The organism is Leifsonia sp. 71-9 (genome assembly GCF_001898805.1).
Classification (GTDB): Bacteria; Actinomycetota; Actinomycetes; order Actinomycetales; family Microbacteriaceae; genus Leifsonia.
Window position 1 is genome coordinate 336,367 of record NZ_MKVJ01000017.1, and the last position, 54,557, is coordinate 390,923.

Genomic DNA, 54,557 nt, shown 5'->3' on the forward strand with positions numbered 1-54,557 from the left:
GTCGAACGCTGTTCGTTGTTCACAAACACTGTTCTACTCTCCGAACACTGTTCGAGTCAAGCTAGGATAGGGCAATGGCCTCCCCTCAGCAGCGTCGTGCGGCCCGGCACGCCACCAGCGACACCCCGAACGCCGCCCGCAAGGCGCCCATCACGGTGGAGCGGATCACTGACGCCGCGCTCGAGATCGTCGCCGCCCAGGGCTACGACGCCCTGACCATGCGCAGCGTCGCCGCGCGGCTCGAGACCGGCCCGGCCTCCCTGTACGCGCACGTGGTCAACAAGGCCGACCTCGACGAGCTCGTCATCGGGCGCCTCTGCAGCCGGATCGACCTCCCGGAGCCCGTCCCCGCCGCCTGGCGCGAGCAGATCGCCGACGTCTGCGTGCAGCTCCGCGACCAGTACCTCGCCTACCCGGGCATCTCCCGCGCCGCCCTGGCGATGGACGTGACCGACCTCGACGTGCTGCGCGTCAACGAGGGGATGCTCGCTATCCTGATCGCCGGCGGCATCGCCCCGCAGGTGGCGACGTGGACCATCGACGCGCTCTTCCTCTACGTCGGCGCCTACGCGATGGACCTCGCGGTCGCCGGCACCGGCTCCGGCACCGTGGACCGCCGCCTCGACGCCGACGACCGCAGTGACCTGATCGCCCGCTTCGCGGCGCTCCCCGAGGACCGCTTCCCGCACATCCGCCGCTACGCGACCGAGCTCACCGCGGGCACCGAGCACGAGCGCTTCGACTTCACGCTCGGGCTGATTCTGGGGAATCTCGCCGGGGCGTGACCCTGGCTTTGCCGCACCGAATGTGAAACGCTGAATTTCAGACCCGGCTGATGGCGGTCGGTGTCGGAAAGGCGAACGATGCGAGAGATCACGGGCGTCGAACTCCGGTCTGCGGGGAGGCAGAACTGATGGACGTCGTTCACGCCGCCATCATCGTGGGCATCGTCGGCGGCATCGCTGCGATCATCGCAGCGATCGTCGTCGTTTTCCTACTTCTCGCTCGCCGAGGTTTCCCGGCAGCGACGCGCTCGCAGAGTCCGCCGCGGGACGAGCCCCCGCGGCGCTGAACTCCGCCTACCCCAGCGCCCGGATCGTCCACGACGCGCTCGACGACTCGCCGGGCTGCAGCACGATCAGGTCGGTGCGCGAGTTGAACGCGTCGGGCGGGCAGGTCATCGGCTCGACGGCGAGGCCCAGGCGGTTCAGGGCGGGGTCGGGCTGGTCGGCGGTGTGGATCTGGACCCACGGGCAGGCGTCGTCCCAGACCATCTCGACGCCGGAGCCGTCGGCGGTGCGGAGGGCGACCGTCGTGGTGCCGTCCGCATCCCGCGCCAGGCCGGTGAAGGCGTGGTCGATGAAGGTGTCGCCGATGACGCGCGGGGTGCGGAAGTCGAAGACGCCGTCGCCCTCGGTCTCGACGCTCGCGAGGCCGGAGGGGATGAGCCGCTCCGCGTCGACCGTCAGCACCGTGTCGGCGGGGAGGGAGAGCGTCCAGTCGTCCACGCGGCCCTCGCCGGCGACGAGATACGGGTGCGGGCCGGTGCCCCACGGGGCCGCCGTCGGACCGGTGTTGGTGGCGGTGACGACGGTGCGGAGACCGCCCTCGTCGAGGCTGAAGGCGACCGAGACCTCCACGCGGTGCGGGTAGCCGGCCTGCGCCTCGATGGTGGCGGCGAAGGTCACGCTGTCGCTGCCGCGATCCACCGGGGTGAAGTCGAGCCACGCGGCGAGGCCGTGCAGGGCGTGGCCCCGCTCCGGCTCGGTGAGGGGGAGCTGCTGCTCGACGCCCTCGAAGGTGTAACGGCCGTCGACCACCCGGTTCGGCCACGGGGCGAGTGTGGCGCCGCGGAACGCCGGGCGCACCTCGTCCGCGTCGAACGGCACGACGAGCGCGCGGCCCTTGTGCTCGAGGGTGCGCAGCGACGCGCCGACGGAGGCGATGGTGGCGTGGTAATCGCCGGCGCTCAGGCCGAAGTGGGTGCCGGAGATCGGAGTGGTCATCCGCCCATTGTGGCGTTCGCACCCGATCGCGCACAAAACCGGCACCCTCCCTGGCCGACACCTCCCCGCCTCCCGCAGCGCAACGTGCCCGAAACGTGCGGAAACGTGGGGGTAACGCCCCGGCGCTAGCGTCAGCCCATGGGAGATCTCTTCGGCGGGTACGGGGCGCAGACGGCGCGGCGCCGGCGCGGCCGGGCGACGCCGTTCGATGAGATGTTCGGGGATGCGCGCCGGGCGCACACCTCCGAGACGCGCCCCGCCTACCGGGAGCTGTTCGCCGCGCTCGCGGCCCTCACTCAGGAGGAACTGCGGGGCCGCACCGACGCCCTCGCCAGCTCGTACCTGGCGCAGGGGGTGACGTTCGACTTCGCGGGGGAGGAGCGTCCCTTCCCGCTCGACGCCGTGCCGCGCGTGATCGAGCAGCCCGAGTGGGCGCACATCGAGGCGGGCGTCGGCCAGCGGGTCCGTGCGCTGGAGGCGTTCCTGAGCGACGTGTACGGCGCCCAGAACGCGGTGCGCGACGGCGTCGTCCCGGCCGGGCTCATCACCTCGTCGGCGCACTTCCACCGCGCGGCCGCGGGTGTCGAGAGCGCGAACGGGGTGCGCATCCAGGTCTCCGGGATCGACCTCATCCGCGACGAGGTCGGCGACTGGCGGGTGCTCGAGGACAACGTGCGGGTGCCGAGCGGGGTCAGCTACGTCATCTCCAACCGGCGCGTGATGGCGCAGACGCTGCCCGAGCTGTTCACCTCGATGCGGGTGCGGCCGGTCGGCGACTACCCGTACCGGCTGCTGCAGGCGCTCAAGGCGAGCGCGCCGGGCGGGATGGAGAACCCGAACGTCGTCGTGCTGACCCCGGGGGTCTACAACTCGGCGTACTTCGAGCACACCCTCCTGGCCCGCCTGATGGGCGTCGAGCTGGTGGAGGGGCGCGACCTGTTCTGCTCCGCGGGCAAAGTGTGGATGCGGACGACCAGCGGTCCGCAGCGGGTCGACGTGATCTACCGGCGCATCGACGACGACTTCATCGACCCGCTGCAGTTCCGCGTGGACTCGGTGCTCGGCACTCCCGGCCTCATGCTCGCCGCCCGGCTCGGCAACGTGACCATCGCGAACGCGGTCGGCAACGGCGTCGCCGACGACAAGCTGGTCTACACGTACGTGCCCGAGCTGATCCGCTACTACCTGGCCGAGGAGCCGATCCTCCCGAACGTCGACACCTGGCGGCTGGAGGAGCCGGAGGCGCTCGCCGAGGTGCTCGACCGGCTGGACGAGCTGGTGATCAAGCCGGTCGACGGCTCCGGCGGCAAAGGATTGGTGATCGGGCCGGACGCGTCCCGCCGCGAACTCGCCGACCTGCGCGCCCGGCTGATCGCCGACCCGCGCGGCTGGATCGCACAGCCCGTGGTGCAGCTGTCGACCATCCCGACACTGGTGGAGGACGGGATGCGGCCCCGCCACGTCGACCTGCGCCCGTTCGCCGTCAACGACGGGCGCGACGTCTGGGTGCTGCCCGGCGGACTGACCCGGGTGGCGCTCGCGGAGGGCCAGCTCGTCGTCAACAGCAGTCAGGGCGGCGGGTCGAAGGACACCTGGGTGGTCGGTCCGGCCGGGAGCGCCGTCGAGACCGAGGACGGTCGGGAGCCTAGGGCGGTCGCCGGGCTCGTCGAGGACCAGGCGGCGGCCCTCCCGCTGCTCCCGGCTCCGCACGCGCCCGACCACTCGGAGGAGGATGCGCCCCGCGCCGACCAGCAGCAACAGCAACAACAGCAGCAGCAGCAACAGCAGCAGGCGTGCGCCGACCGGGAGGAGGCGCCAGCATGCTGAGCCGCATCGCCTCCTCGCTCTTCTGGATCGGTCGCTACATCGAGCGCAGCGACGGCACGGCGCGCATCCTGGACGTGCACCTCCAGCTGCTCCTCGAGGACCCCTGGATCGACGAGGACACCGCCTGCCGCTCCCTGCTCGGCGTGATGGGCAGCGACGCGCCCGAGGGTGCGCTCGCCCGGGAGGACGTCCTGCGCATCCTCGCCGTCGACCGCGGCGCCCCCGCCTCCATCGTCTACTCGCTCGGCGCCGCCCGCGAGAACGCCCGCCGCGCCCGCGAGATCGTCTCCACCGAGCTGTGGGAGTGCCTCAACACGACCGCCGCGCGGATGCCGCGCCGGGTCACGAGCGACAAGGTGCACGAGTTCTTCACCTGGGTCCGGGACCGCACGGCGCTCGCCGTGGGGATCATGGAGTCCGGGGCCAGCCGCGACGAGGCGTGGCACTTCTTCACGCTGGGCCGCAGCCTGGAGCGCGCCGACATGACCGCGCGGCTGCTCGCGACCCGCTCGCTCACCGAGGCCAGCGGGCCGAGCTGGACGACCATCCTCCGCTCCTGCGGCGCCTACGAGGCCTACCTGCGGACCTACCGGGGCGTGCCCTCCGCGCGCAACGCCGCGGAGTTCCTCCTGCACGACCGGCTGTTCCCGCGGTCGATCCTCTACTCGATCGCGGGCGCGGTCGACAGCCTGCGTGACATCGAGCCGCGCACCGAGCGCGCCGGGGTGTCCGACCGGGCCGTGCGGCTGCTCGGCCAGGTGCAGAGCGAGCTGGAGTTCCGGCCGGTCGCCGACGTGATCGACGACCTGCCCGCCTACATGTCCGCGATCCAGGATGCGACGAGCGCGGCGACGGCGGCCGTCACGCAGCGCTACTTCCCGGAGCACGCGGCGCCGAGCTGGATCGGGGAGAGGGTATGAAGCGGCTCCGGGTCACCCACTCGACGGGCTACCGCTACGACGGCGAGGTCACTGCGTCGTACAACGAGGCGCGCATGCTCCCGCTCTCGGGGGAACGGCAGCTGGTGCTGCACGCCTCCCTCGACGTGCAGCCGGTGTCGTCGCACCACCAGTACACGGACTACTGGGGCACACGGGTGCTCGCCTTCGACGTGCTCGACCCGCACCGGGAGCTGACGATCACGGCGAGCAGCCTGGTGGAGGTGCTGGAGGCGCCGCATCCCGTCGCCGGCCTCGGCTGGGACGAGCTGCAGGCGGCCGTGCAGCGCTCGGGGGAGTGCGTGCAGCAGCTGCGGCAGACGGAGCTGACGGCGCCGCCCGCGTCGCTCGTCGCGTTGGCCTCGACCGCAGCAGCTGCGGCAGCCGAGGGCGGTGCGGACGACCCGTGCTCCGCGGCGCGCGCGATCGTCGCGGCCGTGGGCGATGGGATGGCGTACGTCAGCGGCGTCACCGGCGTGCGCACCACGGCCGCGGAGGCGTGGGAATCGCGCAGCGGGGTGTGCCAGGACATCGCGCACGTCGCCATCGGCGCGCTGCGCTCGGCGGGCATCCCGGCCCGCTACGTCTCGGGCTACCTGCACCCGAAGGCGGAGGCCGCGATCGGCGAGACCGTGACGGGCGAGTCGCACGCGTGGGTCGAGTGGTACTGCGGCTCCTGGCACGGCTACGACCCTACGAACGGCATCGACATCGGCGACCGCCACGTGCGCGTCGGCCACGGCCGCGACTACACGGACGTCACGCCCCTGCGCGGCGTCTTCGCGGGCGGCGGCGGCTCCGAACTATTCGTCTCGGTGTCCATCACCCGCGAGGCCTGATCTTGACCCCGAGGTTCACGAAGTGGCGCTCATTCCCGCCCGGATGAGCGCCACTTCGTGAACCTCGGCGGGTCTGGAGGGGAAGGCGCGCTCAGGCGGTCGCGCGGAGCGCCGCGTAGAGGTCGGCACGGGCGGCGAAGCCGCTGAGGTCGCGGCCGAGCAGTCGCTCCGCCTCGGCCACGCGGGCCCGCAGGGTGTGCCGGTGGATGCCGAGGCGGCGCGCGGCGATGTCGTAGACGCCGTCGCTGTCGAGCCAGGTGCGCAGGAGGTCGGTCAGGGCGGGGTCGGCCGCGGTCAGCGGAGCGAGGGCGGTCTGCGCGACGGCGCGGGCGTCGGGTGTCTGCAACAGGGCGAGCATCCCGGCCGCGGCGACGTCGTCGAACGAGGGCACCGGAGCCTTCGGGGTCGCCCGCTGGCGCGCCACCTCGGCCTGGGCCAGGGCGGTCGGGAGGTCGGCGAGCGCGCTCGGCGCCGAGGTGCCGCCACGGAGGTCGAACCGGGAGGCGGCCGCCGGCCCGGTCGCGGTGGCGGAGGGGGCGGAGGGATCTCCTGCGTCCGACTCGACGAGCACCAGCTCCTGTCCGTCGCGGGCGAAGAACCCGTCCGAGTGCGATTCCAGCCAGTCCGCCGCGGCCGTGAGGGCGGTCCCGGCGAGCACGGTCACGCGCACCGGCGCCTCCGGCAGGGGGCCCAGCACCGGCTCGGCCACGGACTCCGCGAGAGCCCGCTCGCCCGCGATCAGCGCCCGCCAGACGGAGGTGCGGAGCCGCGCGCGGGCGGCGTCGGTGGCGCGGCTCTGCTCGAGCGCCAGCCCGGCCAGGGCCACGACGCCGGTGACGACCTGCTGGGCGGCCGGGTCGAGCCCCTCGGAGCCGATCGCGAGCACGCCGCGCAGGCATCCGGCGGCCCCGAGCGTCTGCAGCGCGAACGCACCGGCTTCGGTGACGACCGAACCGGCCGCGCGACGACGGCTGCGCAGCAGCGGGTCCGCCGCAGCGACCAGCGCCTCCCGTGACGCCGCGGAGACCGCACCGGAGGGGGAGACACGGTCGAGCGCGCCGTCCGCCCCGATCAGCGCGACGGGGCGCTCGATCTGCCGGGCGAGTTCGGTGAGCACCGCCGCGAGCGGGTCGGGCCGCAGCGCCGCGAGCGAGATGGCGCGGGAGGCGCGGAGCGCCCAGGTGCTGCGGGCGTACGCGTCGGCGGCGACCCGGTCGGCGATGAACCGCGCGATCGCGATGAAGGGGGTGCGGTACGGCACCTCGAACAGCGGGAGGCCGTGCCGCGTGCATGCCTCGAGCAGCGCATCCGGCGTCCCGGCGCGCACGACCTCCGTGCCGAAGCCGAGGGCGGCGACACCGTGCTCCGCCAGGCGGGCGACGTAGGCGTCGATCTCGTCGGGCGCCTTGGTGATGAGCAGCACCTGCCCGGGGGAGAGGAACGGCGTCGGGTCGGGCAGCTCGGAGCTGTGCGCCCACGGCACGAGCGTCTCGGGATCGCCGACACCGGGGTCGGTGAGGAGCGTGAGGTCCAGCTCGGGACGGGCGAGGAGCTGAGCGAGGGTGGCGGGCATCGGTGCCTTCCGATCTGACAGGGTGTCGAATCCGACTCAACGAATTGTACGGGTTGTCCAGGACAGCACCGCGCCGCGCTCCTTACGATGCCGCCATGACCATCACCGACCCCGCCATCAGCACACCCGTCGGCGGACCTACGCTCCCGCAGGAGCGCCGGCTCGTCACCCCGATCCCCGGCCCCGAGTCGCGCAAGCGCTCCGAGCGCAAATCGCGCGCCGTCGCCGCCGGTGTGGGTGCCACCATCCCCGTCTACACCGTCGCCGCGGGCGGAGGGGTCATCGTCGACGTCGACGGCAACTCGCTCATCGACCTCGGCTCCGGCATCGCCGTGACCGGCGTCGGCAACTCGGCCCCCCGCGTGGTCGAGGCCGTCACCGCGCAGGTCGCCGCGTTCACGCACACCTGCTTCACGGTCGCCCCGTACGACTCCTACGTCGACGTCGCCGAGGCGCTCAACCGCCTCACCCCCGGCGACCACGAGAAGCGCAGCGCCCTCTTCAACTCCGGCGCGGAGGCGGTGGAGAACGCGGTCAAGATCGCGCGCCACTACACCGGCAAGCAGGCCGTCGTCGCGTTCGATCACGCGTACCACGGCCGCACCAACCTCACGATGGGCCTGACGGCGAAGAACCAGCCGTACAAGAACGGCTTCGGCCCGTTCGCCCCCGAGATCTACCGCGCACCGCTCAGCTACCCGCTGCGCGACGGCGGCCTCTCCGGCGCCGAGGCCGCGAAGCGCGCCATCACGATGATCGAGAAGCAGATCGGCGCGAGCAACCTCGCCGCGATCATCATCGAGCCGATCCAGGGCGAGGGCGGCTTCATCGTCCCGGCCGACGGCTTCCTCCCGGCCCTGCAGGCCTGGGCGAGCGCCAACGGCGTCGTCTTCATCGCCGACGAGGTGCAGACCGGCTTCGCCCGCACCGGCACCATGTTCGCCTCCGAGCAGTTCGGCCTCGTGCCCGACCTCATCGTCACCGCCAAGGGCATCGCCGGCGGCCTGCCCCTCTCGGCCGTCACCGGTCGCGCCGAGATCATGGACGCGCCGCACGTCGGCGGCCTCGGCGGCACCTACGGCGGCAACCCGCTCGCCTGCGTCGCCGCCCTCGCCGCGATCGAGACCTACGAGCAGGACGGCCTGGTCGAGCGCGCCCGCCAGATCGGCGACATCCTCTTCGAGAAGCTCGGCGCCCTGCGCGACGCCGACCCGCGCGTCGCCGAGGTGCGCGGCCGCGGGGCGATGGTCGCCATCGAGCTCGTCGACGCCGAGACCGGGGAGCCGGACGCCGCGCTGACCTCGAAGGTCGCCGCGGCCGCCCACGCCGCCGGTGTCGTGCTGCTCACCTGCGGCACCTACGGCAACGTGATCCGCTTCCTGCCGCCGCTCAGCATCCCGGACCACCTCCTCATCGAGGGGCTGGACGTCGTCGCGGAGGCGGTGGCCAACGCATGAGCGCCGTCGACACCGCCCCCGAGCTGACGACCCGCGAGAGCGAGCTGCTCGCCCGCGTTCCCGACGGCCTGTTCATCGCGGGCCGCTGGGAGGCCGGCGCCCAGGACCCGATTCAGGTCCAGGACCCGGCCACCGGCCGCGTGATCAAGCGCATCGCCAACGCGCGCCCGGAGGACGGCATCCGTGCTCTGGACGCGGCCGCCGAGGCGGCGGAGGCGTGGGCGGCGACCCCGCCCCGCACCCGCGCCGAGATCCTCCGCCGCGCGTTCGACCTGCTGCAGGAGCGCCGCGACGACTTCGCGCTGCTGATGACCCTCGAGATGGGCAAGCCGCTCGCCGAGGCCAACGGCGAGGTCACCTACGGCGGCGAGTTCCTCCGCTGGTTCTCCGAGGAGGCCGTGCGCATCGCCGGCCGCTACGGCTCGAACCCCGAGGGCACCGGCACCATGGTCGTCTCGCAGCGCCCGGTCGGCCCGTGCTTCTTCATCACGCCGTGGAACTTCCCGCTCGCGATGGCGACCCGCAAGATCGCGCCGGCGCTGGCCGCCGGCTGCACGGTCGTCATCAAGCCGGCCGAGCTGACCCCGCTCACCACGCTGTTCTTCGCCCAGCTGCTCGCCGATGCCGGCGTGCCGGACGGTGTGGTCAACGTCATCCCGACGTCGACCTCCGGTGCCGTCTCGGCCCCGATCATCGCCGACCCGCGCCTGCGCAAGCTCTCGTTCACCGGCTCCACGCCGGTCGGCCGCGCGCTGCTCGCCCAGGCGGGCCAGAACGTGCTCCGCACCTCGATGGAGCTCGGCGGCAACGCCCCGTTCGTCGTCTTCGAGGACGCCGACCTCGGCAAGGCGGTCGAGGGCGCGATGCTCGCGAAGTTCCGCAACATGGGCCAGGCCTGCACCGCGGCCAACCGGTTCATCGTGCACGAGTCGATCGCGGAGGAGTTCGCGGCCCGCGTCACCGAGCGCGTGAACGCGCTGCGCGTCGGCCGCGGCACCGACGAGGGCGTCACCCTCGGTCCGCTGATCGACGACCGCGCGGTCGCCTCGATGGCGGCCCTGGTCGACGACGCCGTCTCGCGCGGCGCCCGCGTGCTCACCGGCGGCGCGGCCCCCGAGAGCGACGGCTTCTTCTTCGAGCCGACCGTCATCACCGACATCCAGCCCGGCAGCGAGATCCTCCGCGAGGAGATCTTCGGGCCGATCCTGGCGATCTCGACCTTCTCCACCGAGCAGGAGGCCGTGGAGCGCGCCAACGAGACCGAGTACGGACTCGTCGGCTACGTCTTCACCCAGGACCTCGCCCGCGGCCAGCGCCTGATCGACAGCGTCGACACCGGCATGATGGGCCTCAACACCGGCCTCGTCTCCAACGCCGCCGCGCCGTTCGGCGGCGTGAAGCAGTCGGGTCTCGGCCGCGAGGGCGGGCTCGAGGGCATCCACGAGTACCTGAGCACGAAGTACACGCTCATCCCGGCGAGCTGACATGACCACCACGACTCCACCGCGCATCCTCGTCGGCTATACGGCGACGCCGGCCGGCGAGGACGCCCTCGCCGCGGCATCGGCCCTCGCGGGCTCGATCGGTGCGCGGCTGGACGTCGTGGTGGTGCTGCCCATGAACTCGCGGCCGTCGATCGTCCCGAACGATCCCGGCTACGACGCGCTCCTGCGCGAAACCGCGGAGGGCTGGCTCGCCGACGCCCGCTCCCGCATCCCGGACCAGGTGCCGTCGCGCGAGAGGGTCGTCTACGGCGACTCCCTCGCCGGCGGGATCCTCACAGCCGCCGAGGCAGGCCGTGCCGCGCTCATCGTCGTGGGTGCAGCGCGGGACGGCCTGCTCGGTCGATTCACGGTCGGCTCGGTCGCGGGCTCGCTGCTGCACGCCTCGCCCATCCCGGTGATGCTGGCGCCGCAGGGCTCGCGCGAGACGGCCGCACCGCTCGGCCGCGTGACCGGCATGGTCGGCACGCGCGAGGGCGCCGACGCCGTGCTCGCCACGAGTGCGCGCCTCTCCGCCGCGGGCCGCGCGCCCCTGCGTCTCGTCTCCCTGCTCGCCCTCGACCTCCCGGGGGTGGATGCGGCCAAGGCGCGCGTGAGCGAGCACCACGCCGCCGCCGTGCTCCAGGAGGCGCGCGCGGCACTCCCCGACGGCGTCGAGGCGACCGCCTTCGTCGCTCCCGGCGACAGCATCTCGCACGCCGTCGCCTCCCTCGACTGGCGGCCCGGCGAGGTCGTCGTCGTCGGCTCCAGCCGCCTCGCGCAGCAGAGCCGACTGTTCCTGGGCACCACCGCGGCCACGATGCTGCGCGAACTGCCCGTCCCCATGATCGTCGTGCCCCGCGCGGCCCAGTAGGAGTACCACCGAATGAGCACCCGCAGCGCCGCGGAATCCACCGAGACCGGCTCGACCCGCACCGCCAAGGGTCTGAGCGCCGGGTCGGTCGGCCTGATCGGCGCCGTCGTCATCGGCATCTCCTGCATCGCGCCCGCCTACACGCTGACCGGCGCGCTCGGCCCGACCGTGTCCGAGGTGGGCGTCCACCTGCCCGCGATCTTCCTGGTCGGCTTCCTCCCGATGCTGCTGGTCGCGTTCGGCTATCGCGAGCTCAACAACGCGATGCCCGACTCCGGCACCTCGTTCACCTGGGCGACGCGCGCCTTCGGCCCGTACCTCGGGTGGATGGGCGGCTGGGGTCTCATCGCCGCGACGGTGGTGGTGCTCTCGAACCTGGCGGGCATCGCCGTCGACTTCCTCTACCTGCTGCTGTCGCAGGTGTTCCACAACCCCGCGATCGCGGACCTCTCGAAGAACCCGTTCATCAACGTCGCCACCTGTCTGGCGTTCATGGCCGTCGCGACCCTCATCTCGTACCGCGACATGCAGACCACCCAGAAGGTGCAGTACGTCCTGGTCGGCTTCCAGCTGCTGGTGCTCGTGCTGTTCGGCGTCGTCGCGTTCGTCCACGTGGCGAACGGCACCGCGTTCGACGCGACCCCGCCGAGCCTCGACTGGTTCAACCCCTTCGGCGTCCCGTCGTTCTCCGCCTTCGCCGCCGGTCTCTCCCTCTCGATCTTCATCTTCTGGGGCTGGGATGTGACCCTCACCATGTCCGAGGAGACCAAGGGCTCCCGCTCGACGCCGGGCCGTGCCGCGACCCTCACCGTCGTCATCATCGTGGTGGCGTACCTGTTCGTCTCGATGGCGGCGATCTCGTTCGCGGGGACCGGCGACGACGGCATCGGCCTCGGCAACCCCGACATCCAGGAGAACGTCTTCTTCGCGCTGGCCGGCCCGGTGCTCGGCCCGCTCGCCATCCTGATGTCGATCGCCGTGCTCTCCAGCTCGGCGGCGTCGCTGCAGTCGACCGCGGTGTCCCCGGCGCGCACGCTGCTCGCCATGGGGCACTACGGCGCCCTTCCGCAGCGGTTCGCCCGCGTCAGCCCGCGCTTCATGACCCCGGGGTACTCGACCGTGGTCTCCGCCGTGGTCGCCAGCGTGTTCTACGCCGTCATGCGCTTCATCAGCGAGGACGTGCTCTGGGACACCATCACCACGCTCGGGATGATGATCTGCTTCTACTACGGCATCACCGCGTTCGCGTGCGTGTGGTTCTTCCGCCGGAAGTGGTTCTCCTCGGTGCGCAACGCCTTCTTCACGCTCGTGTGCCCGCTCGTCGGCGGCGGCATCCTGAGCGTGCTCTTCGTCACCACGCTGGTCGACAGCATGGACCCGTCCTACGGCAGCGGCTCGAACGTCGCCGGCGTGGGCCTGGTGTTCATCCTGGGGATGGTCATCCTGCTGTCGGGCGTCGTGGTGATGCTCGTGATGCGACGCCGGCTCCCGGACTTCTTCCGCGGGAAGACCCTCCCGCGCGCGGAGGCCTGAGCCCGGCCCGTCACGGACGCGTGACCCGTGGCGGATGCAGGTCGTGCTGCATCCGCCACGTCACGTCTCGCGTCAGACGCCGATCGGAGCCGCGGCGTGCTGCTCCGTCGCCGGCGTCGGGCGGCTCTTCGGCCCGCGGATGAGGCCGATCGCGATGCCGGCGGCCAGCACCATCCCGACCGCGGCGGCCAGGAAGACCACGGAGTACCCGGCTGTCAGGTCGACCGGCTTCGCGCCGTCGGTGGCGAGCGCCGCGGCGTAGAGCGCCGTGAAGACCGAGAGGCCGACCGAGCCGCCGATCTGCATCGCCGAGTTGGCGGTGGCGGAGGCCGCGCCCGCGTCGTGCGGCGCGACGCCGCTCAGCGCGAGGTTCTGCAGCGGCACGAACACGCACGCCATGCCGACGCCCATGATCACGAGGGCGGGGAGCACCTGGGCGAAGTAGGAGCCGTCGGCCGTCAGGCGGCTCAGGTAGAGCAGCCCGACCGCCACGATCAGGGGTCCGGCGATCATCAGCGGCCGGGCGCCGATGCGGCCGAGCAGCCGGGTCGCGACGGGGGCCATCGCCATGATCGCCAGCGTGAGGGGGAGGCTCGCCAGCCCCGACTCGAGCGGCCGCATCCCGAGCACCAGCTGGAGGTGCAGCGTCAGGTAGAGCGTCGCGCCGATCATCACGCTGCCGGCGACGGCCTGGATGAGGAACGCGCCGCCGCGCACGCGGTCGAGCACGACCCGCAGCGGGAGGAGCGGCTGGGCGACCCGGCGCTCGATCAGCACGAACGCGACGAGCAGGAGCACGCCGGCGGCGAGGAACCCGATGGTGTCGACCCGGCCCCAGCCGTTCTCGGCGAGGCTGAAGCCGTAGACCAGCGAACCGAGGCCGAGGGTGACGGTGACGACGCCCCACCAGTCGTAGCGGTTGCGACCCTCGGCGCGGCTCTCGTTCAGCACGAGCGCGCCGCCGACGAGGCCGACGGCCACGAAGAAGAGGTTCACGAGCAGGCACCAGCGCCAGTCGGCGAACTCGGTGAGCACGCCGCCGAGCAGCAAGCCGACCGCCGCGCCGGCGCCGGCGATCGTGCCGAAGACGGCGAAGGCGGTGTTGCGCTCGCGTCCGCTCGGGAAGGTCACGGTCAGGAGGGCGAGCGCGGCCGGGGCGAGCAGAGCGGCGAAGACGCCCTGGAGCGCGCGGGCGCCGATCAGCTCGATGCCGTTCTGGGCGAGCCCGCCGATGGCGGAGGCGATGCCGAACCCGATCATGCCGACCAGGTAGGTGCGCTTGCGGCCCCAGTAGTCGGCGATGCGGCCGCCGAGCAGCAGGAGCGCGCCGAACGCCAGGGCGTAGGCGGTCACCACCCACTGGCGCTCCGTGTCGGAGAGGCCGAGAGCCACCTGCGCCTGCGGCAGCGCGATGTTGACGATGGTGCCGTCGAGCACGACGACGAGCTGGGTGAGGGAGAGGACGGCGAGAGCGAGCCACTTGTGCGGCGGGCGGACGGCGCGGGACATGGAGGAACCTCCGGAGTCTTGTGAGGGATGCCGGAGGTTTCGAGCCTCGGACCGGCGGGGCGACGCCCGGCGGCCACATCGGCCGCGTGGCCGATCAGGCTTCTAGTCTACCGGGGACCCTCCGACATCGTCCGGCCGTCCCGCGCTGTTGAGGGCCAGCCACTCGGCCCAGGTCATCGGTTCGCCGCGCTGGCGCGCGGGGTCCGCAGCGGCCTCCCGCAGCCCCAGCAGGTAGACGTCGAGGTGGCGCAGGTGGATCTGGATGGAGCGCTCCCGCGTCGTCGGGAGGGCGGGACGCAGATGCACCAGCGTCGCCATCAGCTCGCCCGGGCCGAAGTCTGCGGGGACGGCTCCCGTGCTGGCATCCGCCGCGATGAGGGCCTCCAGCGCGAGCAGCAGGCGGTCGGCGGCGGCGTCGATGTCGGGGCTCGAGCCCACGTGGCGGCCGAAGGTGGTGACCAGCGGATTGGCCGCCTCCTGGAGGTGGGTCTCCAGGAAGGTCCGGATCGCCGAGCCGGGCGTGGCACGCGCCGACGTGACGGCGAGATCGGTCACCTGCTGCAGGGCGAGCAGGCGGAGGCCGTGCACCAGCGCGTCCTTGCTCGGGTAGCGCCGGTAGATGCTGGCGACGCCGACGCCCGCGCGTTCCGCCACGGCGGACATCGGGGCGTTGTAGCCCTGCTCGGCGAAGACGTCGCGCGCCGCTTCGAGCACCGAGGTGTCGTTCGCCCGGGCCTCACGCTCGCGGCCGCGCGGGCGGGGCGCCGCGGTCTCGCCGGGGGAGGCTTCCATGCTTCCAGGGTAGCGGGGAGCGTGTTAGGTTTGAACGGAACGGAGTGTTCCGTTCCGAAACCCGCCTCCCCGATCGAACATCCCGTACCCACCGAAAGGCGATCGATGCCCGCGCCCTCCCTGCCCTCTCCGCCGACGAATCCGACCCCCGCGATTCGCGCGACACCCGCGACCTCCACCCCCGGGGCCGCGGCGCTCGAGTCCCGCGGCGGTCGCATCGTCGTCGCCCTCGCGCTCGCCGTGCTCGCCTACTCGATGATGCAGACGCTGCTCGTGCCGGCCCTCCCGGTGCTCGCGGCCGCGTTCGGGCTGGATGCGGCGGGCAGCGGCTGGGTGCTCACCTCCTACCTGCTCAGCGGCGCGGTCGCCGCGCCGGTCATCGGCTCGCTCGGCGACCGGTTCGGCCACCGGCGCCTGCTGCTGATCAGCCTGGGCGTGTTCGCCGTCGGGGGCGCGGTGTGCGCGTTCGCGCCGACCTTCACCGTGCTGGTGGTCGGGCGGGTGCTGCAGGGCGCCTCCACCGCCTCCTTCCCGCTCGCCCTCGCGATCGTCCGGCGCCACCTGCCCGGCACCGCGCAGCGCGCCGCGGTCGGCTGGCTGAGCGGGACACTCGGCCTGGGCGCAGGCGTCGCCCTGGTGATCGGCGGCCTGATCGCGCAGTACCTGTCGTGGCCGTGGCTGTTCATCGCCGGCACGGCGGTCGGGCTCGTCGCGCTGCTGCTGGTCGTGCTGTGGGTGCCGGCGTCGCAGCGCGGATCCGCGGGCCGCACGGACTGGAGCGGGGGAGCGCTGCTGGTCGTCGGCCTCCTCGCCCTGCTGCTCGCGGTGTCGCAGGGGTCGGCCTGGGGATGGACGTCGCCCGTCACCCTCGGGCTCCTCGTGGTGGCCGCCGCCGCTCTCGGCGGTCTCGTGGCCGTCGAGCTGCGGGTGCCGCAGCCGCTCGTGGACATGCGCGTGCTCGCCCGGCCGGTCCTGCTGCTCACCAACGCGCTCACCCTGTTCCTCGGCTTCGTGCCCTATCTGTTCTACGTCGGCCTGCCGGTCCTGTTGCAGGCCGCCACCGGCGCCGGGCACGGGATGGGCGTCTCGGCGACCGGGCTCGTCATGCTGCCGGGCGCGGTGCTGGTCTTCGTCGGCGGCCGCATCGCCCCGGCCCTGATCGGGCGGATCCCGGCGCGCGCCGTGGCGATGATCGCGCTGGCCACGATGGTCGTCGGCAGCGTCGGCGTCGCGCTCGCACCGCAGTCCCTGGTCGCCGTGATCGTCTTCTTCGGCCTCATCGGTCTGGGCAACGGAATCGGCTTCGCGGTCGCGGCCGAGCTCGTGTCGCAGCTCGCTCCCCGCGCCGAGGTCGCGTCGGCGGTCGCCGTCAACAGCGTGCTGCGCACCATCGGCTCCGCCCTCGGCGCGCCGATCACCGCACTCTTCCTGACGGACGCCGCCACGGGGGCGGGGGAGTTCACCGCGCTCTTCGTGTTCGCCGCGGCCACGAGCCTCGCCGGCGTCGTGCTCGCCGCCTTCATCCGCCAGCGCGCCTGATCCGCGACCGCGGTCTCCCGGGACGTCTGCGGTGCGGCGAGCGGCCGCAGACGTCCCGCCGCGGCGCAGTCGCGTCGGTAGCATCGGACGGGTGCGTCTCCTTCTGCTCTCGTCCAATGTCGGTGCGGTCCCCGCGTTCCTGGAGGAGGCGACGGGCAGGGCGGGCGCCCTCCGGATCGGCTACGTCCCGGATGCCGCGCTGCCGTATCCCGATGCGCCCTTCGTGAACGCGGAGCAGGAGCGGATCGCCGCGCTCGGCCACGAGGTGGCGGTCATCCGCGTCGGCGGGACGCCGCTGGACGAGACCGAGCGCGCGCTCGACCGCGTGGATGCGCTCTACGTCGCCGGCGGCAACACCTTCGCGCTGCTGCACGCCCTCCGGTCGACCGGAGCCGACCGTGCGATCGTCGACCGCGTGCGCGCGGGCCTGCCCTACATCGGCCTGAGCGCCGGATCGGTCGTCGCCGGCCCCACCATCGAGCCGATCACCCCGATGGACGATCCGGCGGAGGCGCCCGAGCTCGCCGGCCACGCCGCCCTCGGCCTTGTCGACATCGTCGTGGTCCCGCACGCCGACGGGCTGTCGTATCCCGCCGCCGTGATCGAGCGCATCGTCGCCGAGTACGGCACGTCGCATCCCCTGCGATTGCTGAACGACGACCAGGCGCTCCTCGTGACCGGCGACGACGGCATCGCCGACGGGCCGCGCCTCGTCCCGTCACCCTGACGATCCGCTCCGAGAGCCCGCGCCGGCCGCGCCTACGCTGAGGGGATGAACGCCTGCGCCGACCTCGTCAGCACCGCCGCCCGCCTCGCCGCCGGGTCGACCAGCTCCCGCCGGTTCTTCATCGATCTCGGGGCGGAGGTCGGCGGGGTCGGGCGCGGCCCGTTCTGGTTCCTGGACGCCGCACGCGGCGGCCGCAACCGGCTGCGAGGGCGCGGCTTCCGGCCGCACGTCGACGACGGCACCGACGGTCAGGCGCGGCACTTCGCCGGGATCGCGGCCGTCGCGGTGCGCATCGGCGCCCGTCCCACCCGCTGGTTCGCCCTCCACGTGCTGCGCGACCCGGCGGACTCCGCCGACGGCCGGCTCACCGATCATGCCCTCGAGCTGGTGCGGCTCACCCGCACCGGCGAGGTCGACCGGAACTCCGTCGCGGAGTGGATACGCACGACGATCTGCGAACCGACTCGGTAGTCGCGGGCTGGACTACGGAGCCGCTCGGAGTTCCCCGGCGAGTCCCCTCGTCCACTTCGGAGAAACCCTCCGGCCGGCACTGCACCTCCCGTCGCTCACCTCGGTGGGCGCCCGGCCCTCTGGTCGGCTGGAGGCATGCGATGCGGCGCCGCTCGGGCTGCCGCACCGGGACGAAGGATGAGGTCTCCGATGAAGGTTCCCCTTGCTTTTTCTCTGATCGCTGCCCTGGCCGGCGGGGTCCTCGGTGTGACGGGGGTGGTCGTCTCGCCGGGCATGGCCGCCGAGGGCGGCGGCGTCGATCCCGGCTCCATCCAGATCACGCGCGACCCGGCCGGAGACGCCGATCGACCGCTGACCGTGGGGGATTCCGTCCGCGTCACCGCGGCTTGGTCGGTCCCCGACGGCACCGTGGCGGGACACCGGTTCACCCTTGAACTCCCCGACGTCTTCTCGACCGTCAACGTGACACCCTTCGCGCTGGAGACGGCCTCCGGGGAGTCGATGGGGGAGTGCGCCGTCACCGGCACGCCGCCCGTGCTCGCGTGCACGCTGAACTCCTCGGTGGAGGGCAAGAGCAATGTCCACGGCGCCCTGTGGGCCGGGGTCCGGGCGAGCAAGGCCACGGATTCGACCTCGGTCGACGTCGTCCTCGATGGTGGACAGACGCGCTCCGTCCCCCTTCCGGGCGGCGGCGGGATCGTGCCGCGCGACACCGGCACCGAGCCGTCGACTCCGGCCGAGCCGACTCCGCCCATCGAGCGCTTCCAGAAGTGGGGCGAGAACTATCTGGCGAAGGGCGAGGGGTTCTGGTGGAAGGTCGCGGTGCCGTCGAGCGAGTGGCCGGACGACGGGACCTCCCCGCTGACCATCGTCGACCGTATCGGTGAGGGCTCCCCGCACCGGTTCCTCGACCCTGCCGCCTACCCCGGACCGCAGTGGGCCCCCTACCTGGAGCAGAGCTGCGACGCGGATCCCGACCGGTATCCGCGCGTCGTGGGCGATCGGTCGCTCGCCCGCTGGACGGTCTCGCCGGACGGCGGGACGATGACGGTGGAGGTGGACCGGGCGCTCGCGCAGAAGGCGGGCGTGGAGGGCGCGTGCGCGATCCGCGTCAACTACATCACCCGGCCCACCGGGGAGGTGCGGGCGGGGGACACCTTCCGCAACAGCGCGAGCGTGAACCGGCTGGTCACCTCCAGCAGGATCGTGCTCTCCGGGTCCGGTGGAGGCACCGCCGAGGGTGACGAAGTGGGACGCTTCTCGGTTGCCAAGTCGGTGACCGGCGCGGCGGCCGCGCTCGTCGCGCCGGGCACGGAGTTCCACGCGCGCTACAGGGCGGACGGATACGAGGACGGCACGCTGAACGTGGCGTTCGACGGCACGGAGGCCGTGTCGCCGTGGTTCCGCGTCGGGACGCGCGTGCTGGTTGGCGAGGTCGACCTGCCGGTCGTCCCCGGCGTCGAGTGGGGTGACGTCCGGATCCTCGTGGACGGCGTCGAGCACGGGCCGGGAGCCGAGTTCGTGATCGCCGCCGGTCGCACGATGGTGGTGGAGCTGGTGAACACCGCCGACCCGGAGGCGACGGTGGAGGTGCCGGTCGAGCCGGAGCCGGAGGTGGAAGTGCCGGGCGAGCCGGTCGTGCCGGAGCCGGAGCCGGAGGTGGAGGTGCCGGGCGAGCCGGTCGTGCCGGAGCCGGAGCCGGAGGTGGAGGTGCCGGGCGAGCCGGTCGTGCCGGAGGTCGAGCCGGAGGTGCCCGGTGAGCCGGCGGAGCCGGAGCTCGAGACCGAGGTCCCCGTGGAACCGGCACCGGAGCAGCCGGACGGCGAGACGACGGAGCCGCCGTCGCCGCTCGATCCGCACGTGGAACCGGAGCCGGAGGATCCGGGCGCCCCGGCTGACCCGGGCGATCCCACCGCCCCGGTCGTCCCCGAACCGCCGGCGCGGGTGCCCGGAGCGCCCGACGGCGGCCGGATCACGCCGGCGGCCACGACCCGGCTGGCCTCCACCGGGACGGAGTCCGCGCCTCCCGCGGTGGTCGGCCTGGCAGCGCTGATGCTCGGCGCCGTCGCGATCGCCGTCGACCGGCGCCGTCGCCGCGCCGCAGAGCGGGCGGACGCGTAACAGCAGCAGAACGGCGAATGCGCCGGATCGCGATGATCCGGCGCATTCGCCGCGGTCGGTGCTCGGAGCGCGGTGCTCGGAGCGCCGTGCTCAGAGCCCGTTCGCGCGGGCCACGCCGCCGAGCCAGCCGAGGCTGGGCTTCGGGGTGCGCACGAAGGTCTCGCGGTCGACCGCGATCAGGCCGAAGGTCGGCCGGAAGCCACTGGCCCACTCGTAGTTGTCGAGGGCGCTCCAGTGCAGGTATCCCTCGATCTGCACACCATCCTGGATCGCCGCGTGCAGCTCGCGCAGCGCGCCGTCGGTGTACGCGATCCGGCGCTCGTCGTCGGCCGTGGCGATGCCGTTCTCGGTGATCATCACCGGCACGCCGCCGGAGAGCTCCCAGGCGCTCCGCGCACCCTCGGCCGCGGCCGGCGGGTAGAACTCCCAGCCGGTGAGCGTCGTCTCGACGTCCTCCGAGACCGGGAGCGGACCCTCCGGGCCGATGAAGGTGCGGGTGTACGCCTGCACGCCGACGAAGTCGTCGCCGGCGGAGTTCTCGAGGTACCAGTCGTCGCGCGGGTGGCCGTACTCGCGCAGCTTCTCCTCCGAGCCCGGCTCGCCGGTGGCGCGGAACGCCTGGGTGGCGATGGTCCAGCCCGACTTCAGGCCGCTCACCTGCGACAGCACCTCGCGCGAGCGGTGGTGGGAGTCGAGCAGCGCGTCCGCGACGCCGAGGTCGGGGTTGGGGAGGCCGTAGGCGACCAGGTTCGAGGCGTCCTCGCCGCCCGCGAGCATGGCCGCGATGTTCGGCTCGTTGATCGTGCAGACGTACTCGACGCCGTCGGAGACGATGGGGAGGGCGAGCTCGGTGTAGCGGGCGAACAGGTCGGCGGCGTCCGGCGCGCGCCAGAAGCCGTCGCGCTCGAACCAGCGCGGCACGGTGAAGTGCATGAGCGTCACGACCGGCTTGAGGCCGAACTCGTGGCAGGCCTCCACCATGCGGCGGTAGTGGTCGATCTCGGCGCGGGAGACGAAGCCGCGCTCCGGCTCGATGCGCGCCCACTCGACGCTGAACCGGTAGCTGTCGAGACCGGCGTCGGCGAGCAGCTTCATGTCCTCGCGGTAGCGGTGATAGCTGTCCATCGCGTCGCCGGAGGGCTCGACGATGCTGGTGCCGGGGGTGTGCTCGTGCACCCACCAGTTGCTGTTGATGTTGTTGCCCTCGATCTGGTGGGCGGCGGTGGAGGCCCCCCAGAGGAAGCCGTCGGGGAAGGTGAGCACAGTTCTCCTTGTCGTGCGGATGGTTGGGGAGGTTCGGGAGGTCAGGGGCCGGGAGCGGCGAGGAACCCGTCGAGAGCGTCGATGGTCGCCTCGGGCGCCTCGAGCTGCGGCGAGTGCGCGCCGCCCGGAATCACGGCGTACCGCGCGCCGAGGCGCTCGGCCATGTCGCGCTGGGCGGCGATCGGCCACTTGTCGTCGTGCTCGCCGTGCGCCACGAGCACCGGAACGCCGGTCGCGCGCAGCTCGTCGGTCGTGTCCTCCTCGGAGCGGAGGATCTCGGCGCCCGCGAGCAGGTTGTCGCTCGATGTGTGCGCCGCCCGCAGCCGCAGGAACGCCAGCTCGGGCTCCAGCGCGTCGTCGGGGAGCCCGCGGGTGTGCGGGTTGTCCCGGTACCAGAGCCCGATCGAGCCGGACTCGGCGACCGTGTCGGTCGTCTCCTGGTGGCGTCCGGGCCAGCCGTGCGGGCCGGAGCAGAGCATCGTCAGCGAGGCGAACGACGCGGGGGAGGCGACGACCGCCGCCCGCGCGACGACCCCGCCGAAGCTGTGGCCGAGGAGGTGCACCGGCGATCCTTCGCCCACGAGCCCGGCGGCCTCCACCGCGTCCGCGGCGAACGCGTCGAGCGTGTACGCCTCGACGCCCGCGGGAGCGGCGGAGTCGGCCTGGCCGCGCTGGCTGTACGCCCACGCGTCCCAGCCGCGCGCGGCGAGCAGCGGGAGGAACGTGCGGAAGTCCTCCTTCGACCCGGTGAAGCCGGGGACGATCAGCACCGTGCCCCGGCTGTCGCCGGCCGGCGCAGCGTGGAACGCCGTCAGCGTCCCGACCCGCGCCGGGAGGCCGACGACGTCGACCCCCGGCGGCACGGGCAGCGCACCGAACGGCGGCAGCGGAGCGAACGTCACGCGAGCGCCTCCCGGGTCTTCGCCGGGTTCGGCACGGCGTCGAGCAGCGCGATCGTGTACGGATCGGTGGGATGCCGCAGCACGTCGGCGGTCCGGCCCCGCTCGACCACGCGGCCGCTGTTCAACACCATGATGTCGTCGGTGACGAGCCGGGCCGAGAGCAGGTCGTGCGTGATGTAGAGCAGCGAGACGCCCCAGCGCTCGCGCAGCTCCTCGAGCAGCGCGAGCACGCCGGCGCGCAGCGTCACGTCGAGCATCGACACCGGCTCGTCGGCGATGAGCACCTGCGGATCGCTGGCGAGCGCGCGGGCGATCACGACGCGCTGCCGCTGCCCGCCCGAGAGCTGGTGCGGCAGCTTCTGCGCGAACTGCTCCACGGGCGTCAGCCCCACGGTCTCCAGCAGCTCGAGCACCCGGCGACGGGCGTCCTTGCCGCGGAGGCCGGTGTAGTTGACCACCGGCCGGGTGAGCGCGTACTCCACGGTGTGCAGCGGATTGAGGGCCGCATACGGGTCCTGGAAGACCATCTGCACGTTCTTGTGGAGCTGGTGGATGCCGCGCCGCCCGAGCGACGCCACGTCGGTGTCGCCGAAGCGGACGGTGCCCGAGGTCGGCGCCTCCACACCCGTGAGGAGCTTCGCGATCGTCGACTTGCCCGACCCCGACGCACCGACGAGCGCGAGCGACTGGCCCGGCTCGAGCGTGAAGGTCACGTCGTCGACGGCCGTCACCGGGCTCTCGCCGCGGCGCGGTGCCGGGTAGACCTTGCTGACGCCCTCGACCGTGATCGCGGAGCTGGCCGCGCGGCCCTCCCGCTGCTGCACGTCCGAGGTGCGGGCCGAGCGGTCCGCCGGCAGACCCGGCAGCTCGACGACCTCGCCGCGCGGGTCGGCGTAGTGGCTCAGCAGCATCTGCGTGTACTCGTGCTGCGGGCGCTCCAGGATGTCGCGGCTGGTGGCGTCCTCCACGATGCGCCCGTCGTGCATGACGAGCACGCGCTGCGTGGCCTCCAGCACGACCCCGAGGTCGTGGCTGATGAGCACGGCCGTGAAGCCCTCCGACGCCTGCAGCTCGGTGATCGTGTCCATGATCGCGTGCTGCACGAGCACGTCGAGCGCCGTCGTCGGCTCGTCGAACACCATCAGGCGCGGTTCGAGCGACAGCGCGAGCGCGATCGAGACGCGCTGGCGCATGCCGCCGGACAGCTCGCCGGGGAAGCGCGCGAGCACCTGCTCCGGCAGGCCGACCTTGCCGACGAGCTCGCGCATCCGGTCGTCCCAGCGGCTGCGCTCGACGTGCCCGTGGGCGCGGAAGATGTCGGCGAAGTGCTTGCGGATGGTGCGCACCGGGTTCAGCGCGTTCATGCCGGACTGCAGCACCATGGCGAAGCCGCCCTGGCGCTGGCGGCGCAGGGACTCGTCGTCGAGCTCGCGGATGTCGTGCCCGTCGAAGCGGATGCTGCCGCCGTTGGTGCGCGCCGGCGGCTTCTGGAGCCGGGTGAGCGCGAAGCCGAGCGTCGACTTGCCCGACCCCGACTCGCCGACCAGGCCGACGAACTCGCCGGCCCCGATGTCGAACGACACGTGGTCGACCGCCTGCACCGGGACCTGCCCGGCCGACTCGTAGACGACGGAGAGGTCGCGGACCTCCAGCAGTGCGGTCATCGCTCGCTTCCTTCCTCGGTGCGGGCTGAAGGCGCGGTCCGGGGGGCCTTGGCCGACCCCTCCCGCAGGCGCGGGTTGCTGATCGCATCCACGCCGAAGTTGATCAGGGTCAGGCTCATCGCCAGCAGGGCGATGCACAGACCCGGGGCGAACAGCAGGATCCACTGGCCGGTGAGCAGGGCGTTCGAGTTCTGCGCCCAGTAGAGGATGGTGCCCCAGCTGACGATCGACGAGTCGCCCAGCCCGAGGAACTCCAGGCCCGCCTCGGCGAGGATCGCGGCGGTCGCGGCGCCGAAGAACGAGCCCGCGATGAGCGAGGTCATGTTCGGCAGGATCTCGTGGAACACCACGCGGAACGAGCTGTCGCCCGAGAACCGTGCGGCGGTCACGAAGTCGCGCGACCGGAGGGACTGCGTCTGGCTGCGCAGCACGCGCGCACCCCACGCCCATCCCGTGATCACGATGACCGCGATGATCATCGCCAGGCCGCCGTTCTGCAGGTAGGCGGCGATCACGATCATCAGCGGGAGGCCCGGGATGACCAGGAACAGGTTGACGATGAAGTTGACCACCTCGGCGCCGAACCCGCGGATGTAGCCCCAGCTGAGGCCGATCAGCACGGCGACCAGGGTGGACAGCGCTCCGGCGATGAAGCCGACGGTGACGCTGATCCGGGTGCCGTAGATGAGCTGGCTGAGCACGTCCTCGCCGGCAGCGGTGGTGCCGAACCAGTGCGCCCAGCTGGCGTCCGCGTTGCGCGGGAAGCCGTCCTGGGTCGCACCGTACGGCGCGAGCCACGGGGCGAAGATCGCGACGAGCACGAACAGGCCGAGGATGATCAGGCCGAGGCGCGACTTCCAGTTGGCCCAGAGGGTGGCGAACGCCCGGCCGATGAAGGCCAGCCGGTGCGGCGGACGCGCCACCTCTTCGGTGCTGATGGACTTGAAACTCTGCGTTGTGGTCATCGGCGGGTCCTTGGGTCGAGTACGCCGTACAGGATGTCGACGAGGAAGTTGGCGACGAGAACGCTCACCGTGATGAGCAGGAACAGCGCCTGCATCAGCGGGTAGTCCTGCCCGATCACCGCGTTGAAGAGCAGGAAGCCGATGCCGGGGTAGCCGAACACCTGCTCCACGAGGATGGAGCCGCCGACCACGCCGCCGAGCGCGAGCCCGAATCCGGTGAGGTTCGGCAGGATCGCGTTGCGCGCCGCGTACTTCATCGCGACGGTGCGGCCCTTGAGGCCGTTCGCCTGGGCGAAGGTCACGTAGTCGTCACCGAGGGTGTTGATCATCGCGTTGCGCATTCCGAGGATCCAACCGCCGACCGAGGTGATGAGGATCGTCACCGCCGGGAGCACCGCGTGGTACGCCGCGTCGACGATGAAGTCCCAGCTGAACATCGGCGAGGCCGTCGGACCGTAGGCGCCCGAGGTCGGGAACCAGTGCAGCACGTAGCCCAGGAAGAACAGCAGGAGCAGCGCGGTCCAGAAGTACGGGAACGTGCTGGCGAAGGTGCCGGTCAGGGTGGGCAGGGAGTCGAGCCAGGTGTTGCGGCGCCAGGCGGCGAGCACACCGGTCAGGGTGCCCAGCACGAACGCCACGATGGTGACGATGCCGACCAGCATGATCGTGTACGGGAACGCCTGGCCGATCAGCTCGCCGACGCTCTGCGGATAGAACGTGTACGAGACGCCGAAGTCGAACGTGACCACCTGGTGCAGGTAGCTCACGTACTGGTCCCAGAGGTTGCCGCCCGGCACGCCGAGCTGCGCCTCGATCGCGTCGCGGGTGGCCTGGGTGACCGGGCCGTTCTGCGACAGCTTCGCGATGGCGGCGTCGGTCGGGGAGCCCGGCATCAGGCGGGGCAGCAGGAAGTTCAGCGTGATCGCGGCCCACAGGGTGAGCACGAACAGGCCGAGTTTGCGAAGGGCGTACTTCACGGCCTATTCACCGTCCTTCCGGAGCTTGAGATGCGTGAACACGAGCAGCGGGGTCTGGTCGTAGGTCTGCGGCGGCGCGTACGGGTCGTCCGCGTCGGGCCAGCCCGTGAACTTCGCGTCGTTGTAGAGACCCCACAGGCCGCCGTAGTACATGGAGATCACCGGGAGGTCGTCGTAGACGATCCGCTGCAGCTGGTGGCTGAGCTCGAGGCGCTTCGCCGGGTCGACCGTCGTCTTGTACTCGGCGAGGAGCTTGTCCGCCTCCGGGTTCGTGTAGCGGCCGAAGTTGCTCGCGGTCGCCTTGCCGATCGGGGTGGCGAACTCGCTGGACAGCGTCGCGTTGAACGCCTGGAAGACGACGCCCGCGCCCATGCCGCCCATCGCGACCTGGAAGTCGCCGTTCTGGATGGCCTGCTGGTACCCCGGCGGCTGCGGCTGCTTGATCTGCACGTCGATGCCGAGGGCCGTCAGCTCCTTGCGCACCTCCTGCACCGCGCGCAGCCAGTCGGTGTAGCCGTTGGCGGTCGTGATGGAGAACGAGAACTGCTTGCCGTCGGGGCCGACGAGCTTGCCGCCCTGCTGGGTGTAGCCGGCCGCGGCGAAGGCGGCGAGGGCGCCGGCGGTGTCCTGCGTGATCAGGCCGCCGTCGGGGATGCTCGGGTCGAGCTCCTTCTCCTGGTTCGGGAGGATGAGGCCGGTCTGGCCGGCGGGCTTCATGTAGCCCTCGGTGGCCGAGTCGGCGATCTTGTCGCGGTCGAGCGCGAGCGCGATGCCTCGGCGCACGTTGATGTCGTTGAACGGCGCGACCGTGAAGTTCGGCATCAGGCCGATGATGCCTCCCGGCGGGAACCAGTACTTGTTGTTCGGGTTCGCCTCGACCCACGTGCCCTGCACGTCGCTCATGAAGGCGTACGCCCAGTCGAAGCCCTTGGTGGCGATGTCGAGCTCATTGGTCGCGGCGGGGAGCACGAGGTGCTTCACCTGGACCTTGTCGGCCTGCCAGTAGTCCTCGAACTTGTCCATCGTGTACTGCTGCGAGGTGAAGCTCGCGAGCGTGTACGGACCGGTGCCGACCGGGTTCGGGTCGCGCCAGGTGTCCGGGCTCTTCTGGTCCTTCCAGATGTGCTCGGGCACGATCAGCGTCTGGGAGATGATGTCCTGCGCGGGGGCGTCGTCCTCCTTGAGGTGGATGACGAGGTGGTCGCCCTTCGTCTCGAGCGAGGCGATGTGCTGCCACGCGCCCTTGAGGTCGAGCGTCGGGAACTTCTTGATCAGGTTCAGCGTGAAGACGACGTCGTCGACGGTGAACGGCTTGCCGTCGGACCACTTCACGCCGTCGCGGATCGTGTAGTCGATGGTGCGGGCGTCCGGCTGGGAGACCTTCGAGGCCAGCCACGGTGTCCCGGTGCCGTCGAGCACGTTGATGACGACGAGCGGCTCGTAGATGTAGGACGAGGCCGCGCGCTTGTTCACCAGGTACGGGTTGAAGTTGCGCTCCATCATCGGAGTGCCCTTGTCTGCAGCCAGGAGCATCGTGTCCGCGGGGATGGACGGGTCTTGCTTGCTCTGGATCTTGATGCTGCAGCCGGAGAGCGCGAGGGCTGCGGCTGCGATCACGGCGAGCGCTCCGAGTCTCCGTCGGCGTCGCCCACCAGGGGGTCGTGAGTGCGTCATTGCCACCTTCTCTAGGTCGTTGCCCTCTGACTGTATGCGCATACATTTCCTTTTTCAACCCCGCACACCTCAAGCGCCCGCACTCCGCCCCTCCGTAGCCGCCGAGCACAGCAAAAGTGCTCGGTCGGAGCGCGGATTCGAGCACTTTTGCTGTGCTCGGCGGCTACGGGTCTGAGGGTTCGGAGGACTCGCGGAGGTAGACGCGGACGGGGAGACGTACGGAGGCGGCGGGGCGGTCGGGGTCGGTGAGGCGGCGCACGAGGGTCTGCACGGCGGCGCGGCCGACCTCCTCCATCGGCTGCTCGACGGTCGTCAGCCGCGGGGTCGAGAGCCGTCCGGCATCGATGCCGTCGAAGCCGGTCACGATGAGCTCGCCCGGCACATCCACCCCGCCGATGCGGGCCGCGTCGATCACGCCGAGGGCCATCTGGTCGTTCGCGCACACGACGGCGCGGGGGAGGCGCTCGCGCGCGACGAGCTCGCGTCCCGCACGCCGGCCGCCCTCGCGCGTGAACTCGCCGCGGTGATCCGGGGCATCCGGCGCCGGGAGGCCGCGCTCGGTCAGCGCGCCGAGGAACCCCTGCCAGCGCTCGTCGTCGTCGGGGGAGTCGACGCTCCCGGCGACGTAGGCGAGGTCGCGCACGCCGAGGTCGTCGATCAGATGACCGACGAGGGCGCGCATCCCCTCGGCGTTGCTCACCGAGACGTGGTCGACCTCGTCGCCGTGGCGGCGCCCCGCCATGACGACCACGGGCAGTCGCCGGGCGAGCCGGCCGATCTCGTCCTCCGGCACACTCCCGGCCAGGACGATGATCCCGTCGACGCGCCCCGCCATGTCGACGAACGTCTCGTGGGCCGTCGCGCCGCGTCCGACGCCGACCATGAGCACGAAGCCGGAGCGCCACGCCTCCACCTCGCTGCCGCGCAGCACCTCGTCGAAGTACAGGTCGCCGCCGCGCGTGTCGATGGAGCCGCCGACGTCGCGGACGATCGTCGCCGCTCCCTCGTCGCCCTCCTCCAGGCGGCGGCCGGCGTCGGCGTCCATCGCGTCGAGGCCGGGGAAGAACAGGCCGATCACGCCCGTGCGCCGGGCGGCCAGACCGCGGGCGGCGCCGCTCGGCACGTAGCCGAGAGCATCCACCGAGGCGAGCACGCGCTCGCGCGTCGCCTCCTTGACGGTGTCCGGCTGCCGGAACACCCGCGAGACCGTCGCGATCGAGACGCCCGCGTGGGTGGCGACGTCGTAGACGGTCGGGACTCGGGTCATCGGTGCACGCTCCTGCTGCTCGGGCACACCCATGATAGGCGGGCGCCCGAGCGCGCCCGGACGGTGGGCCGCGCGTCGGCGCGGCCGGTCGTCCGGCTCGGGGCCGGACTCAGGCGGAGGCCCCGCCCGACTCCGATGCGAGCTGCCGCTTGACGTCGTGCTCCACCAGCACCGGCACGAAGTCGCGCACCGGGGCCCCGGAGAACTCCTCGTGGCGCTCCTTGACGAGCTCCTCGATGCGGTCCTTCGGGATGTGGGGGAACCGCTCCGAGAGGCGGGTGGCTGCGTGCTCGACGGCGACGAGTTCTTCGTCGGGGCTCTGATCGTGACCGGTCATGCACGCATTATGCGCCTCGGGGGTGAACCGTGGCTGGATCATCTGTCAGGCTGGGGTCATGGACGAGTCGATCGAGGTAGTGGTTGTCCGCGTGTTCACCGACGAGCGCGGAGCGAACGGCAACGAACTGGGGATCGTGCGCAGCTCGCCGCAGACGGCGCAGCGCGAGCAGGCGATCGCCACGGCGCTCGGCTTCAGCGAGACGGTGTTCCTCGACGTCGTCGACGAAGACGCGCGGGCGGCCGAGCTCCGGATCTTCACCCCAGCGCGCGAACTGCCCTTCGCCGGTCACCCCAGCGTGGGCACCGCGTGGTGGCTGGCCGACCGCCGCACCCCGGTCGACGTGCTGCGCGAGAAGGCGGGGGATGTCGCGGTCACCGTCGACGAGGCCCAGGACACCGCGTGGATCACCGCGCGCGCCGAGTGGGCCCCCGACTTCAGCTGGCTGCCCCTCCAGTCGCCGGAGGACGTCGACGCGCTCGACCCCGCCGCGTTCACGAGCGGGCACCACTACGCCTACGCCTGGATCGACGAGGCCGAGGGGCGCCTCCGGGCGCGGATGTTCGCGCCCGACATGGGCATCGTCGAGGACGAGGCGACCGGAGCCGCCGCCGTCTCGATCACCGCGAAGCTCGGCCGCGCCCTGCGCATCTCGCAGGGCGAGGGGTCCGAGCTGGTGACGGAGCCGCTCGCGGACGGGTTCATCCGCGTGGGCGGCCGCACCGTGTACGACCGCACCATCGACGCCACGCTGTGAGCGCGCAGGACGACCTCGGCGGCGACCTCCGCATCCTCCCCGTCGGGGAACCCGGCGACGGCCCGTACGCGGTCGCCGCGACGGAGGACGGCGCCGTCTGGTTCACCCTCGTGCACGGCGGCCGGGTGGGGCGGCGGGACGCCGACGGCACGCTGACGTACCTGGCGCTCGGCGACGGCGCACAGCCCGCCGGGATCGCCGCAGCCACCGAGTCCACGGTCTGGATCGCCGACACCACGGGCGACCGGCTGGTGCTCGTCGGCCCCGGCCCCCGCATCCTCTCGGAGATCGCGGTGCCGACCGCGGGCGCGCAGCCCTTCGGGGTCGTGGCGCTCGACGACGGGACCGCCTGGTTCACCGAGCTGGGCGGCAACGCTCTCGGCCGGGTCGGCATCCTGGGCGGCGTGGACGAGTTCCCGGTCGCCCCGGCGGACGCCATGGTCTCGATGATCGCGGCCTCGGGCGACTCGATCTGGTTCACGATGAACGCCGCGGACGCGCTGGGCCACGTGCGGGGCGGGGATGCGGCGATCGCCGTCACGGACCTCCCCGCGGGCTCCGGGCCGGTCGGCATCGCGGTGGCCGAGGACGGCGCGGTCTGGACGGCGCTCATCCGCGCCGATGCCCTCGCGCGGGTCGCGAAGGACGGCACCGTTCGCGTGATCGACCTCGACACCGGCGCCAAGCCGCACGCCGTCGCGGCGGACCACCACGGCGGGGTCTGGGCGAGCCTGTGGGGCGCGAACGCGCTGGCCCACGCGTCTGCGGCGGGGGAGGTCAGCCTCCACCCGCTCCCGGGCGACGTCTCCGAACCGCACGGCCTGGCCGTCGCGCCCGACGGCACGGTCTGGACCGCGCTCGAGTCCGGCGCCCTGGTCGCTCTGCACACTCCCGAGAGGTGAGTCGTTGCGGGTCGCGGAGGCCCGCGACCCGCAACGACTCACGCTTCGCGGGGAGTTACTCGCCCACGCCCACGAACTCGGCGGCCTGGTCCGCGTCCTGCGCGGGGGACTCCAGACGGGCGCGGAGCGCCACGCCGAGGCCCGCGTCCACGTTCGTCCAGTACTGGATGGCGCGCTCGCGGATGTCGTCGCGCTTCACGCCGCCGACGGCTCCCGCAATCGTGTCGAGGAAGCGCGCGCGGGCGGCGTCGTCGAACACCTCGCGGTAGAGCGTGCCGGGCTGGCCGAAGTCGTCGTCCTCGGCGTGCAGGGTGGCCGCGGCGCGGACGAGCGCGCCGTCCGACTCCCACGAGCCCTCACCGGCGCGCGCGGCGTCGGCGGTCGGGCCGCCGAACGAGTTCGGCGCGTACACCGGGGCGTCGGCCGGCTTGAACCCGTGGCGGGCCGCACCGTCCTGCGAGTAGTTGTGCACCGGGGCGACCGGACGGTTGACCGGCAGCTCGTTGTAGTTGGTGCCCACCCGGTAGCGCTGCGCGTCCGGGTACGAGAAGACGCGCGCCATCAGCATCTTGTCCGGGCTGATGTCGATGCCCGGGACGGTGTTGGCGGGGGAGAAGGCGGCCTGCTCGATCTGCGCGAAGAAGTTCTCCGGGTTCTCGTTCAGCGTGTGCACGCCGACCTCGATCAGCGGGTAGTCCGCGTGCGGCCACACCTTGGTGAGGTCGAACGGGTTGAACCGGTAGGTCTTCGCGTCCTCGTACGGCATGACCTGCACGGAGACCTTCCACGCCGGGAACTCCCCGCGCTCGATCGCCTCGTAGAGGTCGCGGCGGTAGTAGTCCGCGTCGGCGCCGGCGATGGCCTCCGCCTCGGCGCCCGCCATCTCCTCGTTGCCCTGCAGGGCCTGGAAGTGGTACTTGACCCAGAAGCGCTCGCCCGCGGCGTTGATCCACTGGTAGGTGTGCGAGCCGAAGCCGGGCATGTGCCGCCACGAGCGCGGGATGCCGCGGTCGCCCATCAGGTACGTGACCTGGTGCGCCGACTCGGGGGAGAGCGTCCAGAAGTCCCACTGCATGTCGGCGTCGCGCAGGCCCGAGCCCGGCAGGCGCTTCTGCGAGTGGATGAAGTCGGGGAACTTGATGCCGTCGCGGATGAAGAACACCGGGGTGTTGTTGCCGACGATGTCGTAGTTGCCCTCGGTCGTGTAGAACTTCACCGAGAAGCCGCGCACGTCGCGCCAGGTGTCGGGCGAGCCCTGCTCGCCGGCGACCGACGAGAACCGCTGCACCGTGCGGGTGCGGGTGCCCGGCTGGAACACCGCGGCCTTCGTGTACGCCGAGACGTCACCGGTGACGACGAACTCGCCGAAGGCGCCGCCGCCCTTCGCGTGCACGATCCGCTCCGGGATGCGCTCCCGGTTGAACTGCGCGAGCTTCTCGACGAGGTAGCGGTCGTGGAGGGCGGTGACGCCGTCCGCGCCCGCGGTGAGCGAGTGCGCGTCGCTGCCGACCGGGGTTCCGGTCTGGGTGGTCGTGTTGTTGTCGGTCATGGTTCTCCTTACCTATCCGGTGTGCGTCGCGGGATCGTCCACGCGCTCCTGACAGGACGGGCACAGTCCCCAGAACGTCACCTCGGCGGTGTTCACCGTGAATCCCGATGCATCGCCGGGATGCAGGCAGGGCGCGTGCCCCACGACGCAGTCGACGTCGGCCACGGCGCCGCACGAGGTGCAGACGACGTGGTGGTGGTTGTCGCCGGTGCGGCGCTCGTACCGCGCGGGGGACCCCGCCGGTTCGATCCGCCGCAGCAGCCCGACGGCCGTGAGGTCGCCGAGCACGTTGTGCACGTTCTGGATCGACGTGCCGGGCAGAGCGGGAAGCACCGCGCGGAACACCGAGTCGGCGTCCGCGTGCGGCAGCCGGGTCAGCGCGTCGAGGACGGCGAGCCGCCCCTGCGTGACGCGCAACCCGCCGGCGCGCAGTGCGCTTTCGAGCTGTGCCGTGTCCATGCTCCGAACCTAACCCCTTCTTTTGAATAGATCAAAACAATGCGTGCATTCGGGCGCGTCGGCGCCCGGATGGGATACGGTGTGCGGGACGACCGGGAGGATCGGATGACGGACCAGCCGCAGGCACCCCAGGGCCAGGGTCAGCCCCAACCGCAGCCCCAGCCCCAGCAGCAGCCGCAGTACCCACCGCTGCCGCAGGGATACCAGCAACCGGCCTACCCGACACAGCCTCCGGCCCCGCACCAGCAGCCCGGCTACTATCAGCAGCCCGCTCCGTACCAGCAGGCCGCTCCGTACCAGCAGCCCGGCTACGTCCAGGCCTACGGCGTCGCCATCTACCCGGTCGCCCCGCCGCAGCCCAAGGGACTCTCGGTCACCTCCATGGTCCTCGGCCTCGTCTCGCTCGTCGCGGGGTTCACCTTCGTCGTCCCGCTCATCGGCCTCATCCTCGGGATCCTCGGCGCGCGCCGGGAGCCGGCCGGTCGCGGGATGGCGATCGCCGGCATCATCATCAGCTCCTTGATCCTGCTGATCTGGGTCGTCATCATCGGCTTCATCGTCTTCGCAGGGATCATCGCGGCCGGCAGCGCCGCCACCTACCGCTCCGCCTGACCGGATCCCGGCCGTCGGTCAGCGCGAACGCGACCGCAGCCGCGTCTCCTCCAGGTCGAGCATGGACTGCGCCTCGGAGAGGATGCGCGACGGGTAGAGGCCGCGCGAGCGCTCCAGCAGCAGCCGGTCGCGCTCGGCGTCCACCACGGCCAGCCGCAGCGTGCGGTAGAGGTGGTGCGGTCTGCTCTCGGCCGGGGTGTCGGAGAGCAGGATGCGCTCCCAGGCCGACTCCGCCTGCAGATACGAGGATTGGCGCACGCGCTCCACGATCTCCGGATCGATGGGGGCGGTGCTCCCGGCGACCACCTCCGGCTCGTCGAGCACCTTCAGGCCGGTCTCGCTGAGGTCGTCGAGCAGCTGGGCGAGCAGGCGGCGGTCGTCCTTCACGTCGACGCCCTGCAGCCCGAGCGCGCGGATCAGCCACGGGAGGGTGCCGCCCTGCACGACCAGGCTGACGACCGCGACCGTGAACGCGATCAGGATCAGCTGCGGGCGGTACGGGATGTCGTGCGGCAGCGACTGGGCGGCCGCCAGGGTCACGACGCCGCGCATCCCGGACCAGCCGAGAACGACGCCGCCCTTCCAGTCGATCGCCTCCTGCCGGAACTCCTCCAGGTCGCTCCGGTGCCGCTGGTAGCGGGTCTCGGCGCGCTGTTTGCGCACCGACTGCCAGCGGTACTTGACCGGATGGTCGCGGAAGTAGCTGATCAGCAGCCACTCCTTCAGCACCGCTTTCTCCGCGTGCTGGGCGCGTCTTCGCAAGGAGTAGATGAGCGGGACGATGAGCACGAAGCGGATGACGACGAGCGACACCATCGCGATCAGGCCGAGGAGCACGGAGTCCCACACGCTCAGGATCTCGGGGTGGTCGACGTCGGCGACAAGAGTGCGGATCTCGAGCCCGATCAGCAGGAAGACGCCGTTCTCGAGCAGGAACTGGATGGTGCGCCAGTTGATGGTGTCGCTGATGCGCGCCTGGGCGGTGAAGTGCCGTGGCGCCGCGTGGCCGGTGTAGAGACCGGCGATGACGACGGCGAGCACGCCGGAGCCGTGGAGCGCCTCCGTCGGGGCGAACGCCGCGAACGGGACGATCACCGAGAGCGCGGTGTCGAGCACCGGGTCGTTGAGCTTGGAGCGCACCCACACCGAGACGAAGCCGACGATCAGGCCGATGATGGCGGCGAGGGCGACCGCGGTGAGGAAGTCGGCGACGCCGGCGAGCGGCGTGCTGAGCGAGCCGACCGCGGCCGCGAGGGCGGTGCGCAGCAGCACCAGGGCGGTCGCGTCGTTGACGAGGCCCTCGCCCTCCAGCACCGTGAGCACCCGGGGCGGGAGGCCGAGCTTGCGGCCGATGGAGGTCGCGGCCACCGCGTCCGGCGGGCTGATGATCGCGCCGAGGGCGATCGCCGCGGCCAGGTTGAGGTTCGGGAGCATCGTGTAGAGCACGAAGCCCGAGGCGAACGCCGTGATGATCACCAGCACGACCGAGAGTCCCGCGATCGGGGCGAGGTTGCGCCGGAAGTCGGTGAGCGGGACGCTGATCGCCGCCGCGTACAGGATGGGCGGCAGCAGGCCGTCGAGGATGATCTCCGGCGGCACGTCGATCTCGGGCACCCCCGGCAGGAACGACAGCATGACGCCGACGATCACCAGGATGATCGGCGCCGCGACGCCCAGCTTGCGCGCGAACGCAGCCACCGCGACGATGACCGCCACCGCGATCACCGCGTATACGCCGAGCTCCATAGATCCGTAGGCAGTGCGGTCCGGGGCCCTAGCGGGCGCGCAATCCGTCGATGGCCATGGCGATCACGCGGTCCCGCTGCTCGTCGTCGTCGAACGCGACGCCCGCGATGCCGGAGACCATGCGGATGACGTCGCCGATCGTCGCGTCCTCGCGCAGCTCGCCGGCCTCCTGGGCGCGCTCGAGCAGGGGCTCGCCGGCGTCGTAGAGGGAGGTGCGGCAGCTGAGGAGCACGGGGGAGTCCTTGTTGAGGCCCTCCAGCAGCGCCTTCTTGGTGCCGATGTAGGTGACGAAGCGGCGCAGCCACGCCTCGACGCCGACCCACGGGTCCTCGAGGTCCGCGGCGTCCTCCGCGGCGTGGACCACGGCCTCCACCTCGTCGACGTAGACCGCCTCGACGAGCGCGTCGCGCGTGGGGAAGTTGCGGTACAGGGTGCCGATGCCGACGCCCGCGCGCCGGGCGATGTCTTCGAGGGAGGCGCTGGTGCCGTCGGAGGCGAACGCCTCGCGCGCCGCCGACAGCAGCGCGTCGAAGTTGCGGCGTGCGTCCGCCCGCTGCGGGCGCACGACGCCGACATGGGCGGTCTCTGTGCCGGTCACAGCGGGTCCTTCCGAACGGGTCGTCGAAACAAGTATGGCAGAAAGGGTTGCGAAGCGGAGGATGCCTCCGGTAATGTCTTCCAGGTAACCGGAGGCTCCCTCCGAACGGAGCCTGCCTCCAATTGTAGCCGCTCTCGCGGCAGTTCCTCGAGAAACGGAAGAAAAACCGACATGTCTCGATCTCGACCCGGCATCACGTTCGCCATCCTGGCGCTCAGCGTGGCCTCCTTCGCCCTCCTGCAGTCCCTCGTCGTCCCCGTCCTGCCCGTGATCCAGTCCGATCTCGGCACCACCACCTCCGGCGTCACCTGGACCATGACCGCCTGGCTCATCGCCGCCGCGGTCGCCACCCCGTTGCTCGGCCGCGTCGGCGACATCGTCGGCAAACGCCGCGTGTTCGTCCTCTCCCTGCTCGCGGTGGCGCTCGGCAGCGTCATCGCCGCCGTCGCGCCGTCCATCGGCGTGCTGATCGCCGGCCGCGTCGTGCAGGGCGTCGGCGGCGCCATGTTCCCGCTCGCGTTCGGCATCATCCGCGACGAGTTCCCCGCCCGCCGCCTCCCCTCGGCGATCGGCGCCATCGCGTCGGTCATCGCCATCGGCAGCGGTCTCGGCACCGTGCTCGCCGGCCCCCTGGCCGAGGTGCTCAGCTGGCGCGGGCTGTTCCTCGTGCCCGTCGCGCTCACCGTCACGGGCGCCGTCCTGACCCTGATCTTCATCCCGGAGTCGCGCGAGCGCGCCGCCGGCGGGGTCAACCCCTGGTCGGCCGTCCTGCTGTCGGGCTGGCTGATCGCGCTGCTCCTCCCGCTCAGCACGGGTGCGCAGTGGGGCTGGGCGTCTCCTCAGGTCATCGGCCTGTTCGCCGCCGCGGCCGTCCTGCTGGCCGCCTGGGTCGTCGTCGAGCTGCGCTCGCGGCATCCGCTGGTCGACATGCGGCTGATGCGCGAGCCCGGCGTCTGGTCCATGAACGCCGCGGCGATCTTCATCGGCGCCGCCATGTTCGCCGTGTTCGCGTACTTCCCCCGGTTCGTGCAGACGCCGACCGCCAGCGGGTACGGCCTCGGCGCATCGGTCGCGGAGTCCGGGATGCTCATGGTCCCGATGCTCGTGACGATGGCCGTGACCGGCTTCGCCAGCGGACCGCTCGCCCGGTGGATCGGGTTCCGCGCGCAGATCGTCATCGCGGCCGTGCTCATGTCCGCGGCGAGCCTGTCGCTCGCGTTCCTGCACAGCTCGCTGTTCGACGTGGCCGCCGCCTCCGGCGTCTTCGGGATCGGCCTCGGCCTCATCTACGCCGCGATCACCAGCGTCGTGGTGCAGAGCGTCCCGGCCACCCAGACCGGGGTCGCCAGCGGGATGAACGCCAACCTCCGCACCGTCGGCTCCGCCATCGGCGCTGCCGTCATGACCGCTCTCGTCACCGGCGCGACCGCCGCGAACGGCCTCCCGGCCGAGTCCGGCTACACCGAAGGCTTCACGACCGCCGGCCTGCTGGCCCTCGGCGCCGGCGCGGTCACCGTGCTCGCCGCGGTGGTCATGCGCTCGCGCATCCGTCGCTCCACGGCGGACGCCGAGCTGGCCGCGGTGGCCGGGCTCGCCCGGCTGCAGGAGCGCGAGGGTTCCGCGGTGCAGCCGGCGCAGCCCGCGCTCTCGCAGCCCGCACTCTCCCTCGCCGAGGTCGAGTCACTGGCCGTCCCCGTCATGCTCGCCGAGCTCGCCGAGGCCGCGGAGTTCGACCGCCTCGCCGCGAAGGTCGAGGAGACCGTGGCGGCGCAGACCCCGCTCCCCGAGCCGCTCGAGCACCCCGCCCGCTCCGCCCGAACGGAGCAACTCGAGGTCGCCTGACCAGCACCGCGATCCCCGCCCCCGCCCCGTCCACCTCCGCGAAACGCGACAATTCGCGGGTGTCCACCCCCGGACACCCGCGACTTGTCACGTCTCGGGCATTGGCTGTCCACCGCAATGGTGAGACTCTGTATGTATGCGCTCACTAGTCGCGTGTCTCATGCTCGCCTTCGCCGCGGTACTCCTGCTCGCCCTCACCGTGCCGGCGGAGTTCGTGGCCTGGATGTGGGCTCTCGCCGGGGCTCTCCTCCTGGCGGCGGCCACGTGCGCGGTCATCTCCTCCGCGCAGCGGAACAAGGCGCCCACATCCCTTCGCGCGAGACGTGACAAATCGCGGGTGTACCGCCGCTGACACCCGCGATTTGTCACGTCTCGCGCGCCGTCATGCGCGGCGGAAGTGGAGGCGGGCGGAGGGCAGCCACATCAGCACCGCGGCCACGACGACCGCGATGCCGCTCAGCAGGCCGAGCAGGTCGCCCGCGAAGACCGTGGCCAGCAGGCCGAGCAGCACGATCGCGCCGATGATCGTCAGCACGATGCGCGACCAGTTGGCGCCGCGCAGCAGGAACAGGCCGAGGACGACGCGGAGGAGTGCGCCGATGACGGCGCCGCCGATGCTGCCGATGACGATGCCCGGCCCGGTCGGTGCGCTGACCGCGGGGTTGGCGAGCAGGGCAGGGAGGCCGACGAAGAAGGACAGCAGGCCGAGGGCGGCGCTGGCGATCCAGATCCAGAACGAGGCGACGACGACGCGGGGCACGCCCACGGTGGAGAACGGCTGGGACACGGGAGTTCCTTCGGGTCGGGGAGGGGACGGAGGTGTGGACACGGTCATCCACGCTCACCGCTATCGGCACGCCGGCCCGATCCGTCACGAGCGCCGGAACAGCCGTGCCGGTCGCACCGTCCGAACCGTCCGAACCGTCCGAACCGTCCGAACCGTCCGAACCGGCCGAACCGTCCTCTGATCCCGCGCTCGGAATCCGCTCTCAGCCCTGTGCCGCCCGCTCGCTGCGCCACCGCGCGAGCAGGTCCCACGGGTCGCCCGCCGACGCGCGCAGACCGGCGACGTGCCGCAGCAGCCGGGCGTCCGTCTCGAACCATTCGGTGCCCGGGATGCGCAGGGCGGCGAACTCCGCGTGCCGCCGCTGCTCGCGCCTGCGGTCGCCGCGCTCGAACGCGAGCAGCTCGTCGTGGGGGAGGGAGGCGAAGCGCTGTGCCGGGTTCGCCGTCGTGCCGATCTTGATGCGGTCGCGGTAGCGCAGGTAGTAGACGACGTCGACCCGGGAGGCTGCCGCACCCTCCGGAGGCAGCTCGCCCGCGCGCCACTCGCAGACGGCGCAGAGCCACCCGGACGGATACCGCACGCCGAGCCGCGACCCGCAGAACGCGCACGGCGACGGCAGCAGATCGGTCACGCCGAACTCGCCCGCTGCCCAGTCGTGCGCCTCCAGCAGGTGCGCCAGACACAGGGGGAGCGGCGCACCGGGATGCGCCGGAGCCGCGCATACCGCGCAGACGCCCGGCAGGGTCGTGGTCATGCGGGGACGCTACCGCGGCCTCCCGACAGTCTCACTCCGTGTCCGTGCGCGAGTACGACGATCCGGACACGGTGCGCCCTACCAAGCCGCTGTCGACGAGGTGCCGTCGTAGCGCCGCCGTGTCGTCCCCGAATCGTTGGAGCCGCTCGCCCAGCTCGGCCTCGTCGACGACCTCGCCCGGTGCGAGCACCGTCCCGGCGACGTGGCGGAGCAGTTCGGCCCGGTCCGCCGCGGAGGACGGGTACCGGTCGATCCGTCCCTCCGCGTCGAGGAAGCGGTCGACTCCGGTGCGCGGCGGACGGGCCGGCGCATCGCGGAGGGCGCGGGTGAACCGTTCGGCCGCGACGGAGGCGGCACCATCCTGGATCGTGATGAGTCCGGCCCGCGTCGCGGCGTCCAGCGCCCGCCGGCGACGCGACGGGCTGAGACCCGCACCGATCTCGTCGAGCGGCCGCCCCAGCTCCACCTGCGCGAACACCCGACGCGTGTCGGCGTTGGCGAGGGCGGCGACCAGGGGGCGCCAGTCGGCCGGCTCCGAGCGATCGGGGGAGGACATACGTCGAGCGTAGCGGGGCGAGATCCGCATCCATCCGGGCCGGGACGCCGCGACTACGCAACCCAGGACCGTCCTCTACCTAACAACATCCCCGGAAGCCGATCCGTCCCACCAGTTGACCTAGTATGCCGATGTACTAGTTCGACAAACTGTGTCGTGCGGCGAGATGAGTCCGGGAGGTCGGCGGTGCCGGTTCCAGTCAAGCGCAGCCCCGCCACGGGCAAGCGCGTGCTGCTGCGGGATGTGGTCCGCGACCAGCTGCGCGACGCCATCATGGACGGCACCTTCCAGGCGGGCGAAGTGCTGCACGACGCGGAACTGATGGAGTGGCTGGGTGTCTCCCGCACCCCGCTCCGCGAGGCCATCAACGACCTCGCCCGCATGGGGCTCATCGAGATGGAGCCCAACCGCTACACGCGCGTGGTGAACCCGGACCCCTCCGAGATGGTCATGGCCTTCCACACCCTGGGCGTCCTGCACGGCGGGGCCGTCGCTCTGGGGCTGCCCCGGCTCTCGCCCGCCGGCAGGCGTGAGGTCGACGAGTTGGCCGATCGATGGGCGACCGCACTGCGCGAGCGCGACATGCGGACGATCCGCGACTCATTCAACGCCATCTTCGCCCTCTGCGCCGAGGGTTCGGGCAACTCCATCTACCGGAAGCTGCTGGCCGAGGAGACGTACGGCCTGCGGTACCTCACCGTCATGGGCGTGCTCGCGCGCTTGATCGACGAGACGGGATGGGCCGAACTCGAGGATGCGGCGGCGCAGCTTCTCCGCGCGCTCGCCGCAGACGATGCCGATGCGGCCCGCGTCGCGATCGAACGCGCGCACCTCGGGTGGCTCACCGCCGCCGACGGCGACGCGGACTAGCGGCTCAGCCTCTCGTCGACGTCCGTCACGAGCGCGGAGAAGAATCCGTCCAGGCGCAAGCGGGCGGTCCCCGGATCCGTGGCGAGCGCCGCGGCGAGACGGCGCAGCTCGGGCGATCCGCCTGCCCGCACGATGTGTTCGGGATGCGCGTGGAGGAGCCGCAGCGTGCGTGGCAGCGTGAGGTCGCTCACCTGTTCGATCAGGAGCGATCCGGTGTCGCGCATGAGGAAGCGGACGACCGCCTCGAAGAGGGCGGCACCGCCGTCGTCCTGGCGCTCGGCGAGTTCGACCCGGTAGTTGAGTTCGAGCGCGAGTTCGGGAGTGATCGGGCCCTGTGGGAGGCAGAGGTCGAGCGTGCTGTGCAGGATGCGGAGCGAGCGGACCGTGTCCTCGTCGACGAGGTCGGAGACGCGCGTGTACCGGTTGGGGGAGGCCTCGACGAGGCCCGCGCGGATGAGGCGTGCCAGTGCCTCCCGTACCGGCGTGCGGGATACGCCGAACCGGCTCGCGAGCTCGTCGACATCGAGCTGGGTGCCGGGGGCGATGGCGGCGTCGACGAGTTCGCCGCAGAGGAGGTCGAAGACCTCCTCGCTCAGCAGGCGCCGGTGCGGGAGGGGGTTCACGGGCGACACCTCCGGTCGTCGTCGCGGGCGGTGGACGCCGATGGCCGCACTCGCGTTGTTGCGGGTGCGGCCGTCGGGTGGAGCCTGCCCATTCCTAGGAGGCGCTCCGTGCCGGCGAGTGACCGCTCACTCGTCGGCGGCGCGGTGCCGGAAGAACAGGACGGCGACCGCGGGTAGGAGAGTCGAGGGGTGGTGGGCGGACGCAGGGGTGTGTCCGCCCACCGGGGTGACCCGGAACCGGGTCGATGTGGGGCTGATCGCTGCTAGTTGGTGCTGGTGGTGCGGCGGCGGCGGATCAGCAGGAACGATCCCGCAGCAGCCAGCAACGCCAGGCCGGCGCCCCCGGCGATGGCCGGGTCCATCAGCGGAGTGGACTCGTCGTCGCTGACCACGACGATGGCGCCGAGGTCGGTGCTGATCGGGTCCGCACCGGGGACGGTGTAGGTGATCCCGAGGGAGTTCGGACCCTGCGGCAGACCATCGATCGGCGTAGACCAGTTGCCGTCGGCGTCGACCTCGGCCGAACCGATGGTGGTGCCGTCCTTGTCGGTGATGACGACGGTGGTGCCGGGGGCACCCTTGCCGGCGAACACGTCGCCGTTCTTGACGTCGGTCGACTCGGTCAGGTTCGGAGTGAGGACCTCGAACTTCGTGGTCGACTCGGTCATCTCGTAGGTGTTGTCGGCGAGCTGGATGGTGTCGCCGTCCTTCGTGACGATCTCGATCGTCAGGTCGGTGTCACCGTTGGCCGGAGCCGGGGAGAGCGTGGTCGACCAGGAGCCGTCCGCGCCGACCTCGACGCTGCCGAGGACCTTGCCGGTGCTGTCCTTGATCACGACCGTGTCGCCCTCCACACCGTTTCCGGAGAACACGGTGTCGGGGGTGATGGTGCCATCGACGCCCGGGGTCTTCAGGCTGCGAGCATCCTCGGAGCCCTCCATGACCACGTTCGTGTCGGCCACCTTGTTGCCGCCGACCTCGATGATCAGGTTCACGTCACCGTTCTTCGGCGCCGGGTCCAGGGTCAGCGACCACTGGCCGTCGTTGCCGACGACACCCTCACCGAGGATGTTGCCGTTGCCGTCCTTGATGACGACCGTCTCGCCCTTGGCGCCGGTTCCGGTGAACACGGTGTCGGGGGTGACCGTCTCACCCTCGGCCGGACCGGAGTAGGCGGGAGCCTCGTCCGAGCCGGTCATCGTGATGGACGGGTTGGCGACCGTCTCGTCACCGATGGTGACGGTCAGGTTGTGGTTGCCGTTGATCGGCGCCGGGTCGAGCGTCAGCGACCAGGAGCCGTCGGCACCGATCTCGGTCTGGCCGAGGACGTTGCCCTTGCCGTCGGTGATGGTGACGGTCTCACCCTTGGTGCCGGTGCCGGTGAACACAGTGTCGGGGGTGACGGTGTCGCCGGTCTTCGGGCCGGTGTAGGCGTTGGGCTCCTCGGAACCGGTCATCACCAGGCTCGTGTCCGCGAGCTGCTCGGCGATGCCGTCCGCGCCGGTGATCTCGACGACGAGGTTCACATCACCGTTGGTCGGGACCGGGTTCAGCGTGGTCGACCAGTGGCCGTCGTCACCGACGGTGGTGGTGCCGAGCACGGTGCCCGCGCCGTCCTTGATGACGACGGTCTCGCCCTTGGCACCGGTTCCGGTGAACACGGTGTCGGGGGTGATGGCGCCGGAAGTGGGGCCGGTGTAGGCACGCGCCTCATCCGACTGCGTCATCGTATAGTTGCCGTCCGCCAGCGTGGTGGACTTGCCTTCGGTGTCGAGCGCGACGACCTTCAGCGCAACCGTTCCGTTGATCGGCGCCGGGTCAAGGGTCAGCGACCAGGTCTTGTCCGCACCGACCTCCGTGGTGCCCAGAGGCTTGCCGTCTTTGTCCAGAATGGTGATGACCGTGTTCTGCTTGGCCTGGCCGGTGAATACGGTGCCCGGCGTGATCTCCGAGTTCGGGAGGGGGGAAGTCAAGGTGGGTTCGGTCACTGCGGGAGTTGCCCATCCGGCGCTTACACCGAAGTTGCTGTTCTGGTTCATCGCCTGATATGTCACTACCTGAGGGGAGGCCTTGTTGGTGTAGTGCAGTAGGTAGGACGTGTTCCGGCTCATCCGGAAGTTGACACCGTTGTACTCGTAGCCGTTCCACTGCTGGTCGATGACCGTGTCGTTGCACGCGGACAGCCTGGTCGTGGTGTCATTCGCAGTGGTCCCGGCCAGGCATTTGCCGTTAGGACTGATCATCGGGCCCGTGCTGCCGGCGGCTGGATACTCCCAGATGGCAACATCTCCAGCAGCGAGCGCGCTCTCGACAGCCTCTTTGGTCATGTACTTCGTGTACGTGATCCCGTTTGCGTTGAGTGCTCGGTAGTCCGTGGGATTCACCAGCGGGCCGGAAAGCTGGGGGCCCGACGGCACGTACGTGGCCGCGCCGGCCGGTGCGGCGAAAGCGAACCCGGCGGCGGTGAGACCGAGAAGGGTTGCGCCGGCGACAGCGGCGCGCCCTGCTCTCTTCTTGAATGTGTTGTTCACAGTGAACTTTCTTCTTCGGGTTGTGTCCGGCTCGCGAGCCGGAGGTGGGGATCGCGAGCTCTAGGACTGCGCGCTCGCGTGCGCTGTGGGGCGTTCGCATTGCAGGCGTTCGCCTCGGGATGGTGTCGTCTCGGGCGAGGCTCGATTCGAACTCGGCGGCGACACGAAAAGCTAACCATTGCGCAAAGCCAACATTTCAGAGTGCCGTTGCGCATTCGGTAGTTGCGGAAGGCTGATTACGCAGCCGCGGGAAAAGTCCAGTAGGTGAGACCCGGGGAACTCAGCGTTTCAGCGAGCGCGTCAGCCGTAGGCACAGGCCGGGCCGAGCCGCGTCAGCGTCGGGCGCGTCCCGGCGGCGGAGTGTCGATGCGGTCCACCGCATCCCGGAGCCGGTCGTAGCGGGCGGTGGACGCCGATGGCCGCACTCGCGTTGTTGCGGGTGCGGCCGTCGGGTGGAGCCTGCCCATTCCTAGGAGGCGCTCCGTGCCTTCGAGTGACCGCTCACTCGTCGGCGGCGCGGTGCCGGAAGAACAGGACGGCGACCGCGGGTGTGGAAAGTTGTGGGTGTGGTGGGCGGACGCTGAGAGCGTCCGCCCACCAGGGTGACCCTTCGGGTCGGGGTGCTGCTAGTTGGTGCTGGTGGTGCGGCGGCGGCGGATGCCGATGAAGGCACCGGCAGCGGCCAGGAGCGCCAGGCCGGCACCCCCGGCGATGGCCGGGTCCATCAGCGGAGTGGACTCGTCGTCACTGACCACGACGATGCCACCGAGGTTGTTGCTCACCGGCTCCTCACCCGGAGCGGTGTAGGAGATGGTCAGGTTGTTCGGGCCATCCGTCAGACCGCTGAGGGGTGCCGACCAGTTGCCCTGGTCGTCGACCTCGGCATTTCCGACCGTATTGCCGTCCTTGTCCATGATGACCACGGTGGAGCCGGGCTCGCCCTTGCCGGTGAACACGGTGCCGTTCTTGATCGCGCCGCTGTCCTTGGCCAGGTCCGGGGTGAGGACCTCGAACTTCGTGGTCGACTCGGTCATCTCGTAGGTGTTGTCCGCGAGCGTCTCGGTCTTCCCGTCCATGCCGGTGATTTCGATCACCAGGTCGGTGGAACCGTTGTTCGGGACGGGCGAGAGAGTGGTGGACCAGGTGCCGTCGGCGCCGACCTCGGCAGAACCCAGGACGGTGCCGTTCTTGTCCTTGATCTCCACCTTGTCACCGATGTTGCCGGTGCCGGAGAACACGGTGTCCGGAGTGATCGCGGTGCCCGCGGCCGGGGAGGTGAGCGCACGCTCCTCGTCCGAACCGGTCATCGTCACGTTCGTGTCCGCGACCTTCTTGTCACCGACGGTGACGATCAGATTGACGTCGCCGTTCTTCGGCGCCGGGTCCAGGGTCAGCGACCACTGGCCGTCGTCCCCGACAGTCGTCTCACCGAGCACGTTGCCCGCACCGTCGGTGATGACGACGGTCTCGCCCTTGCCACCGGTTCCGGTGAACACGGTGTCCGGGGTGATCGTCGCACCATCGGCCGGGCCGGAGTAGGCGGGGGCCTCGTCGGAGCCGGTCATGGTCACGTCGACGTCGGCGACCTTCTCGCCGTTGATCTCGATGACGAGGCTGACGTCGCCGTTGATCGGCGCCGGGTCCAGCGTCAGCGACCACTGGCCGTCGTTGCCGACGGTAGTGGTGCCGAGGACGTTGCCCTGGGCGTCCTTGATGACGACGGTCTCGCCCTTGCCGCCGGTTCCGGTGAACACGGTGTCGGGGGTGATGGTGTCGCCGGACTGCGGGCCGGAGTACGCGGGGGCCTCGTCGGAGTCGGTCATGGTGACGGACGGGTTGGCGACCGTCTCGTCACCGATGGTGACGGTCAGCTCGTGGGTGCCGTTGATCGGTGCCGGGTCGAGCGTGAGCGACCACTGGCCGTCGGCACCGATGGTGGTGCTGCCGAGCACGGTGCCCTGAGCGTCGGTGATGGTGACCGTCTCACCCTTGGTGCCGGTACCGGTGAACACGGTGTCCGGGGTGATCGTCTCGCCGGCCTTCGGGCCGGTGTACGCGTTCGGCTCCTCCGAACCGGTCATCACCAGGTTCGTGTCCGCCAGCTGCTCGGTGATCTCGTCCGCGCCGGTGATCTCGACGACGAGGTTCACGTCGCCATTGGTCGGGACCGGGTTCAGCGTCAGCGACCACTGACCGTCGTTGCCGACGGTGGTGGTGCCGAGGACGTTGCCCGCGCCGTCCTTGATGACGACGGTCTCGCCCTTGGCACCGGTTCCGGTGAACACGGTGTCCGGCGTGATCTCCGCACCCGCGGCCGGGCCGGTGTAGCCGCGCGCCTCGTCCGACTGCATCATCGTGTAGTCGCCCTTCGCCAGCGGGACGGACTTGCCGTCCGTGCCGAGCGCGACGATCGTCAGCTCGTGGGTGCCGTTGATCGGCACCGGGTCGAGCGTCAGCGACCAGGTCTTGTCCGCACCAGCGGTAGCACGACCGATCAGCTTGCCGTCCTTGTCCAGGACGGTGATGACGGTGTTCTGCTCCGCCTGACCGGTGAACACCGTACCGGGGGTGATCTCCGAATTCGGGAGGGGCGACGTCAGCGAGGGGGCGACCTGCGCGAGCTCGTCGGACACCTGCAGACCGTAAGCGAAATCGGTGTACCAGGAAACGTCGTCGATGGTTTGCGACTTGAGCGTGTTGACGTCCGCGAACAGCGCACGCCCCGTCGCCGACCGGTTGTGCAGGGTGAACTTGGTGCCGGTGGACCCGAACCACTTCTGGGCGATCGCGCTGTCGTCGCACGGAGCCATCGTGTTGTTCAGCGGGCCGGTGCCGGCGGCGCCCACCAGGCACTTCCCGTCGAGTGAGATCTGGCCGACCTCGCCCTTACCGGGATAGGTCCACAGGGCGACGCTACCGTCTGCGACGCGGGCGGGCAGCTCGGCCGCCGCGAGGAGGTCGAACACGAGCCCGGTCGACTTCAGGGGGTTTGCCATCCCCGCGTACACGGTCGTGGAGAGGGGCCCGGTGATCATTCCGTCGCCCTGGGCCGCGCTGGCCGGTGCGGCGAAGGCGAGGCCGGCGGCCGTGAGGCCGAGGAGGGTGGTGCCGGCGACGGCGGCGCGCCCTGCTCTTTTCTTGATTGTCTTCTTCACAATGGGCTTTCTGTTCGGGTTGATGCTCGGCGCACGGCCGAACGGGGACCACGAGCGCTAGGACTGCATGCTCGCGTGCGGGGAGGGGATCGGGTCGGGTGTGCAGAGACGCCGCGAGACGATCCAGCCGTCCATCGCGTGATCGGTATCAGCGGCGGCCTGTCGCCGCTCGCTGTAATGCCGGAAAAAAGCTAATCATTTCCAAAGACCAAAATTTCAGCATCTCACTGCAATTTCGGTAGCGAGAAGGCGCGGCCTACGCAGCCTGCGGGAGAGTCCAGTAGCCGACAGCCGACGAACTCAGCAGTTCGGAGAGCGCGTGGTCCGCTCCCATCGAGGCCCCGCGGCCGCGAGCAGCGCGCCGAGGAGCGCGATCGCGATGCCCGCGCCGAGCACCCCGCCGCGCGATGACGATCCGCTGTCGGCCAGTGCCGCCGTCCCGGAGGGCGGCGTGGGCGCGACCAGCGTCACGGTGGCGGAGGCGGGATCCGAGGTGACTCCCGAGCCGTCCGGGGCGGCGCCCGTCGCGGTCGCCGTATTGACCACTGTGCCGGCTGCGGAGTCGGCGGCCGTGACCGCATAGCTCCCGGTGCAGGTCGTCGACGCGCCGGGTGCGAGCGAGGTCTGGGCGCAGGACACCTCGCCGATCCGCGGATCCTGGATCGCGATGGAGTCGACCGCGGTCCCTCCCGTGTTCGTCACCGTGAAGAGATAGCGGACGATCGTGCCCGCCACCGCGGGGATCGGCCCCGGGGTCTCCACGGCCTTGGTCAGCGAGAGGGCGGGCAGCGGCGCGAGCGCCTGCACGCGGAGCGTCCGGATGAGGTGGACGTCGGTGAAGAGCCCGGTCGAGGCCGCGAATCCGAGCTTGTAGGTCGTCGGAACCGGCTGCGGCGCGGGGAACGACAGCACCTGCTGTGCGCCGGCGCCGTCGTTGAAGTCGATCGAGACCGTGACCGTCGGATCCGGCGACGGCGTCACGTCGATGGTCACCGTGCGCTTCGACGGCTCGAGCAGAGCGGCCGCCGTCGCGGCATCGGTGCCGGGCGGGAGGCTGGTGAGCGGCCCCTGCGGCTGACCGGGCAGTGACGACGGCCACGGTCCCGTCGTCGTGAGGTTCGGGGTGGTCGCGGTGAGGAAGCAGTAGCCCGTCGTGCCGTCGCCCGGCCCGCGGACGGTGACCATGTTCGCCCCGGGAGCGGGGACGTAGAAGGCTGTCCCCGAGGGGGAGCGCTGCGCACAACCGTCGCCGCGGTGCTCCCAATCGCCGAAGTAATTGCCCAGCACGTCGAGACCGATGCCGAGGTAGCCGCCGTTCACGCCGGGGATCACGGTGCCGGCCGGGTTGTCGTCCGGCAGTTTCTGCGCGTAGCCGAGGCTGCCGCCGAACGCGCCCGGTGCGTCAAGCGCGACCGAGCCGTCCACCAGGAAGAACGAGATCCCGTCCGCCGGCGCCGGCGTCTGGGTTCCTCCGTACTGCCACTGCTCGAAGCTGATCTCGACACCCGTGGTCGAGGGGATCGGCTTCTCGGAGAGCAGCGCCCCGGCCTGGTCGTTCGCGGCGCCGGTCAGCTGGAGGTACCCGTCCGGGGCGCCGCCGGCCGGGGGCACCGGCCCGACGCCGACCGCGGAGCAGCCGGTGAGGGGGTGCTCGCCGGGCGCCGCCGCGACCACCGGAGCGGCCCCCGTCAGGCAGGCCGAGCCATAGCCCTGGAACTCGGCGGCCACGCTCGCCCCCTGGAAGTCCTCGTCGATCAGCACGGGCCCGGAGGCCTGCGCCGTCGCTGCAGCGGCGGACCCCGCCGCGGCGCTCAGTCCGATCACGACGGCCAGAAGTCCGCCGAATCTCCAGGATCCCCGTCGAATGCGCATGCTCCGGCCTCCCCATCGCCCGGTCGCTGTGCGGTCAGGATAGCCGCGTGGCCGTCCGATGGGCAGGGGTGGCCTCGGGAATCGCGACAGGCCGGATCAGCGCCGGGAGGAACCGGTGGCCGGGTTGTCGATGCGGTCCACCGCCTCCCGCAGCCGCTCGATGAACCGGACGACCGTCCTCGCCTCGTCCTCCGACAGCCCGGCGGCGACGGCCACGAGCTCTTCGCGCACGTCGCCGAGGATGGCCTTCTGGGCGTCGTCGGTCGGGTGGGTCGGCACGATGATGAGGGCGTGTCGGTCGAACGGGCTCGGGATGCGGCGCACATGGCCGGCCTTCTCGAGCCGGTCGAGCAGCACGGTGATGGAGGAGCTCTGCACGCCCAGGTACTCCCCGAGCTCGCGCGGCCCGACGCTCACGCCGCGTTCGTTCGCGCGCAGGAGGTAGCGCAGCGCGGAGATGTCGTTCTCGCTCAGGCGCATCGCGTGCTCGGAGCGACGTTGCAAGGCGGTCTCGGCCTCGCCGTAGTCGCGGATGGCCTCCAGGACCGCGATGGCGCGCTCGCGATCCGCCTCGGGGCCGTGCCGGTGATGCGGCGCCGAACTCTGCTCGTCCGTCGTCATGGCATTGATGATAACCCCGGTCGCTAGACCGTCTAGGGAATCAGGGGAGGACGACCCCGCTCGCCCGGGTGGTCATCTCCATGAGCTCGTCGAGCCACGCCTGGTCGAGCCGGCCCACGTGCTCGGCGCCGACTTCGTAGCGCAGCGGGATGGCGTTGTCGATCCACACGGAGGTGCGCGTCTCCTGGTCGCCGCCGGTCGGCCAGCTCAGCAGGAAGGGCTCCCGGCGCCGCAGTTTCACGGTCGCGACGGCCAGGATGTGCGCCACCGTGCGGTCGTCGAACTCGTACGACTCCCCGTCGTAGACCAGTGCGCCCATCCTCGTTCCTTCCGTCATTACCTAGCCTATCTAGCTTTCCACGGAGTGGAAAACATGGCGGCCGACATAAGTAAATACCATCCGGAAACAGGCCGATCAACCCCTCGGTCGAAAGTTGCTTCGACGTCTGTTTATCTCGATGATCTAGTTACTTGTCCAGTGAGAAGGAGTGGCCGATGAGCAGCGCAGTCGAGGAGACGTCCCGCGTCGCGTGGCGCACGCCCGTCGACGGACTCTGGGTCGCAGAGACCCCCGACGACTACCTCGGCATGGTGGACCGCTCCAACGACGGCTTCGTCGCGACGGGCGCCACCGGCCAGGACCTCGGCGTCTTCCCGACGCTGCAGGGTGCGCAGGTGGCCGTCTACACGCGGTGGTTCCGGGGCGACGCGTCGTCTCCGACCGGCCGCTGGGCGCTTCCGGTGGCCTCCGCCACTGCGGTCGCCGTCGCGATCCCGGCGCTCATCGTCGGTGTCGCCGCCGCGGCCACACTCATCTGACCGTCCGCGTCAGACCTCACGCAGCAGACCCCCGAAGAAAGAAGGCACAGCCATGCTCGCACTCATCATCGTCCTCCTCGTGATCTGGGCGGTCCTCGCCGTCCTCGGCTTCGCGGTCAAGGGCCTCCTCTGGCTCGCCATCCTCGGCCTGGTGTTCTTCGTGATCACCGCGATAGTCGGCTGGCTCCGCCGGGGCAGCAAGGCCTGACGCCGCCTACTGGCCTCCCCAGAACCTCGAGTAGAGGTCCGTGGAGGGGGCCAGGATGAGCTGCGCACGCGCGGTGGGATCGAGGTCGTACAGCGTCCCGGCGACGGGATAGTCGCCCACGGCGGAGACCCCGATCCCCGCGCGGCCCTCCGGCACCTCGAAGCCCAGCAGGTCGAGGATCGACGGGAGCATCGCGTACTGATCGGTGGACGCGGTGTGGACGGTCGCCCCGTCCGGGCTCCAGAACCGGTTGAAGACGGTGCGCGTGACGCCGGCCGCCGACTTGCCCTTGAACAGATCGGCGTCGGGCATCATGTACTTGTGGTCGCCCATGAGGACCACCACGGTGTCCTCCAGCGCACCGATCTCCTCCAGGTGCTTCACGAAACCGCCCACGTATTGCATCGAGCACGTGATCGCACGCTCGAGGTCGTCGCCGCTCGCCGTGCAGGTGCTCCCGGGGAATCCGGGCCGGTGCGAGTCGACGCTGAGCATCGTGAGGTTGAACGGCGTGCCCGCCGCCCGCAGCTCGTCGACCTTCTGAGCCGCCCGGTCGAAGAGCCGCTCGTCCTCGAGACCCCACCGGTTCATCCGGGTCTCGCCCTCGGCCTTCCAGGTGCTGCGGTCCAGGAAGTCCGCGTACCCGTGATCGGTCATGAACAGCTTCTTGTTGGCGAAGGTGCCGTCGGCGCCGCCCATGAAGTGGTTGGTGTAGCCGGCCTCCGTGAGCACATCGCCGAGACACGTGATCCCAGGCAGATAGTGCTCCGCGTTGGCGCCGATCTCGTTGAAGACCTCTTCGCCCTCCTCGCCCTCACCGGTCGGGGCAGCCGCCCCGCCTCCGGCGCTCTTGATCGGGATGCCGCACTGGGTGGCGACGATGCCCGCCATCGTCCAGCCGAGGCCGTCGCCCTGGGCGTAGGAGTCGATCTGCTGCCAGCCGTCCCCGGTCACGTCGTCGAGCGGCTGCAACAGGTTGCGGCCGAACAGGGTGGCGTCCGAGAAGGTCGGCTCCATCGACTCCAGGTAGATGGTGACGAGGTTCTTCTTCGTCTCCGGCGCGGTGACGGCGGCCGGGTCGCGATAGACGTCGCTGAGGGAGTCGGTGGAGGCCTGCGCGGCGATCGTCTGCGTGAGCGACATCTGGTTGGCCAACTGCGGCGCCGTGCCGACGACCAGGGCGATGGAGAGCGTCAGGGCGAGGGTGCGCCAGCCCTTCGGCGACCGCGGCTTGCCGGTGCGCCGCCGGAATCGGGCGGTGAGTCGCATCGCCACGGCGAACACGGCGACGGCCCCGGCGACGATCAGCAGCGGGGTCAGCAGGCCCTCGGCGATGAAGCTGTCGACGAGGGAGGTGTCGCCCGTGTTGACGCCCTCGGCCCCTCCGGCGAGGTTGAGCATCATCTGATCGATGGTGATCACGCCGAAGTTGCCGTCGATCCACCGGGTCACGGCGAAGAAGACCACGCCGAGCAGGCCCAGGACGATCGCCGTCGCGTACACCCGCGTGGCGGCCGAGAACGGGCGGATCTCTTCCGTGTCGGGTCGCGGCTCGGTGGTCATGCGTGCTGTCCTTCTCGTGGGCCGGTCATGGCGTGGTCGCCGCGGTCGTCGTATTGGTGGCGCCGCGGTAGGCGGCGAGGATCTGGGCGGACAGCCACGGCGCGATCTGCTTCTTGCCCGCGTCGCTGAAGTGCACGCGGTCGTCGGTGTACATGCCCTGCCCGAGGAGGGTCATGGGGGTGCAGGCGGCGTCGGTGCAGACCTCGCCCTGGAGGTCGAGCACCGTGACCTGGGGATGCGCGGCGGCGAACTCGTCGAGGAGCGCGTTGAAGGCCGCGGCCTGCTCCGGTGTGGCGTCCCCGGTGTGCAGGCGCGCGTTGGCGATGACCACGCTGGTCCGGCCGCGCGTCGTGACCTCGGCGAGGGTCGCGAGCGATTCCCGGTAGCGCGCCGCGGTCCCCGGGTCGGTCAGGTCGGTCCAGCCGCCGTCGACGCGCCTGGCCATCGCGTCGCGGCTCACGTCGATGAGGATGACGTTCGGCTGGGCGGTCTGGATGGCCTTCGCCCAGTGCTCCTCCCACGCGCCGCACGCGGCGGGGGCGGCGGATTCGCGACCGCCGGCCGTGCGGAACTGCGACGCGTCGGCGATGCCGCAGCCACGCACTCCCGCACGCGTGACCGTGAACGGGTCCTTGGCCGCGGGGTCGTCGGCGTCCTCCTTCTCGGCGAAGGCGAGCGCGGCGGACAGGTTGTTCGCGCGGGAGTCGCCCAGCGCGAGGACCGCGATGTCACCGTTCCCGGCGGGGGCGTCCAGTTTCGTCGACGGGAGGAACCAGAGCGCGGCGGTCGTCGCGACGAGGAGGCTCGCCATGATGACGAGACCCTGCGGATTCCAGCGTCGCTGACGCAGCGGTTCGGAGATCAGGTGGTGCACGCCGCTGCCGAGGAGGAGCGTCGCCGGGAGGCCGACGACGAGCACGTCCCAGGACGATCCGGCCGGGGCCAGCTTCAGCACCAGCCAGAAGATCGGCAGGTGCACGATGAAAACCGTGTACGCCACGTTGCCGAGCCCGACGAAGGGCGAGAAGAGGAAGAACCGGCTCACCTGGTTGACCGGGCTCGTCAGGCTGAGCACGAGCACCGCCCCGAGGAGGGCCGTCAGGGCGAAACCGTACTCGTAGAGCCAAGGGAGGGAGTAGGAGGTCGCCTGCGCCCAGAGCACCGCCAGCCCGATGAGGCTCGCCGCCGAGGCGAGGGAGACGAGCAGGCTCCGGACGATCCGGCTCATTCGCGAGAGGAGAGCCGACCGGGGGACCACGCGCTTCAGCAGCCGACGGCTCCGGCGCTGCACGACCAGGTAGCTGACCGCGGCGGCTGCGGCTCCGGCGAAGAGGCCGACCAGGTGGGTGTCCGTGCCGAGGTAGGCGCGCTCCGCGTCCGTGCTCGTGAATCCGGAGTGCATGACCAGGGCCCCGAACACGGCGCCGGCCGCCGAGAGGACGAGCACCAGGGTCGCGGTGATCGGCGACCACTGCCACGAGTGCCGGCCAGCGTGCCGGGCGAAGCGGCGGCTCAGGAGGCGACCGAGCGCGAGCACGGCGAAGATCACCAGCGGCCAGGCGCGGAAGAACTGCTCGACGACGGCGATCACCCAGAGGTGGCCGAGCGGACTGATGCGGTCGAACGTCTCGGAGTAGACCGCGTCGGCGCCGATCTCCTCCCAGTTGTTGACGAGCAGCATCGAGGCGATGGACTGCGACGCGAACCGGTCGAGCTCGTCGTACGTGCCGAGCCGGACCACCGCGAAGAGGCAGAGGCCGATCGTGAGCGCCAGGAGGGGGACGAGCGGCTTCAGCCGGCCGAGGTAGAACCGCACCAGCCGCACGGTCCCGCTGACATGGTGCTCGGTGAGCAGCGCGCGGGTGACGAAGAACCCCATGAGCATCAGGAACAGCTCGACGTTCAGCACGCCGACGCCGGTGATGCCGGCGTCGAACAGCAGGATGCCGAGCATCACGAAGCCGCGCAGTCCCACCGCGGCGCGGAGGGAGGGCTCGGCGAGGGGGAGGCGGGTGCGGGCGACGTGGCGTCGGGCCGCAGCGCCGGCCGGGTGCACGGCGCGTCGTCGACGCGTGCTCCGCGGGGGCACGACGGGCGTCGGCACGGTCTCGCGCGGTTCGGGAGGGTCGCCCGGTCCGGCGATGCCGGAGGTCGCACGCGGCGTGACCATGTCTCCCTTTCGCTCGGTGGGCTCATCGCCGAACGGTAAAGAGAGGCTCGAGTGTCGGGTGCAGAGCAGTGACGTGTGTGGATCTACGAAGACATCCATCCAAACCGCGTCCGCATGCCGGAGCAGGGGTGCCGGCGCCCGAATCCGTAGTCGGCCGAGCGAGTTCATTACCCGGCGAGCGCGAACTCCGTGTTCTCGCACCGATCTCCGTAGCGGGCGACCAACCGTGCGACGAGGGCGCCGTGGCCGGCGACGGCGCCCTCGCCCGCGGTCAGGAGAGCCGCACGGGCGCGCCCAGGATGCGGCTGCTCTGGCTCACGGAGCCGGCAGTGACCGTCCACATGGTGTCCGGCACGAAGTAGCCCTGAGCGGCCTCCGCCGCGGTGACCGTGTGGAGGGGCGTCGAGCAGGTGTACGACGCTCCCGGCGCGAGAGCGGTGTACCGGCAGTTCCCGGCGCCGCTCGGCACGAACGGCGCGAAGTCGCCCGCCGTCGGCACGACACTCGCGGTGGCCGATCCCGCGTTCGTCACCCGGAACGTGTACGGCACCTGGTCGCCGGCCGTGTACGGCGCGGTCGCCACGTTCCGCTCGCCGTCGGAGTCGGCGCCCGCGATCACCACCGAGGCGAGCGTTGTCGTCCCGGAGGCGACGCCGCCGCTCAGCGCCAGCGGCAGCCCGAGCACGCGGGTGGTGCCGACGGAGTCCCCGGTGCTCGTCCAGGTGGTGTCCGGTACGACGTATCCCTGAGCCGCCTCGGCCGCGGTCACCGTGTGGCGCGGGGTCGAGCAGGTGTACGACGCACCCGCGGCCAGGCCGGTGTAACGG

Annotated in this window: 47 protein-coding genes and 1 pseudogene (1 of these 48 running past the window's edge); 19 read left to right on the top strand and 29 right to left on the bottom strand. The window is 71.3% G+C overall.

Features of this window, described 5'->3' with window-relative positions:
* Window positions 1-23, bottom strand: the beginning of a protein-coding gene (locus BGO91_RS11330) for an MFS transporter (RefSeq protein WP_366925296.1). 1,477 nt of this gene lie to the left of the window's left edge; the window shows 23 of its 1,500 coding nt (coding positions 1-23); its start codon is at window positions 21-23; its stop codon lies beyond the left edge, outside the window.
* 51 nt (window positions 24-74) lie between these two features.
* Between BGO91_RS11330 and BGO91_RS11335 the strand changes: the two genes are divergently transcribed.
* Window positions 75-785, top strand: coding sequence for a TetR/AcrR family transcriptional regulator (locus BGO91_RS11335; RefSeq protein WP_290472864.1), 711 nt, complete (start codon window positions 75-77; stop codon window positions 783-785).
* Window positions 786-1,079: 294 nt separating this feature from the next.
* Here BGO91_RS11335 and BGO91_RS11340 read toward each other — a convergent pair whose 3' ends face one another.
* The gene (locus BGO91_RS11340; RefSeq protein WP_290472865.1) at window positions 1,080-2,006 is read right to left on the bottom strand and encodes an aldose 1-epimerase family protein; all 927 of its coding nucleotides are present in this window, start codon (window positions 2,004-2,006) and stop codon (window positions 1,080-1,082) included.
* A gap of 138 nt (window positions 2,007-2,144) precedes the next feature.
* On the opposite strand from BGO91_RS11340, the gene BGO91_RS11345 reads away from it, so the two are divergent.
* From BGO91_RS11345 to BGO91_RS11355, 3 genes are read left to right on the top strand one after another with little or no spacing between them, the layout of a single operon-like run.
* Complete coding sequence (locus BGO91_RS11345; RefSeq protein WP_290472866.1) at window positions 2,145-3,833, top strand: circularly permuted type 2 ATP-grasp protein; 1,689 nt, start codon at window positions 2,145-2,147, stop codon at window positions 3,831-3,833.
* Window positions 3,827-4,753, top strand: a complete 927-nt coding sequence (locus BGO91_RS11350; protein WP_290472867.1) for an alpha-E domain-containing protein — start codon at window positions 3,827-3,829, stop codon at window positions 4,751-4,753. The genes BGO91_RS11345 and BGO91_RS11350 overlap by 7 nt, the downstream gene beginning before the upstream one ends.
* The gene (locus tag BGO91_RS11355) at window positions 4,750-5,610 is read left to right on the top strand and encodes a transglutaminase family protein (RefSeq protein WP_290472868.1); all 861 of its coding nucleotides are present in this window, start codon (window positions 4,750-4,752) and stop codon (window positions 5,608-5,610) included. The genes BGO91_RS11350 and BGO91_RS11355 overlap by 4 nt, the downstream gene beginning before the upstream one ends.
* A 91-nt stretch (window positions 5,611-5,701) precedes the next feature.
* Here BGO91_RS11355 and BGO91_RS11360 read toward each other — a convergent pair whose 3' ends face one another.
* Window positions 5,702-7,183 (bottom strand): PucR family transcriptional regulator, encoded by a 1,482-nt coding sequence (locus BGO91_RS11360; protein WP_290472869.1) that lies wholly within the window; start codon window positions 7,181-7,183, stop codon window positions 5,702-5,704.
* 95 nt (window positions 7,184-7,278) lie between these two features.
* Between BGO91_RS11360 and gabT the strand changes: the two genes are divergently transcribed.
* Genes gabT through BGO91_RS11380 form a run of 4 tightly spaced genes read left to right on the top strand, consistent with a single transcriptional unit; the run spans window position 7,279 to window position 12,528 of the window.
* Window positions 7,279-8,640, top strand: a complete 1,362-nt coding sequence (gene gabT / locus BGO91_RS11365; protein WP_021756424.1) for a 4-aminobutyrate--2-oxoglutarate transaminase — start codon at window positions 7,279-7,281, stop codon at window positions 8,638-8,640.
* Window positions 8,637-10,124, top strand: a complete 1,488-nt coding sequence (locus BGO91_RS11370) for an NAD-dependent succinate-semialdehyde dehydrogenase (protein WP_290472870.1) — start codon at window positions 8,637-8,639, stop codon at window positions 10,122-10,124. Before gabT ends, BGO91_RS11370 begins: the two co-directional genes overlap by 4 nt.
* Window position 10,125: 1 nt before the next feature.
* Window positions 10,126-10,995, top strand: coding sequence for a universal stress protein (locus BGO91_RS11375; protein WP_290472871.1), 870 nt, complete (start codon window positions 10,126-10,128; stop codon window positions 10,993-10,995).
* A 12-nt stretch (window positions 10,996-11,007) separates the two neighbouring features.
* Entirely contained in the window at window positions 11,008-12,528 is a 1,521-nt protein-coding gene (locus BGO91_RS11380) for an APC family permease (protein WP_290472872.1), read from the top strand.
* A 72-nt stretch (window positions 12,529-12,600) separates the two neighbouring features.
* Here BGO91_RS11380 and BGO91_RS11385 read toward each other — a convergent pair whose 3' ends face one another.
* Window positions 12,601-14,037, bottom strand: coding sequence for an MFS transporter (locus tag BGO91_RS11385; protein WP_290472873.1), 1,437 nt, complete (start codon window positions 14,035-14,037; stop codon window positions 12,601-12,603).
* A 102-nt stretch (window positions 14,038-14,139) separates the two neighbouring features.
* A complete protein-coding gene (locus tag BGO91_RS11390; protein WP_290472874.1) occupies window positions 14,140-14,829 on the bottom strand; it encodes a TetR/AcrR family transcriptional regulator in 690 nt (229 codons plus the stop codon).
* 105 nt (window positions 14,830-14,934) lie between these two features.
* On the opposite strand from BGO91_RS11390, the gene BGO91_RS11395 reads away from it, so the two are divergent.
* The 4 genes from BGO91_RS11395 to BGO91_RS11410 all read left to right on the top strand — a co-directional run bounded on the left by BGO91_RS11395 (window position 14,935) and on the right by BGO91_RS11410 (window position 19,687).
* Window positions 14,935-16,368 carry an MFS transporter gene (locus tag BGO91_RS11395; RefSeq protein ID WP_290472875.1) on the top strand — a complete coding sequence of 478 codons (1,434 nt, stop codon included), beginning with the start codon at window positions 14,935-14,937 and terminating at the stop codon, window positions 16,366-16,368.
* Window positions 16,369-16,459: 91 nt separating this feature from the next.
* Entirely contained in the window at window positions 16,460-17,095 is a 636-nt protein-coding gene (locus tag BGO91_RS11400) for a Type 1 glutamine amidotransferase-like domain-containing protein (protein WP_290472876.1), read from the top strand.
* A 45-nt stretch (window positions 17,096-17,140) separates the two neighbouring features.
* Window positions 17,141-17,566, top strand: coding sequence for a hypothetical protein (locus BGO91_RS11405; RefSeq protein WP_290472877.1), 426 nt, complete (start codon window positions 17,141-17,143; stop codon window positions 17,564-17,566).
* Between the two features lie 189 nt (window positions 17,567-17,755).
* Window positions 17,756-19,687, top strand: coding sequence for an Ig-like domain-containing protein (locus BGO91_RS11410; protein WP_290472878.1), 1,932 nt, complete (start codon window positions 17,756-17,758; stop codon window positions 19,685-19,687).
* A 90-nt stretch (window positions 19,688-19,777) separates the two neighbouring features.
* Here the strand turns inward: BGO91_RS11410 and BGO91_RS11415 are convergent, their stop codons facing one another.
* From BGO91_RS11415 to BGO91_RS11450, 8 genes are all read right to left on the bottom strand, one after another.
* Window positions 19,778-20,950, bottom strand: coding sequence for a family 1 glycosylhydrolase (locus tag BGO91_RS11415; protein WP_290472879.1), 1,173 nt, complete (start codon window positions 20,948-20,950; stop codon window positions 19,778-19,780).
* A gap of 41 nt (window positions 20,951-20,991) precedes the next feature.
* Window positions 20,992-21,852, bottom strand: a complete 861-nt coding sequence (locus BGO91_RS11420; RefSeq protein WP_290472880.1) for an alpha/beta hydrolase — start codon at window positions 21,850-21,852, stop codon at window positions 20,992-20,994.
* Window positions 21,849-23,516, bottom strand: a complete 1,668-nt coding sequence (locus tag BGO91_RS11425) for an ABC transporter ATP-binding protein (protein WP_179700162.1) — start codon at window positions 23,514-23,516, stop codon at window positions 21,849-21,851. Before BGO91_RS11425 ends, BGO91_RS11420 begins: the two co-directional genes overlap by 4 nt.
* Window positions 23,513-24,481, bottom strand: coding sequence for an ABC transporter permease (locus BGO91_RS11430; protein ID WP_290472881.1), 969 nt, complete (start codon window positions 24,479-24,481; stop codon window positions 23,513-23,515). Before BGO91_RS11430 ends, BGO91_RS11425 begins: the two co-directional genes overlap by 4 nt.
* Complete coding sequence (locus tag BGO91_RS11435; protein ID WP_290472882.1) at window positions 24,478-25,458, bottom strand: ABC transporter permease; 981 nt, start codon at window positions 25,456-25,458, stop codon at window positions 24,478-24,480. The genes BGO91_RS11430 and BGO91_RS11435 overlap by 4 nt, the downstream gene beginning before the upstream one ends.
* A 3-nt stretch (window positions 25,459-25,461) precedes the next feature.
* Window positions 25,462-27,075 carry an ABC transporter substrate-binding protein gene (locus BGO91_RS11440; protein ID WP_290472883.1) on the bottom strand — a complete coding sequence of 538 codons (1,614 nt, stop codon included), beginning with the start codon at window positions 27,073-27,075 and terminating at the stop codon, window positions 25,462-25,464.
* A 220-nt stretch (window positions 27,076-27,295) separates the two neighbouring features.
* Complete coding sequence (locus BGO91_RS11445) at window positions 27,296-28,399, bottom strand: LacI family DNA-binding transcriptional regulator (RefSeq protein ID WP_290472884.1); 1,104 nt, start codon at window positions 28,397-28,399, stop codon at window positions 27,296-27,298.
* Window positions 28,400-28,508: 109 nt separating this feature from the next.
* Window positions 28,509-28,736 (bottom strand): three-helix bundle dimerization domain-containing protein, encoded by a 228-nt coding sequence (locus BGO91_RS11450; RefSeq protein ID WP_039923557.1) that lies wholly within the window; start codon window positions 28,734-28,736, stop codon window positions 28,509-28,511.
* Window positions 28,737-28,794: 58 nt separating this feature from the next.
* Here BGO91_RS11450 and BGO91_RS11455 point away from each other — a divergent pair, with 58 nt between their 5' ends.
* Both BGO91_RS11455 and BGO91_RS11460 read left to right on the top strand, forming a co-directional pair.
* Window positions 28,795-29,493: a PhzF family phenazine biosynthesis isomerase gene (locus BGO91_RS11455; protein ID WP_290472885.1), complete on the top strand. Its 699-nt coding sequence runs from the start codon at window positions 28,795-28,797 to the stop codon at window positions 29,491-29,493.
* The gene (locus BGO91_RS11460; RefSeq protein ID WP_290472886.1) at window positions 29,490-30,395 is read left to right on the top strand and encodes a hypothetical protein; all 906 of its coding nucleotides are present in this window, start codon (window positions 29,490-29,492) and stop codon (window positions 30,393-30,395) included. The genes BGO91_RS11455 and BGO91_RS11460 overlap by 4 nt, the downstream gene beginning before the upstream one ends.
* Window positions 30,396-30,450: 55 nt before the next feature.
* On the opposite strand, the gene BGO91_RS11465 is transcribed toward BGO91_RS11460, so the two are convergent.
* Window positions 30,451-31,944: a catalase gene (locus BGO91_RS11465; RefSeq protein ID WP_290472887.1), complete on the bottom strand. Its 1,494-nt coding sequence runs from the start codon at window positions 31,942-31,944 to the stop codon at window positions 30,451-30,453.
* Between the two features lie 12 nt (window positions 31,945-31,956).
* Entirely contained in the window at window positions 31,957-32,403 is a 447-nt protein-coding gene (locus tag BGO91_RS11470; RefSeq protein WP_290472888.1) for a Fur family transcriptional regulator, read from the bottom strand.
* A 105-nt stretch (window positions 32,404-32,508) separates the two neighbouring features.
* Between BGO91_RS11470 and BGO91_RS11475 the strand changes: the two genes are divergently transcribed.
* Window positions 32,509-33,015 carry a hypothetical protein gene (locus BGO91_RS11475; RefSeq protein ID WP_290472889.1) on the top strand — a complete coding sequence of 169 codons (507 nt, stop codon included), beginning with the start codon at window positions 32,509-32,511 and terminating at the stop codon, window positions 33,013-33,015.
* A gap of 18 nt (window positions 33,016-33,033) precedes the next feature.
* Here the strand turns inward: BGO91_RS11475 and BGO91_RS11480 are convergent, their stop codons facing one another.
* Both BGO91_RS11480 and BGO91_RS11485 read right to left on the bottom strand, forming a co-directional pair.
* A complete protein-coding gene (locus tag BGO91_RS11480; RefSeq protein ID WP_290472890.1) occupies window positions 33,034-34,761 on the bottom strand; it encodes a sodium:proton antiporter in 1,728 nt (575 codons plus the stop codon).
* A 28-nt stretch (window positions 34,762-34,789) separates the two neighbouring features.
* Window positions 34,790-35,359 (bottom strand): TetR/AcrR family transcriptional regulator, encoded by a 570-nt coding sequence (locus BGO91_RS11485; RefSeq protein WP_290472891.1) that lies wholly within the window; start codon window positions 35,357-35,359, stop codon window positions 34,790-34,792.
* 171 nt (window positions 35,360-35,530) lie between these two features.
* Between BGO91_RS11485 and BGO91_RS11490 the strand changes: the two genes are divergently transcribed.
* The gene (locus BGO91_RS11490) at window positions 35,531-37,201 is read left to right on the top strand and encodes an MFS transporter (RefSeq protein ID WP_290472892.1); all 1,671 of its coding nucleotides are present in this window, start codon (window positions 35,531-35,533) and stop codon (window positions 37,199-37,201) included.
* Between the two features lie 382 nt (window positions 37,202-37,583).
* Here the strand turns inward: BGO91_RS11490 and BGO91_RS11495 are convergent, their stop codons facing one another.
* From BGO91_RS11495 to BGO91_RS11505, 3 genes are all read right to left on the bottom strand, one after another.
* Window positions 37,584-37,988, bottom strand: coding sequence for a hypothetical protein (locus BGO91_RS11495; protein ID WP_290472893.1), 405 nt, complete (start codon window positions 37,986-37,988; stop codon window positions 37,584-37,586).
* Between the two features lie 202 nt (window positions 37,989-38,190).
* Window positions 38,191-38,742 (bottom strand): GIY-YIG nuclease family protein, encoded by a 552-nt coding sequence (locus tag BGO91_RS11500; RefSeq protein WP_290472894.1) that lies wholly within the window; start codon window positions 38,740-38,742, stop codon window positions 38,191-38,193.
* Between the two features lie 31 nt (window positions 38,743-38,773).
* Window positions 38,774-39,298 carry a DUF2087 domain-containing protein gene (locus BGO91_RS11505; RefSeq protein ID WP_290472895.1) on the bottom strand — a complete coding sequence of 175 codons (525 nt, stop codon included), beginning with the start codon at window positions 39,296-39,298 and terminating at the stop codon, window positions 38,774-38,776.
* Between the two features lie 186 nt (window positions 39,299-39,484).
* Between BGO91_RS11505 and BGO91_RS11510 the strand changes: the two genes are divergently transcribed.
* Window positions 39,485-40,168, top strand: coding sequence for a GntR family transcriptional regulator (locus BGO91_RS11510; protein WP_290472896.1), 684 nt, complete (start codon window positions 39,485-39,487; stop codon window positions 40,166-40,168).
* Here the strand turns inward: BGO91_RS11510 and BGO91_RS11515 are convergent.
* The 6 genes from BGO91_RS11515 to BGO91_RS11540 form a co-directional block, all read right to left on the bottom strand.
* Window positions 40,165-40,791, bottom strand: a complete 627-nt coding sequence (locus BGO91_RS11515) for a GntR family transcriptional regulator (protein WP_290472897.1) — start codon at window positions 40,789-40,791, stop codon at window positions 40,165-40,167. The genes BGO91_RS11510 and BGO91_RS11515 overlap by 4 nt on opposite strands.
* 263 nt (window positions 40,792-41,054) lie before the next feature.
* On the bottom strand, window positions 41,055-43,322 hold the full coding sequence (locus BGO91_RS11520) for an Ig-like domain-containing protein (protein ID WP_290472898.1): 2,268 nt from the start codon (window positions 43,320-43,322) through the stop codon (window positions 41,055-41,057).
* Between the two features lie 626 nt (window positions 43,323-43,948).
* Window positions 43,949-46,477: an Ig-like domain-containing protein gene (locus BGO91_RS11525; protein WP_290472899.1), complete on the bottom strand. Its 2,529-nt coding sequence runs from the start codon at window positions 46,475-46,477 to the stop codon at window positions 43,949-43,951.
* A gap of 300 nt (window positions 46,478-46,777) precedes the next feature.
* Window positions 46,778-48,301, bottom strand: coding sequence for a hypothetical protein (locus tag BGO91_RS11530; protein ID WP_290472900.1), 1,524 nt, complete (start codon window positions 48,299-48,301; stop codon window positions 46,778-46,780).
* 144 nt (window positions 48,302-48,445) lie between these two features.
* Window positions 48,446-48,970, bottom strand: coding sequence for a MarR family transcriptional regulator (locus tag BGO91_RS11535; RefSeq protein ID WP_290472901.1), 525 nt, complete (start codon window positions 48,968-48,970; stop codon window positions 48,446-48,448).
* 40 nt (window positions 48,971-49,010) lie between these two features.
* A complete protein-coding gene (locus BGO91_RS11540) occupies window positions 49,011-49,307 on the bottom strand; it encodes a hypothetical protein (RefSeq protein WP_290472902.1) in 297 nt (98 codons plus the stop codon).
* A 158-nt stretch (window positions 49,308-49,465) separates the two neighbouring features.
* Here BGO91_RS11540 and BGO91_RS11545 point away from each other — a divergent pair, with 158 nt between their 5' ends.
* Window positions 49,466-49,789 carry a hypothetical protein gene (locus BGO91_RS11545; protein WP_290472903.1) on the top strand — a complete coding sequence of 108 codons (324 nt, stop codon included), beginning with the start codon at window positions 49,466-49,468 and terminating at the stop codon, window positions 49,787-49,789.
* A 52-nt stretch (window positions 49,790-49,841) separates the two neighbouring features.
* Entirely contained in the window at window positions 49,842-49,997 is a 156-nt protein-coding gene (locus tag BGO91_RS11550; protein WP_021757762.1) for a hypothetical protein, read from the top strand.
* A 6-nt stretch (window positions 49,998-50,003) separates the two neighbouring features.
* On the opposite strand, the gene BGO91_RS11555 is transcribed toward BGO91_RS11550, so the two are convergent.
* The 3 genes and pseudogenes from BGO91_RS11555 to BGO91_RS11565 form a co-directional block, all read right to left on the bottom strand.
* Window positions 50,004-51,560 carry an LTA synthase family protein gene (locus tag BGO91_RS11555; protein ID WP_290472904.1) on the bottom strand — a complete coding sequence of 519 codons (1,557 nt, stop codon included), beginning with the start codon at window positions 51,558-51,560 and terminating at the stop codon, window positions 50,004-50,006.
* Window positions 51,561-51,585: 25 nt separating this feature from the next.
* A complete protein-coding gene (locus BGO91_RS11560) occupies window positions 51,586-53,730 on the bottom strand; it encodes an acyltransferase family protein (protein WP_290472905.1) in 2,145 nt (714 codons plus the stop codon).
* Window positions 53,731-54,001: 271 nt separating this feature from the next.
* Window positions 54,002-54,557: pseudogene (locus tag BGO91_RS11565) on the bottom strand (sialidase); the annotation flags it as partial.

Bases quoted from the DNA above. Each gene is read 5' to 3' on its own strand.
- BGO91_RS11335 (WP_290472864.1), top strand. From the start codon at position 75: ATGGCCTCCCCTCAGCAGCGTCGTGCGGCCCGGCACGCCACCAGCGAC.
- BGO91_RS11340 (WP_290472865.1), bottom strand. From the start codon at position 2,006: ATGACCACTCCGATCTCCGGCACCCACTTCGGCCTGAGCGCCGGCGAT.
- BGO91_RS11345 (WP_290472866.1), top strand. From the start codon at position 2,145: ATGGGAGATCTCTTCGGCGGGTACGGGGCGCAGACGGCGCGGCGCCGG.
- BGO91_RS11350 (WP_290472867.1), top strand. From the start codon at position 3,827: ATGCTGAGCCGCATCGCCTCCTCGCTCTTCTGGATCGGTCGCTACATC.
- BGO91_RS11355 (WP_290472868.1), top strand. From the start codon at position 4,750: ATGAAGCGGCTCCGGGTCACCCACTCGACGGGCTACCGCTACGACGGC.
- BGO91_RS11360 (WP_290472869.1), bottom strand. From the start codon at position 7,183: ATGCCCGCCACCCTCGCTCAGCTCCTCGCCCGTCCCGAGCTGGACCTC.
- gabT (WP_021756424.1), top strand. From the start codon at position 7,279: ATGACCATCACCGACCCCGCCATCAGCACACCCGTCGGCGGACCTACG.
- BGO91_RS11370 (WP_290472870.1), top strand. From the start codon at position 8,637: ATGAGCGCCGTCGACACCGCCCCCGAGCTGACGACCCGCGAGAGCGAG.
- BGO91_RS11375 (WP_290472871.1), top strand. From the start codon at position 10,126: ATGACCACCACGACTCCACCGCGCATCCTCGTCGGCTATACGGCGACG.
- BGO91_RS11380 (WP_290472872.1), top strand. From the start codon at position 11,008: ATGAGCACCCGCAGCGCCGCGGAATCCACCGAGACCGGCTCGACCCGC.
- BGO91_RS11385 (WP_290472873.1), bottom strand. From the start codon at position 14,037: ATGTCCCGCGCCGTCCGCCCGCCGCACAAGTGGCTCGCTCTCGCCGTC.
- BGO91_RS11390 (WP_290472874.1), bottom strand. From the start codon at position 14,829: ATGGAAGCCTCCCCCGGCGAGACCGCGGCGCCCCGCCCGCGCGGCCGC.
- BGO91_RS11395 (WP_290472875.1), top strand. From the start codon at position 14,935: ATGCCCGCGCCCTCCCTGCCCTCTCCGCCGACGAATCCGACCCCCGCG.
- BGO91_RS11405 (WP_290472877.1), top strand. From the start codon at position 17,141: ATGAACGCCTGCGCCGACCTCGTCAGCACCGCCGCCCGCCTCGCCGCC.
- BGO91_RS11410 (WP_290472878.1), top strand. From the start codon at position 17,756: ATGAAGGTTCCCCTTGCTTTTTCTCTGATCGCTGCCCTGGCCGGCGGG.
- BGO91_RS11425 (WP_179700162.1), bottom strand. From the start codon at position 23,516: ATGACCGCACTGCTGGAGGTCCGCGACCTCTCCGTCGTCTACGAGTCG.
- BGO91_RS11430 (WP_290472881.1), bottom strand. From the start codon at position 24,481: ATGACCACAACGCAGAGTTTCAAGTCCATCAGCACCGAAGAGGTGGCG.
- BGO91_RS11445 (WP_290472884.1), bottom strand. From the start codon at position 28,399: ATGACCCGAGTCCCGACCGTCTACGACGTCGCCACCCACGCGGGCGTC.
- BGO91_RS11450 (WP_039923557.1), bottom strand. From the start codon at position 28,736: ATGACCGGTCACGATCAGAGCCCCGACGAAGAACTCGTCGCCGTCGAG.
- BGO91_RS11455 (WP_290472885.1), top strand. From the start codon at position 28,795: ATGGACGAGTCGATCGAGGTAGTGGTTGTCCGCGTGTTCACCGACGAG.
- BGO91_RS11465 (WP_290472887.1), bottom strand. From the start codon at position 31,944: ATGACCGACAACAACACGACCACCCAGACCGGAACCCCGGTCGGCAGC.
- BGO91_RS11470 (WP_290472888.1), bottom strand. From the start codon at position 32,403: ATGGACACGGCACAGCTCGAAAGCGCACTGCGCGCCGGCGGGTTGCGC.
- BGO91_RS11475 (WP_290472889.1), top strand. From the start codon at position 32,509: ATGACGGACCAGCCGCAGGCACCCCAGGGCCAGGGTCAGCCCCAACCG.
- BGO91_RS11480 (WP_290472890.1), bottom strand. From the start codon at position 34,761: ATGGAGCTCGGCGTATACGCGGTGATCGCGGTGGCGGTCATCGTCGCG.
- BGO91_RS11490 (WP_290472892.1), top strand. From the start codon at position 35,531: ATGTCTCGATCTCGACCCGGCATCACGTTCGCCATCCTGGCGCTCAGC.
- BGO91_RS11500 (WP_290472894.1), bottom strand. From the start codon at position 38,742: ATGACCACGACCCTGCCGGGCGTCTGCGCGGTATGCGCGGCTCCGGCG.
- BGO91_RS11505 (WP_290472895.1), bottom strand. From the start codon at position 39,298: ATGTCCTCCCCCGATCGCTCGGAGCCGGCCGACTGGCGCCCCCTGGTC.
- BGO91_RS11535 (WP_290472901.1), bottom strand. From the start codon at position 48,970: ATGACGACGGACGAGCAGAGTTCGGCGCCGCATCACCGGCACGGCCCC.
- BGO91_RS11540 (WP_290472902.1), bottom strand. From the start codon at position 49,307: ATGACGGAAGGAACGAGGATGGGCGCACTGGTCTACGACGGGGAGTCG.
- BGO91_RS11545 (WP_290472903.1), top strand. From the start codon at position 49,466: ATGAGCAGCGCAGTCGAGGAGACGTCCCGCGTCGCGTGGCGCACGCCC.
- BGO91_RS11550 (WP_021757762.1), top strand. From the start codon at position 49,842: ATGCTCGCACTCATCATCGTCCTCCTCGTGATCTGGGCGGTCCTCGCC.
- BGO91_RS11555 (WP_290472904.1), bottom strand. From the start codon at position 51,560: ATGACCACCGAGCCGCGACCCGACACGGAAGAGATCCGCCCGTTCTCG.
- BGO91_RS11560 (WP_290472905.1), bottom strand. From the start codon at position 53,730: ATGGTCACGCCGCGTGCGACCTCCGGCATCGCCGGACCGGGCGACCCT.